At 39.7% G+C, this 57,671-nt stretch carries 47 protein-coding genes, 2 tRNA genes, 1 rRNA gene, 1 other RNA gene and 1 pseudogene (1 of these 52 running past the window's edge); 32 read left to right on the top strand and 20 right to left on the bottom strand.

The window, feature by feature from the left end; genetic code table 11:
- The 14 genes from DC082_RS00260 to DC082_RS00195 all read left to right on the top strand — a co-directional run.
- Window positions 1-232, top strand: partial view of a xanthine dehydrogenase family protein molybdopterin-binding subunit gene (locus DC082_RS00260; protein ID WP_109235259.1) — the 3' end only. The gene continues 2,522 nt to the left of window position 1, outside the view; the window shows 232 of its 2,754 coding nt (coding positions 2,523-2,754); the start codon falls outside the window, past its left edge; its stop codon occupies window positions 230-232.
- A complete protein-coding gene (locus DC082_RS00255; protein WP_109235250.1) occupies window positions 219-761 on the top strand; it encodes a (2Fe-2S)-binding protein in 543 nt (180 codons plus the stop codon). Before DC082_RS00260 ends, DC082_RS00255 begins: the two co-directional genes overlap by 14 nt.
- A 10-nt stretch (window positions 762-771) precedes the next feature.
- Entirely contained in the window at window positions 772-2,067 is a 1,296-nt protein-coding gene (locus DC082_RS00250; RefSeq protein WP_109235249.1) for a c-type cytochrome, read from the top strand.
- A gap of 572 nt (window positions 2,068-2,639) precedes the next feature.
- Window positions 2,640-3,404 carry a gluconate 2-dehydrogenase subunit 3 family protein gene (locus DC082_RS00245; RefSeq protein WP_109235248.1) on the top strand — a complete coding sequence of 255 codons (765 nt, stop codon included), beginning with the start codon at window positions 2,640-2,642 and terminating at the stop codon, window positions 3,402-3,404.
- A 19-nt stretch (window positions 3,405-3,423) separates the two neighbouring features.
- On the top strand, window positions 3,424-5,190 hold the full coding sequence (locus DC082_RS00240) for a GMC family oxidoreductase (protein WP_109235247.1): 1,767 nt from the start codon (window positions 3,424-3,426) through the stop codon (window positions 5,188-5,190).
- A gap of 19 nt (window positions 5,191-5,209) precedes the next feature.
- Window positions 5,210-6,586, top strand: coding sequence for a cytochrome c (locus tag DC082_RS00235; RefSeq protein WP_109235246.1), 1,377 nt, complete (start codon window positions 5,210-5,212; stop codon window positions 6,584-6,586).
- A 567-nt stretch (window positions 6,587-7,153) separates the two neighbouring features.
- Window positions 7,154-8,437: an NAD(P)/FAD-dependent oxidoreductase gene (locus DC082_RS00230; protein WP_109235245.1), complete on the top strand. Its 1,284-nt coding sequence runs from the start codon at window positions 7,154-7,156 to the stop codon at window positions 8,435-8,437.
- Between the two features lie 518 nt (window positions 8,438-8,955).
- Window positions 8,956-10,674 carry a DUF443 domain-containing protein gene (locus tag DC082_RS00225; protein ID WP_109235244.1) on the top strand — a complete coding sequence of 573 codons (1,719 nt, stop codon included), beginning with the start codon at window positions 8,956-8,958 and terminating at the stop codon, window positions 10,672-10,674.
- Window positions 10,675-11,165: 491 nt separating this feature from the next.
- Complete coding sequence (locus DC082_RS00220; protein ID WP_109235243.1) at window positions 11,166-12,929, top strand: carbon-nitrogen hydrolase family protein; 1,764 nt, start codon at window positions 11,166-11,168, stop codon at window positions 12,927-12,929.
- Window positions 12,930-13,526: 597 nt separating this feature from the next.
- Complete coding sequence (locus DC082_RS00215; RefSeq protein WP_229821723.1) at window positions 13,527-14,294, top strand: YoaK family protein; 768 nt, start codon at window positions 13,527-13,529, stop codon at window positions 14,292-14,294.
- A 107-nt stretch (window positions 14,295-14,401) separates the two neighbouring features.
- On the top strand, window positions 14,402-15,595 hold the full coding sequence (locus tag DC082_RS00210; RefSeq protein WP_094568492.1) for a cupin domain-containing protein: 1,194 nt from the start codon (window positions 14,402-14,404) through the stop codon (window positions 15,593-15,595).
- Window positions 15,596-15,986: 391 nt separating this feature from the next.
- On the top strand, window positions 15,987-18,908 hold the full coding sequence (locus DC082_RS00205; RefSeq protein WP_109235242.1) for a xanthine dehydrogenase family protein molybdopterin-binding subunit: 2,922 nt from the start codon (window positions 15,987-15,989) through the stop codon (window positions 18,906-18,908).
- 164 nt (window positions 18,909-19,072) lie between these two features.
- Window positions 19,073-19,627, top strand: coding sequence for a (2Fe-2S)-binding protein (locus DC082_RS00200; RefSeq protein WP_229821725.1), 555 nt, complete (start codon window positions 19,073-19,075; stop codon window positions 19,625-19,627).
- A gap of 10 nt (window positions 19,628-19,637) precedes the next feature.
- Window positions 19,638-20,987: a cytochrome c gene (locus DC082_RS00195; RefSeq protein WP_109235240.1), complete on the top strand. Its 1,350-nt coding sequence runs from the start codon at window positions 19,638-19,640 to the stop codon at window positions 20,985-20,987.
- Between the two features lie 287 nt (window positions 20,988-21,274).
- Here the strand turns inward: DC082_RS00195 and rplI are convergent, their stop codons facing one another.
- The 5 genes from rplI to kdsB form a co-directional block, all read right to left on the bottom strand.
- A complete protein-coding gene (gene rplI / locus DC082_RS00190) occupies window positions 21,275-21,721 on the bottom strand; it encodes a 50S ribosomal protein L9 (protein ID WP_094568488.1) in 447 nt (148 codons plus the stop codon).
- A 22-nt stretch (window positions 21,722-21,743) separates the two neighbouring features.
- Window positions 21,744-21,968, bottom strand: a complete 225-nt coding sequence (rpsR, locus tag DC082_RS00185; RefSeq protein ID WP_094568487.1) for a 30S ribosomal protein S18 — start codon at window positions 21,966-21,968, stop codon at window positions 21,744-21,746.
- Between the two features lie 43 nt (window positions 21,969-22,011).
- The gene (gene rpsF / locus DC082_RS00180; protein ID WP_109235239.1) at window positions 22,012-22,407 is read right to left on the bottom strand and encodes a 30S ribosomal protein S6; all 396 of its coding nucleotides are present in this window, start codon (window positions 22,405-22,407) and stop codon (window positions 22,012-22,014) included.
- Between the two features lie 220 nt (window positions 22,408-22,627).
- Complete coding sequence (asd, locus tag DC082_RS00175) at window positions 22,628-23,464, bottom strand: archaetidylserine decarboxylase (RefSeq protein WP_109235238.1); 837 nt, start codon at window positions 23,462-23,464, stop codon at window positions 22,628-22,630.
- 72 nt (window positions 23,465-23,536) lie between these two features.
- Window positions 23,537-24,304 (bottom strand): 3-deoxy-manno-octulosonate cytidylyltransferase, encoded by a 768-nt coding sequence (kdsB, locus tag DC082_RS00170; RefSeq protein ID WP_189363349.1) that lies wholly within the window; start codon window positions 24,302-24,304, stop codon window positions 23,537-23,539.
- A gap of 716 nt (window positions 24,305-25,020) precedes the next feature.
- Here kdsB and mazG point away from each other — a divergent pair.
- Window positions 25,021-25,887 carry a nucleoside triphosphate pyrophosphohydrolase gene (gene mazG / locus DC082_RS00165; RefSeq protein ID WP_109235236.1) on the top strand — a complete coding sequence of 289 codons (867 nt, stop codon included), beginning with the start codon at window positions 25,021-25,023 and terminating at the stop codon, window positions 25,885-25,887.
- The gene (gene xseA / locus DC082_RS00160) at window positions 25,884-27,284 is read left to right on the top strand and encodes an exodeoxyribonuclease VII large subunit (protein WP_109235235.1); all 1,401 of its coding nucleotides are present in this window, start codon (window positions 25,884-25,886) and stop codon (window positions 27,282-27,284) included. The genes mazG and xseA overlap by 4 nt, the downstream gene beginning before the upstream one ends.
- 108 nt (window positions 27,285-27,392) lie before the next feature.
- Here xseA and DC082_RS00155 read toward each other — a convergent pair whose 3' ends face one another.
- The 13 genes and pseudogenes from DC082_RS00155 to DC082_RS00095 all read right to left on the bottom strand — a co-directional run bounded on the left by DC082_RS00155 (window position 27,393) and on the right by DC082_RS00095 (window position 40,880).
- Window positions 27,393-28,061 carry an esterase/lipase family protein gene (locus DC082_RS00155; protein WP_109235234.1) on the bottom strand — a complete coding sequence of 223 codons (669 nt, stop codon included), beginning with the start codon at window positions 28,059-28,061 and terminating at the stop codon, window positions 27,393-27,395.
- A 230-nt stretch (window positions 28,062-28,291) separates the two neighbouring features.
- A complete protein-coding gene (locus DC082_RS00150; RefSeq protein WP_109235233.1) occupies window positions 28,292-28,834 on the bottom strand; it encodes a ClpXP protease specificity-enhancing factor in 543 nt (180 codons plus the stop codon).
- Window positions 28,835-28,843: 9 nt separating this feature from the next.
- Complete coding sequence (locus tag DC082_RS00145; RefSeq protein WP_094568479.1) at window positions 28,844-29,452, bottom strand: glutathione S-transferase N-terminal domain-containing protein; 609 nt, start codon at window positions 29,450-29,452, stop codon at window positions 28,844-28,846.
- 100 nt (window positions 29,453-29,552) lie between these two features.
- Window positions 29,553-30,374: a cytochrome c1 gene (locus tag DC082_RS00140; protein ID WP_109202120.1), complete on the bottom strand. Its 822-nt coding sequence runs from the start codon at window positions 30,372-30,374 to the stop codon at window positions 29,553-29,555.
- Window positions 30,375-30,376: 2 nt separating this feature from the next.
- A pseudogene (locus DC082_RS00135) lies at window positions 30,377-31,645 on the bottom strand (cytochrome b); the annotation flags it as partial.
- Window positions 31,645-32,241 (bottom strand): ubiquinol-cytochrome c reductase iron-sulfur subunit, encoded by a 597-nt coding sequence (petA, locus tag DC082_RS00130; RefSeq protein ID WP_109235231.1) that lies wholly within the window; start codon window positions 32,239-32,241, stop codon window positions 31,645-31,647. The pseudogene DC082_RS00135 and the gene petA, both read right to left, overlap by 1 nt.
- A 28-nt stretch (window positions 32,242-32,269) precedes the next feature.
- Entirely contained in the window at window positions 32,270-32,839 is a 570-nt protein-coding gene (gene efp, locus DC082_RS00125; protein WP_094568475.1) for an elongation factor P, read from the bottom strand.
- 78 nt (window positions 32,840-32,917) lie between these two features.
- Window positions 32,918-34,018 (bottom strand): TRAP transporter substrate-binding protein, encoded by a 1,101-nt coding sequence (locus DC082_RS00120; protein WP_094568474.1) that lies wholly within the window; start codon window positions 34,016-34,018, stop codon window positions 32,918-32,920.
- A gap of 520 nt (window positions 34,019-34,538) precedes the next feature.
- Window positions 34,539-35,624, bottom strand: coding sequence for a TRAP transporter substrate-binding protein (locus DC082_RS00115; RefSeq protein ID WP_109235230.1), 1,086 nt, complete (start codon window positions 35,622-35,624; stop codon window positions 34,539-34,541).
- 163 nt (window positions 35,625-35,787) lie between these two features.
- Window positions 35,788-36,885 carry a TRAP transporter substrate-binding protein gene (locus tag DC082_RS00110; RefSeq protein ID WP_109235229.1) on the bottom strand — a complete coding sequence of 366 codons (1,098 nt, stop codon included), beginning with the start codon at window positions 36,883-36,885 and terminating at the stop codon, window positions 35,788-35,790.
- Window positions 36,886-37,313: 428 nt separating this feature from the next.
- Window positions 37,314-38,726 carry a TRAP transporter large permease gene (locus DC082_RS00105; protein WP_109235228.1) on the bottom strand — a complete coding sequence of 471 codons (1,413 nt, stop codon included), beginning with the start codon at window positions 38,724-38,726 and terminating at the stop codon, window positions 37,314-37,316.
- Window positions 38,720-39,262, bottom strand: coding sequence for a TRAP transporter small permease subunit (locus DC082_RS00100; RefSeq protein WP_094568470.1), 543 nt, complete (start codon window positions 39,260-39,262; stop codon window positions 38,720-38,722). Before DC082_RS00100 ends, DC082_RS00105 begins: the two co-directional genes overlap by 7 nt.
- Window positions 39,263-39,827: 565 nt before the next feature.
- Window positions 39,828-40,880 (bottom strand): class 1 fructose-bisphosphatase, encoded by a 1,053-nt coding sequence (locus tag DC082_RS00095; RefSeq protein ID WP_109235227.1) that lies wholly within the window; start codon window positions 40,878-40,880, stop codon window positions 39,828-39,830.
- A 279-nt stretch (window positions 40,881-41,159) separates the two neighbouring features.
- On the opposite strand from DC082_RS00095, the gene fur reads away from it, so the two are divergent.
- The 14 genes from fur (at window position 41,160) to DC082_RS00025 (ending at window position 53,094) form a co-directional block, all read left to right on the top strand.
- Window positions 41,160-41,582 carry a ferric iron uptake transcriptional regulator gene (fur, locus tag DC082_RS00090; protein WP_094568468.1) on the top strand — a complete coding sequence of 141 codons (423 nt, stop codon included), beginning with the start codon at window positions 41,160-41,162 and terminating at the stop codon, window positions 41,580-41,582.
- Window positions 41,567-43,180 carry an ArnT family glycosyltransferase gene (locus tag DC082_RS00085; RefSeq protein ID WP_133243661.1) on the top strand — a complete coding sequence of 538 codons (1,614 nt, stop codon included), beginning with the start codon at window positions 41,567-41,569 and terminating at the stop codon, window positions 43,178-43,180. The genes fur and DC082_RS00085 overlap by 16 nt, the downstream gene beginning before the upstream one ends.
- A gap of 296 nt (window positions 43,181-43,476) precedes the next feature.
- Window positions 43,477-45,384: a peptidylprolyl isomerase gene (locus DC082_RS00080; protein WP_109235225.1), complete on the top strand. Its 1,908-nt coding sequence runs from the start codon at window positions 43,477-43,479 to the stop codon at window positions 45,382-45,384.
- Between the two features lie 133 nt (window positions 45,385-45,517).
- Complete coding sequence (gene murB / locus DC082_RS00075) at window positions 45,518-46,546, top strand: UDP-N-acetylmuramate dehydrogenase (protein ID WP_109235224.1); 1,029 nt, start codon at window positions 45,518-45,520, stop codon at window positions 46,544-46,546.
- 84 nt (window positions 46,547-46,630) lie between these two features.
- Window positions 46,631-47,215 (top strand): MlaC/ttg2D family ABC transporter substrate-binding protein, encoded by a 585-nt coding sequence (locus tag DC082_RS00070; RefSeq protein WP_109235223.1) that lies wholly within the window; start codon window positions 46,631-46,633, stop codon window positions 47,213-47,215.
- A 119-nt stretch (window positions 47,216-47,334) separates the two neighbouring features.
- Window positions 47,335-47,619 (top strand): STAS domain-containing protein, encoded by a 285-nt coding sequence (locus DC082_RS00065; protein ID WP_109235222.1) that lies wholly within the window; start codon window positions 47,335-47,337, stop codon window positions 47,617-47,619.
- Between the two features lie 149 nt (window positions 47,620-47,768).
- A tRNA-Gly gene (locus tag DC082_RS00060) sits at window positions 47,769-47,844 on the top strand.
- A gap of 8 nt (window positions 47,845-47,852) precedes the next feature.
- A tRNA-Cys gene (locus DC082_RS00055) sits at window positions 47,853-47,926 on the top strand.
- Between the two features lie 28 nt (window positions 47,927-47,954).
- Window positions 47,955-48,051: signal recognition particle sRNA small type (ffs, locus tag DC082_RS00050), an RNA gene on the top strand.
- A 34-nt stretch (window positions 48,052-48,085) separates the two neighbouring features.
- Window positions 48,086-50,146, top strand: a complete 2,061-nt coding sequence (dnaX, locus tag DC082_RS00045; protein WP_109235221.1) for a DNA polymerase III subunit gamma/tau — start codon at window positions 48,086-48,088, stop codon at window positions 50,144-50,146.
- A gap of 202 nt (window positions 50,147-50,348) precedes the next feature.
- Window positions 50,349-50,678, top strand: coding sequence for a YbaB/EbfC family nucleoid-associated protein (locus tag DC082_RS00040; RefSeq protein ID WP_094568461.1), 330 nt, complete (start codon window positions 50,349-50,351; stop codon window positions 50,676-50,678).
- A gap of 16 nt (window positions 50,679-50,694) precedes the next feature.
- A complete protein-coding gene (gene recR, locus DC082_RS00035) occupies window positions 50,695-51,288 on the top strand; it encodes a recombination mediator RecR (protein WP_109235220.1) in 594 nt (197 codons plus the stop codon).
- A 9-nt stretch (window positions 51,289-51,297) separates the two neighbouring features.
- Window positions 51,298-51,639: a histidine triad nucleotide-binding protein gene (locus tag DC082_RS00030; protein ID WP_109235219.1), complete on the top strand. Its 342-nt coding sequence runs from the start codon at window positions 51,298-51,300 to the stop codon at window positions 51,637-51,639.
- A gap of 405 nt (window positions 51,640-52,044) precedes the next feature.
- Entirely contained in the window at window positions 52,045-53,094 is a 1,050-nt protein-coding gene (locus tag DC082_RS00025) for a cytochrome-c peroxidase (protein ID WP_109235218.1), read from the top strand.
- A 219-nt stretch (window positions 53,095-53,313) separates the two neighbouring features.
- Here the strand turns inward: DC082_RS00025 and DC082_RS00020 are convergent, their stop codons facing one another.
- Complete coding sequence (locus tag DC082_RS00020; RefSeq protein ID WP_275665656.1) at window positions 53,314-54,351, bottom strand: cation diffusion facilitator family transporter; 1,038 nt, start codon at window positions 54,349-54,351, stop codon at window positions 53,314-53,316.
- Between the two features lie 103 nt (window positions 54,352-54,454).
- A complete protein-coding gene (locus DC082_RS00015) occupies window positions 54,455-54,985 on the bottom strand; it encodes a GNAT family N-acetyltransferase (RefSeq protein WP_109235217.1) in 531 nt (176 codons plus the stop codon).
- A 586-nt stretch (window positions 54,986-55,571) separates the two neighbouring features.
- Between DC082_RS00015 and DC082_RS00010 the strand changes: the two genes are divergently transcribed.
- Together DC082_RS00010 and DC082_RS00005 are read left to right on the top strand one after the other, a co-directional pair.
- Complete coding sequence (locus DC082_RS00010) at window positions 55,572-56,822, top strand: ArsB/NhaD family transporter (RefSeq protein WP_109235216.1); 1,251 nt, start codon at window positions 55,572-55,574, stop codon at window positions 56,820-56,822.
- A gap of 753 nt (window positions 56,823-57,575) precedes the next feature.
- Window positions 57,576-57,671, top strand: a 16S ribosomal RNA gene (locus DC082_RS00005); the annotation flags it as partial.

The raw sequence follows: 57,671 nt of genomic DNA, 5'->3' as shown, positions 1-57,671 counted from the left end.
CTTTAATCGCTATCATTTACCATTAGCTAGCGAGGTCGCTGTTTGGAAGCAGACCCAGGAAGTGTTGCCACCTTTATCCGATACTGATCCACCTAAAGGAATGGCAGAATTAGCAATGACAACAATCGTTGCATCTATTACAAACGCTATAGCGGATGCCACAGGGCACTACTTTTATCATCATCCTATTCGCCCCAATGAAGTTTTGGAGGTTCTCAATGAAAATAATTAATAAGCCGCTCTCATTAAAAATTAATGGCAAGATGGTTGGCCCAGTAGATTTACCGGAAGGGATTAGTATGCTCGATTTTTTACATGAGTATTTAAATCTTACCGGTACAAGAATGGGGTGTAATCAAGGTATATGTCATGCATGCGTTATTATTGTGGATCATCCAGATGGAACTAGTGAAGAGATGAGAACCTGCATTACTGGAGCTCACTTTTTTAATGGTAAATCAGTAAGAACTATTGAAGGGATTGCTAAAGAGGAGCGAGGTAAAGAGATTCCATCGCCAATTCAACAAGCTTTTATGGACCACTTTAGTTTTCAATGCGGTTATTGTACACCTGGCTTTGTCAATGCTACCACTGTTTTTATGGAGAAACTGGCAAAAGAGCCTATTGCTGAAGCTCAATTAGAGCAAGCGATTTTAGAGGCACTCAACCCTCATATCTGTCGTTGTACAGGATATGTGCGTTACTATGAGGCTGTGCGTGATCTTGTGATTAATACGTCAGGCTTAATTAAGAGTGAATAGGGGCTATATTATGAAAGATAGTTGTAAAGAGAAGAGAGAACAGAGCCCTAGAGGTCGATTATATAGGTGGGTTTTATATCTTTTCATTTTAGTTGTTGTTGTTCTATTGATCGTTATTGGACTCTATTTTTTTGAAAGACTAAAGCCCACGGGACCAAAGCGTATTTTGCAGAGTAGTGTAGAACAGATAGAACGCGGTCGGTATTTAGCTGCTGCAGGTGATTGTGCTTCTTGTCACACATCTGAAAATGGTGCTCCATTTGCTGGTGGTTATCGGCTCGATACTGCATTTGGAGTAATTTATAGTAGTAATATTACACCATCGGAAAATTTTGGAATAGGTCGTTGGAGTAAGGATGATTTTTATCGTTCTATCACAGAGGGAGTCTCGCCTATTCACCGTAACCTCTATCCTGCAATGCCTTACCCTTATTATGCTAATGTGACGCAGGAAGATTCTGATGCTCTTTATGCCTACTTTATGTCACTTCCTGAAGTTAATATTGCGCCCCCTCATAATAAGCTTTCATTTCCTTTTAATCAGAGGGCCTTATTGATAGGGTGGAATTTACTTTTTTATGATAAAACACCATTACCTACAGTATCACAAGGGAACTCATCTCTTTGGCAGAGAGGTGAGTATTTGGTAAATACTCTAGGTCACTGTGCGATGTGTCATACCCCGATGGGGGAATTTGGTAATATCGATCGGGATAAGATGTTTCAAGGAAATATTGTCGGTCGATTTTTAGCACCCGATATTACAGCAAAAGGTTTAGCTGCAAGAGGATGGGATAAAGAGGGATTGCAACGTTATTTTTCCGAAGGGATTGCACCTCAGGGCTCAGCATTTAGTGATATGTATTTAGTGGTTCATAATAGTACGAGCCATTTAGATCCCCAAGATATTGAAGCTATTACGACTTTCTTATTGGGGGATGAGCCTCCTAAAGCGAAGTTGATTGTTGAGGGTGATATTCCGATGGATGTCCCAGGTTATGACACCTATCTCAATTTATGTGCAGGATGTCATAATATTGATGGAAAAGGAAAGCCTAATGTGTCTGTTGCGTTAGTTGGAAATAGTACCGTGATGAACCCAGATAGTCATAATTTAATTGTGACTATATTAGATGGTTTACCCTGGCAGTCATTCCCTAATGATGAACGATTTCAAGCAATGCCAGAATTTGCTTCTGAGATGTCAGATAGTGAAATTGCGACCCTAATTAATTTCCTGCGGATTCAATGGGGTGGATTACCTGGTAATGTAACAGAAAAAGAAGTGTCTCAATTACGTCGTTAATAACATTTATAAAGATAAAAGCTTATAAAGATAGAAGAGCATACAGTAATTACTTTTTGTAGTTCTGTATGTTTTTTTATTTTCTCCCACAGAGACTTAATTGTAAAAGATCTTATGTGATAATTTTTGTGATCAATACCGTACTAGAGGTTTTACTTTATATTTTTATAAATTTACACTTAAAATCACTATTTAATATTGACTTAGCAATCTGACCCAGATCAATTAACCATACAATACCTTCTATATTGGATCTACACTAGATCAATATTTAGTAAAGAAATTAAATATTTAGATACAACAGTCAATTTATTTAAATTGATATTAGTGATAACCTGTTAGTAAGTTAATCATAAATTTAAATAAAAATTGAGTATAAATTAAATAATAGATTTATGATTTTTAGCGGTCTTTGGACATTTTTTAAATGTTCTTTAAATATTTTTTAAGTGGAATTTAAGTTTAATTAAGTGATCCATTTTCGTTTCGTCAGATTCAGTCAAATTGACAGAGATTCGTTGGCAAGATGGGTTAATAGACTCAGAGTGAGTCCTAAATAAGAGGAGTACTGTATGGCTCAAGATGATAAAAAGGTGAATCAATTTAGACGGGGATTTTTGGGGACGACCCTAAAAGCGATCCCTGTAGCGGCGATTACGGCAGTGGGCGCAGGGAAGGTTGCAAGTGCTATTCCTGAAGCCCCTGGTTCTGTCGATTCAATGGCGGATCTTCCAGAAAATCCGACAAAATATATGCCGACATTCTTTAGCGATGAAGAGTATGACTTTATTCAGAGCGCTGTAGATCTCTTAATTCCAGAAGATGAGTTAGGTCCAGGGGCTATTGCAACAGGGGTGCCGGAGTTTATTGATCGACAGATGGATACTCCTTATGGTCATGGGCAACTTTGGTATATGAAAGGCCCTTTTCATCCTGAGATTATGAAGCAGACCCCCACATTGGGCTATCAACTCAATATGACCCCGAGAGATATCTATAAATCAGGAATAGCAGCATTTAATCAATGGTGTATCGATCGGTATAAGCGTCAATTTGTCGATCTTAATCATCAAGAGCAGACAGAAGCGATGACACTCTTAAGTGATGGAAAGATTGAGTTTCCTGATGATGCAGTCTTTGCATCGGTCTTCTTTTCTCAATTGTGGGGAAATTGTAAGGAGGGCTTCTTCTCCGATCCAATGTATGGCGGGAATCGCGATATGGTCGGTTGGCAGATGGTCGGATTCCCCGGCGCAAGAGGAGATTATCTCGATTGGGCAGATCGATATAACGTGGAGTATCCATTACCACCTGTCTCCATCCTTCCTAAGAAATAGAGCAGAATAAGGGCATATTATGGCAATAGAGAAAGAAAAAGTAGATGTAGTTTTAGTAGGATTTGGTTGGACGGGTGCAATCTATGGCGTAGAGCTTACCGCTGCCGGGCAGAGCGTTGTGGCGCTAGAGCGTGGACATATGCAGACGACAGCAACCGATGCGAAGTATCCGCAAGTGATCGATGAGCTCAATTATGCCGTCAGAGGAAGAATGTTTCAGCCTCTTGCAAAAGATACCTTAACCATTCGACATAAAGAGGGGGATACCGCAGTTCCTTATCGCGAGTATGGCTCCTTTTTACTTGGAAATAATGTCGGTGGTGCCGGATTGCATTGGAATGGTATGTTTTATCGTTATCTTCCAAATCAACTTCGTCTTAGAAGTTATTATGAAGAGAAGTATGGCGAAGATGCGATTCCTAAAGATATGTATCTGCAAGATTATCCTGTTACCTATGAGGAGTTAGAGCCCTTTTTTGCAAAGTTTGAAGAGGTGTGTGGTGTTTCGGGGCAGGCCGGTAATATTAAAGGGGTACAACAGCCGGGCGGAAATCCATTTGAAGGCTGGCGTTCAACGGCATTTCCTAATAAACCTCTAATCAATTCTTATGCTTCTGAACTCTTTAAGAAAGGGTGTGAAGCGATGGGATATAACCCTTATCCTGCACCTGCAGCGAATGCTTCTGCTCCTTATACCAATCAGTATGGCGTCCGTTTAGGCCCCTGTAACTACTGCGGCTTCTGTGAGCGTTTTGCTTGTTATAACTATTCGAAGGCATCACCACAAACAACGATTCTTCCAGTATTACTGAAACGCCCTAATTTTGAATTAAGAACCAATGCCAATGTAATTAAGGTCAATACTGATAGTAGTGGGAAAAAGGCGACTGGTGTCACCTATATTGATGCGCAGGGAAATGAGGTATTCCAGCCGGCTGAGATGGTCATTCTCAATGCTTTTGCGATTCATAACGTTCGCTTACTGCTTCTATCGAAGATTGGTCAGGTTTATGATCCTAAGACCGAGACGGGTACTTTAGGGCGAAGTTATGCCTATCAGCGAGATGTGAGTGTGAAAGTTGTAATGCCTGAAGGGACAAAACTCAACACCTTTATCGGTACTGGTGCTGGCGGTGTGACGATGGATGACTTCAATGAGGTAACTTTTGATCATACAGGATTAGGTTTCTTAGGAGGGGCTAGTATTCGTACCTCTATCCATGGTGGGCGCCCTATCTTACAGAGCCCGACAGAAGCAGGTTCGCCAAAGTGGGGAAGTGGTTGGAAAAAAGCGACACAGGAGGGATATCAGCGAATCTTCTCGATCGGTATCTCTGGCTCCGTGATGTCTTATCGTGATGCCTATCTCGACCTTGATCCTACTTATACTGATAATCATGGACTACCGCTTCTTCGACTCACCTTCAATTGGCATGAAAATGAGAATAAGATGGTCAATTACTTGATGGAGAAGATGGCAAAAGTAGGGGAGGCTGCCGGCGGTAAGGTAGAGTATAAACCTTATGCATTAGATGCACCTTACGATACTCGAATCTATCAAAGTACCCACAATACCGGTGGTGCAATTATGGGTGATGATCCGAAAATGAGTGTGGTGAATAAGTATCTGCAACATTGGGATGTGCCTAATCTCTTTGTTTCTGGCGCAAGTGCTTTCCCACAGAACGTTGGTTATAACCCAACAGCGCTTGTGGGTGCGTTAGCTTACCATTCGGTGCACAATATTGTGACCAAATATCTTAAAAACCCCGGGCCGATGGCTTAATAACTAGAAGGAGATAGCGATGAAAATTATCAGAAATATTATAATTTTAGTTATTATTTTAGCCATTGTTGTAATTGGCTTTTTTAGTTTCTATAAAGGGGCGAGTTCAGAAATTCAGCCTACTGCAAAGTTGAGTAAAGAAGAGCTGATTACTCGCGGTGAGTATCTTGCAAAAGCAGGGGATTGTGCCGCTTGTCACACTAGTGATAAAGGAGATTTTGCCGGCGGTATAGGGCTCGATTCCGGGACGCCTGTCGGTTTGATCTATCCAAGTAATATCACGCCTGATAAGGAGACAGGGATAGGAAATTACACCTTAACAGATTTTGATAATGCGGTGCGGTATGGATTGAAAAAATCGGGTGATGCACTCTATCCGGCGATGCCATATCCTTCATTTGCTTCTGTGGCTAGTGAAGATGTGGAAGCGCTCTATAACTACTTTATGTATGCGGTAAAACCGGTCAATAATAAGATGCCGGTTGTATCGGGCAGTTGGCCTTTTAATATGAATTGGCCGGTTAATGCTTGGCGTTTAGCTTTTGCGCCGGAAGTGACAAAATTAACTGCTTTTACAAGTAATGATCCGATAGAGCGGGGTGCTTATTTAGTTGAAGGGTTGGCACATTGTGGAACTTGCCATACACCACGGGATGAAGCGATGGCGGAAGTGGCCTATAAGAATGATCCTGATCGTCTCTATCTCTCTGGTGGTAAAACTTTAGAGGGATGGAATGCTGTTAATCTCCGTGGTGATGATATGGATGGATTAGGGCGAATGAGTCACGATGAGCTTGTAATGTTGTTAAAGAGTGGACGCAATAGTACCTCTGCCGTATTTGGCTCGATGGTTGCTGTTGTTAACGATAGCTTGCAACATTTAACAGATGCCGATATTGAAGCGATTGCAAGTTACATTAAATCCCTCTCTCCTGTGAATCCTAATGGTCAGAAGTATCATTACAATCCTGCTACATTTGATGCGCTCTCCAATGGTCGTGTTGATGAGCCGGGCGCGTTAACTTATCTCAATAATTGTGCTGCTTGTCACCGTTCTGATGGTAAAGGCTATGCCGAGACATTCCCTGCACTTGCCGGTAATTCAGCGATCTTAAATGAGAATGCAGACTCCTTAATTACATTGATTTTGAAAGGAAGCCATATGCCGGGAACGATTGACGCGCCGACAGAGTATGCAATGTTAGGTTATGCATGGCGCCTTGATAATCGTGAAGTAGCCGATCTTGTGAACTTTGTCCGTAATAGTTGGGGCAACAGTGCAAAACGGATCGAAGCGCATGATGTGAGAATCATTCGTGATCAGGTTACAACGCCAGAGATGATTCGTTATCAAGAGTCAGAGATCAATAGTGTACCGCCTTATAATGTAGAGTAGATTACTTTATGTAGATAATAGATGAAGTAAGAGATAAGAGCTTATCCTGATGGGTAAGCTCTTTTTTATATTCTCTTGTAAGAGTCTCTTGTAAGAGTCTCTTGTAAGAGGCTGTATAGGACTAACTATTTTTTAATGGATTACTCTCAATAATTGATTATCATTTTCATCTCTATTTTTGGATCTATTTTTGGATCTGTTTTGAATGGATCTGTTTTGAATCTATTTTTTAATCCATTTTTTATAGGCTCAATTATTGGTTTTTTATTAGTTTGTTTATTGTGTTGTTTATTGGATAGTTTATTAGATCAATTATCAAATTTAAAAAATAAATAAACATATAGTATTTATGTAATATATAATGATTCTAGTAATCTCTATTTTCTCTATTTGATGAGATCATCGATTAGGTTGTCAATTAGATCATTAATTAGATCATTAATTAGATCATTAATTAGATCATTAATTAGATCAAACTTCTTGATATTTAAATAGTCGATATTTAGATAGAAGATCTACTAAAGAGAAGATAGAACCATCTTTAATTTAATAGAGAGGTATAGTTATATGAGTAAAAAGAGAGTCCTAGTTCTTGGTGGGAATTTTGCCGGTTTAGGCGCAGCCCAAAAGATTCGTGAATATGCGAAGGATGAAGTTGATATCACCGTTATTGACCGTAAGTCCTACTTGCTCTATGTACCCAATATTCCGGCAGAAGTTTTAGAGAACCGTAATCCGGAGTATTCATTAAAGATGGATATTCCCAAAACATTGAAGAAAGATAAGATTGACTTTATTCATGCAGAAGTCACAAAGATCGATCCAAAGGCACAAACAGTCTCTATTATTCCTAATGAGCGTCCAGGGGCAGAAGCGCATGAGATGAGCTATGATTATCTTGTAATTGCTCTCGGTGCTAAATTAGCCTTCGATAAAATTGAAGGTTTTGCAGAATATGGAGATACCGTATCAGATTTCTATCACGGTAATAAATTACGTAAAAAATTACATGATGGAACCTATAAAGGAGGGCCTATTGTTGTAGGTTCTGCTCGATTCCATCAGGGTGATGGGGCAAAAGGTTTAGAGCCTTATCCCGGCGGACAGATTCCTGATGCGATGGCGGCGTGTGAAGGCCCGCCTGTTGAGATCAGTTTAGGTTTAGCTGACTGGCTTCAACGCCATAAAATGGGAGATGCCTCCAAGATCACTATCACAACACCTGCTGAGATGATTGCAGAAGATGCGGGCGATAAAGTTGTTCCGCAGTTGCTTGAAGTTGCCGGCAAAATGGGCTTTAAGTATGTGAACAATACTAAAGATATTGTGAAGCTCACGAAAGATTCCATTATCTTTGCAAATGGTATGGAATTACCGGCAGAGTTAAAGATTGTCTTCCCTGATTGGGTTGCGCATGATTTCTTAAAAGGTTTAGAGATTAGTGATAATCAAGGTTTTATTATTACCGATCTCTTGATGAGAAATCCTAAGTATAAAAATATCTTTGCAGCCGGAGATTGTGCTGCAGTAACGATGCCAAAATTAGGGGCGATCGGTCACCAGCAGTGTGAGATTATTGGCCGTCAGGTGGCTATGGATCTAGGTAAGATGGCGCCAGAAAAAGCAAATGAGCCATTGAAGCCTTGGGTCTTCTGTATCGGTGATATTGGTAGCGGTAAGGGATTCTATATCCGTTCAAATTCCTGGTTTGGTGGTGATACGCAAGTGTTGAAGATGGGTCGTATCCCTTATATGTTGAAGATGCAGTATAAGACCCTCTTCTTTGAAACAGATGGAAAAGTGCCCGTTTGGGGACCTGATGTTGCCGAGATTATGGCAGAGAAGCTTTAAGAGTTACTTGATAAACTTTGATAGTTGATCGAATAATTATCTCTGAGTAGTTTCTTTAAAAAGAGAAATAACTCAAAAACTCAAAGCTTAAAAAATGAAGACCTCAGTATTAGAGATTGGTACTGAGGTCTTTTGTAGTTCAGTTTTTTTAATGTAAATCGCGATTGTTGTTATTTTGCTTAGCTTAAAACCTGATTTGGTCAGCAAGTAGCAATTATATGCGGTTTCTGTAGAATAGAGCTGATCTTAATATCTGTTTGCATCTATTTTCAACGATTTACATTCTATTTATTTCTATGCATTTATATTTATATCGTCTTTCATTGTTTGCTGAAAATCTTATAGATGCTTCAGATATTGAAAATTATTTGTGACAGTCTTGCTAGAAGTGAAAAATATATATCGTTCATATATCGTTCATAATAGTGATAAGAGTTTTAGAAAATTAAATCTTAAACGCATATTAGTAAACGCATATTGGTTTTATGCAAAGTAGAGGAATTTTGGTTAAAAAAGGAATGCAGAAGAATTTTTTTCATCGCTCCAGTGGGGGCATTCTCTTAATAGCGATACTCCTACTCTCTTTGATGGGGGGTGAGTTAATATTCGCCCAGAGCAATACGCAAAGCAGCGAACCACGAAGTGTTGTACAGGAAAATACTGCATCGCTGAATCAGATTCGGGGTAATCTCGATGATGTGAACGCAAAACGGGAAGTGATTATTGCAGAATTGAAAGAGACTACCGATCCTGATCATCGAATGAGTCTTGAGGTGACGCTCTCACAGCTCGATCAACAGAAGCGTAATTTCGAGCGGATATTTGAAAGAACCGCCCTTGGGGGATTGGAGGTTGAGCTCTTTGATATCTCCGATAATGAAGAGGAGGAGATTCTCCATTATGATTGGCAAAAAGAGTTGATTAAGATTGTTCAGCCTGTCTTCAGTTCTCTTCAAAATTTAACGGAATCACAGCGCAAGCGTGATTTTATCCGTACAACGCGTGCTGAGCTAGAGCAGAACCTTATTGCGATTGATGAAGCATTGATCCATCTTAATGAGATTGATGAGTCTGAACTTAATCCTGCCTCACTAAAGCAACTCGATAAGATCAAAAATAGTTGGGAGATTAAGCGTGCTTATTATGCCAATCAATTAGAGTTGATTAACTTACAATATCGAGAACTTGAGAAGGAGGGAACGCTTTCTGAACGGATTACTCAAGGAACTTGGAACTTTATTACCAATGAAGGAAAGATTCTTCTCTATAGTTTAGGGACATTTTTTGGACTACTCTATATTTTTTCTTGGATTTTGCGTCGTCTTGTTAAACGTCATGAGCGTAAAGTGCAAGAGAACCGACATACAAAGCGAGCGAATCTTCCTTGGCGTTTAATGTTGCTGCTCTATGAGATCTTCTCATTTATTATCGCCTTTTCAGCGATGCTCGTTATTTTGCACTCATCAGGCAATATGGTGCTCTTTGGCTTTGCGATCTTAATTATCTTAGCAATGCTGATCAGCTTCCGTAATTCGGTGCCAGCTTATTTTAAGCGTCTTCGCACCTTCCTCAATATGGGGTTAGCACGTGAAGGAGAGCGTGTAATGTATCAAGGGATTCCATGGGAGATTGAGCATATCAACCTCTATTCTGTCTTCCTCTATAATCCCCTTCTCGATAATGGAAGAATTCGGCTCACAATCGATCTACTTGAGAATATGATCTCTCGGGATGTTCCTCATGATGAAGCGTATTACCCAACAAAAGCGGGAGATATTGTCATTATCGATTCAATTTATGCAGAGATTGTGCGACAGACGCCAGAGACGATCTATCTCAATAGTTATGGAGCGGCGATTGAGTACGGAACCGAGGAGTTTGTAAATCGTAAACCGAAAAATATCACTGATGGCTATGCAGCAAGTACACATTTTGTTTTAGATCAAGATCATCGACATGATGATATCGATGCGATCTTAGAAGAGCTTAAAATCACTGCAACAGCAGAGATTGAGAAAGACCCAGATATGGCAGCAACAGTTTTAGGTGTTCATTCCAACTATCGTGGGATAAACCCTTACGGTGATTTGATCTTTGGAATGAGTATAAGTTTTGGCCCTAATGCCGCAGGCTACTACAACTCGGCACCACGACTGTTACAACGAAGCGCGTTAATTGCTGCGGAGAAGAATCAGTGGAAATTGCCACGAAAGGGATATATTGCCGCAGAGGAGTAATCTAGCGGAATAATATCTCTTATCTTATTACAAGATCTTTATTGGTCTATGGAGTCGATAAGATCGATAAGCGCTAATGAAGGAGTACTTTTGATAAGTGCTCCTTTTTTTATCAAAATATAGCTTTTGCGATCTCTTCTATCAAGTTTTTCAATTTTGTGATATTCAGCATGTTTTTTGTCAATAAATGAAAGAAATCTTTTACTTGCTACGATTAATTGCTAACATCTTCTAACAATAATTTGTAACTTATATCTATGTAACTTATATCTATGTAACTTATATCTATGTAACTTATATCTATGTAACTTATATCTATGTAACTTATATCTATGTAACTTATATCTATATAACTTATATAGATATAGCTTACGTCTATACAGTTACCTTGATAAGGTAGATCGATAGGCTGTATTGACAAGTTAGATCTTAAAAAAATGATACATCTTAAAATAAGAGCCGAATTGTTATTTGGAGTTGTAAGGTGAGATATGCAGAAAATAATAAAAAAGAACGAGCATATAGGTAACAGTGAAAAAGAAAATATCACGGTTGCTGCAGTTGATTTTATTCCGGCCTGGGGTGATTTAGAGGGGAATATTACGCGTCTTGCTGATGCTGTTGAAAAGATCGGTCAGGAAGGGATCGATTATGCAGTTTTTCCTGAAACGGCAACTTGCGGTTATCTCTTTCGTAGTTATCAGGAGATCTCCCCTTTTTTAGATACCATTCCCGGTAAAACAACCGCGGCACTTCTGCCTCTGCTCAAGAGATATAACCTCTATATCAGCGTAGGTATCGCAGAGCGAGATCTAGAGAGTGGGCTCGCCTATAATAGTGCTGTCTTATTAGGTCCGGAAGGGATTATAGGCACTTATCGTAAACGGGGGCTTAATAGTCAAGATCAACGTCTTTTTGCTCCAGGAAATAGTGAAACGACAGTCTTTGACACAGCTCTCGGTAAAATTGGACTTCTGATCTGTTATGACGATACCTACTGGCAATATGCGCGTCTTTTGGCATTGAAAGGAGCACAGATCATTGGTTGGCATTCGGTATCGGATAGGATTATGCCAAATGCAGCGCCAAGTGAGCGAGTAGGAGATCACTCTACAATTGCACATGTACAACATATTAGTGCGCTTAATGGTGTTTGGTCGATCTGTGCAACTCGCAGTGGAATTGAGACTAATCCATTGACGGGAGCCGAGCTCTATTACAATGGTGGATCGAGTATTTGGGCACCAACAGGAGAAAAAGTGTTGCAAGCCCCCGTGATTCCTCCTGAAGAACTTGCTTCCGGCTTAAATGGAATTTATCGCGCTACGATTAAGCCGGCAGAAGCAGATGTTTATCGTGATGCAATTTTGGCAAGAAGAAGAGTTCAGCTTTATATGCCTCATTTAGCCCTTCATCGTGCGCCTGATGATGCTAATGCAACTCAAGAGCGCCGGCAGGTATTGTTGAGCGCAGCTCAATGGCCTAAAGAGAGTTCTCTGCTTGATAAGGTGAGCGTTCAAAAGAATCAGCTTTTAGTTTTACCGGCATTCTCTACGATTGCTGATCCCCATTCAGAGACGGAGATTTTTGCAGCAGCTGAAGAGCAAGGTGGTTCTTTTGAGACAAAAATATCGCAAATTGCAGCGAAAGGGGGCGGTTATGTTGTGGGATCCTATCCTGAAATAGAGCAAGATCGACTCTACCATACAGTCGTTTTAGCAGGACCTGCAGGCAATATTTTAGGCCGTTATCGTGCAACTCATCTTGATGCATCTGATAAGGGATGGGCAGTTGCAGGAGATCATATTACGGTTGTTGAGACTTCGATCGGACGAATTGGACTGGCACTGGAGTATGAGTTAGCGATAGCAGAATTGGGAGCGCTCTATACAGTTGAGCGGGCCGATATTATCGCCGCACCGGCGCGATTACCACTTTCTTTAAAGGTAGAGATCGATGCAGCGCTCTATTCGACCGTTAATCCCCCTACAGGAAGAGCTAATTATTATCCCTATGCTGCGGCAACATTGCATCAAGTTTGGGTCGTTTGTGGTGGAAGAGAGGAGAGTGGTTTTACCTCCAGCGCTATCTATGGGCCAGAGCCGATTGTATTAACACCGGCATTATTAGCAAAAGAGGGAGAAAGTGTGCTTCAATCTGAAATGATTGTACCAGCTCCGGATTCATGGATTAGTCAAGAGCGATTGATTCATGGACAAGCTGCAATCTGGTTTCCACCTTTAGTACAAGATTAAAAAAAGAGGCTCTATTGATAAATGATTTGCGTAATATTGATGCATTAAATAGATTCAGGATCGGCTTTATTTACGAAGATTAATCTCTATTATGATCTATAGATATTAAAAAGAGGTTTTATTATTATAAATTGAATTTTTTGGGGTTGTATTGAGGATTGTATTGATACATATTTATTTTTCTTAATTTATATTAAGACATATGAAGTTACATTAAGTCATTTCGAATTTTATTTAATGGTTTAATTGTTTTCAATATGAATGGAAATGGAAATGTGAATATAAATATGAATATTTATCTTTAATCTATAGTAGATGATTGATACGTAATAGGTAGAGTGATATTTGCAGTTGGTTTTCTATATTGAATTGAATATTTAAATCGATATTTGCTTCTTTATAAAAAATAGAATATTAAAATATTTGTAAGTAATGATATGTTAAAGAGAGTCGTTCTCGCTATCTGATTGTCTTGATTTTATCTAGACATGTTATTTATATGTTATCTCGATGATTTTAATAACTTTAAGTAGAGAGCGCCGGGATATTGTCAAGATTTATCTAAGAATGATGATCATTATTTAAGGGGGATCGATTATGAAAAGTTCTTCATCACAGCCGGAGCAGTTGGTAAAAAGTCGGAAGACATTGGCTTCTTCAATGTTAGATCCTGCTTCAACTGCCGTTCCGATTATGGAACGACCAGAAATTGCTTTCGTTCTGGCGATTATCGCAGGATTAATGAATGGTTACACCTACCATGTCTCTAAGATCTTCAGTACAGTACAATCAGGAAATATTATTCTCTTAGGTGAGACGATCGCAACTAAAAACTGGCCCCATTTCTATGCGATTATGTTTACCGTTTTAGCGTTTGGTGTCGGCTCGATGTTAACCGCGATAGTGGAGAAGATCTATCGAAATAAGAATAATCATAGTTGGACCTTCGTGATCATCGCTATTGAAGCGCTAGTACTTATTATTCTTGCGAGTGGTTATTTTAATAATATTCTCTCTATCTCAACAATCTGCATCATCATCTCATTTGTTGCAGGTCTTCAGGGGAATGCTTTTCACAAGGTGAAAGGAATGCTCTACGGAAATGTTGCTGTCACTTTAGTTGTACAGTTAGCATTTAGTAATTTAATGCAAGCTATTCAAGGGGATAAAGGTACATGGCGAAAAGCTGTGATCTTCTTCTCAGTATTATTAGGGTTTGGTTTAGGAGGTTATGCTGGCACATTAGCGACGATTCGCTTTGGTGAGGCGGCCCTTCTTTTACCGGCAATTTTATTAATTTTACTCTTAATCTACCTTCTTTTTGCAAAAGAGAAGGGAGATGATTCAATCGATCCTGCTTCTTAAGCATCATTTCTGGAGTAGTAAGGAGTAGTTCGTTTTTCCAATCAGTGATTCAATCGATATGCTTGATTGCTGATGATATTAACTTAGATAGACAATGGAGATTTTCTATGCCTATAGATAAGAATACCCCGCAGCCGTTTCGCCCATCAGATGGTAAAGGTTGGATCGACCATGGTCCACGTAACATCATGCGCGATCGTGAAAATCCAGATATTTTAGTGCCACCACCAACAGATCATGGCACCATTCCAAACTTACGTTTTAGTTTCTCTGATGCGCATATGCGTTTAGAAGAGGGCGGTTGGACGCGTGAAATTACTAATCGTGAACTACCGGCATCGCTCGATATTGCTGGCGTGAATATGTCGCTTGAGCCAGGTGCTTATCGTGAGCTTCATTGGCATAAGGAAGCAGAGTGGGGCTATATGCTCTATGGTAATGCTCGTGTTACAGCGATTGATGAAGATGGTCGTATCTTTATTGATGATGTTAAAGAGGGTGATATCTGGAACTTTGAAGCTGGAATTCCCCACTCTATTCAGGGATTAGATCAAGGGTGTGAATTCCTTTTAGTCTTTAGTGAAGCTGATTTCTCTGAAAATAACACCTTCCTCTTAACAGAGCTAATTTCTCATATTCCACAAGATGTAATCGCAGCAAACTTCAAGATGGATGTGGATACGCTGAAAAAATTACCACAAGTTGAGAAGTATATCTTTAAAGGCGAAGTTCCAGGGCCGATCAATGTTGTGCGTAAGCATAATGAACATGGTGATGTTCCTTCACCATTTACATTCCATCGTGATTCAATCACGCCTCATGAGTGTGAAGCAGGTAAAGTCTACTTTGTAGATGAGCGTAACTTCCCTGAAGCGAAGACGATTTCAGCAGCATTTGTAGAGATCGAACCTGGTGGTATGCGTGAAATTCATTGGCATCCACGTGCGCAAGAGTGGCTCTACTTTATTGAGGGTAAGGCGCGCATGACCGTCTTTAACTCACAAGGAACGGCAAGAACATTCAACTATCAAGCAGGTGATGTCGGGGTTGTTCCTATTGTAGCAGGACACTATATCCAAAATATTGGTGATGAGCCTGTTCGCTTTATCGAAGTATTTAAACGTCCAGATGCTTATCCGATCTCTCGTTACTCCGATATTTCTCTTAATGCCTGGTTGGCGAGTACACCTACACAGATCGTTGCAGATCATCTCAATTTAACGTTTGAAGAGGCAGAAGCGCTCCCAAATCCAGGGCGTCCAGAGCCTGTTATTTGGTATAAAAAGCCAGAAGGTAAATAGTTGACGTCGTGAGTGATCTATTGTGTTGATAGATCTGGAAATATGGTAAATCTATTATCGATCTACCATTAACTCACTTACAATTGACGCACAATTTATTTTTGTTTTTGTTTTTAATATCGCCAGTATCGATTCATCTGCTTATTTTGAATCGATACTGGTTTTTTTGATTGGTTATTTAAATCATCTATTTGAATGGGGCATTGTTAATCTAAGCAGATCGAGATTTTACTTCAGCTAGACTCCGCTAGATTCAACTAGATTCAACTAGATTTAGTCCGCTCGATCTGTTGCAATAGAGGGTAATATAGAGAGAGTATATAGAGATTGATTCAATCGCGATCGATTATAAAAGAGATTATTATAAAAGAGATTAAATAAGGGGTAAGTCATGAGTATGGAGATCTCCCGCCGAGGTTTTATTAAACTCGGTGTTATTGCAGGTATTACAATAATGGTAGGAAAGCTTCCCATCGCGGAAGCTGTAGAGATCAATTCAGGACCGACATCCACAGATTGGATGGGGCGTGATGGTCGGGCAAAGATGCGTTGGGATGCGATTCGTAAAATAACAGGTGAGAAGAATTTTGCCCGAGATTATCGTGCAAAAGATCTGGAGGGTTGGCCAGATCAACAAGCTTACGCCTTTATGCTTAAAAGTACGAAGGCTGATCGAACTTTTGAAGGGATTGATCTTTCGATTCTAGGGAGCGAGCTACAGCCCGATCGCCTTGTGATGCAGGAAGATCTAGTACGAGATGGACTCAATATTCCTCAAGATACCAGCATGGGTGCTGGCTTTTATGGGAGTAATATTCTTCTTCCTAAAGGGGAGACGCCACCTATCTATGGTCATCCTGTTGCGATTTTGATCTATAAGGATTTTGACCGATTTAGTGCCGCACAACGTCTATTACAATTTGATGAGAGCGTTATTCAATATGGCGCAGTGACCGGTATTAAACCACCCAAAAATTATGGTGCTGCTCGCTATGTACGGATTGGTGGAGAGACTCCGATAGCCCCTTCAAAATTTTCCCCTTATCAAGACTCGGCAATTAAAGGAGTCTTTAATGGTAATGAGGTGATTTGGCCACCCGAGGGGTATTCTACTGACTCTTTAGTCGCCAGTCTTAAGCACAAGGATCGTGGAGGTGGTTTTATCCGTGCTCTAGAGAAGGCCGATAAGAAGCCAGAGATTCAACATATAGGGATGCAACATGCTGAAGCAATAGCTGCTGAGGTAGAGCGGGCAAAAGAGGACCCTAATAAAATTGTTCTAACGCGAAAAGGGTTTTCGCAGTCGATCGATCCGAGTGCGATGGAACCCGATAACTGTAATGCTTGGTATGATGCTGAGAATAAGACGCTTCATATCTTAACAGCGACGCAATCGCCGGCAGGAGTTGCGAATATGGCAGCAGATCTGCTCAAGGAGAGTCGTTTTAAAGGGGTAGAAAATATCCTACTTTTAACGGGTTCGACGGTAGGCTATGGTTCTAAGGATTACTCTGTTTTTCCAATCTATGCGATGGCGGCTAGTTTCTATAGTGATGGATTGCCGGTACGAATGGCTAATAATCGCTATGAGCAATTTCAGATGGGCATGAAGCGACATGTGGTGGAGATGGAGGTTACTATTACAGCAGATCGTCAAAGTGGCCAATTTGAGATCTTAAAAGGAACTTATCAATGTAATGGTGGAGGGAGAGAGAATCTTTCTGTTGCAGTTTCTCATGTGGCAGTGCGGGGCGCGCAGTCGATCTACTATTTTCCTAAGTCTGACTTGACCGCTTTAGCGATGGCAACACCGGCAGTTGAAGCCGGCTCAATGCGTGGCTTTGGCTCTCTCCAATCGATGGCAATTACAGAATTATTGGTCGATGAGTTAGCACATGAATTGGGGATCGACCCGATAGAGTTACGTAAAAAGAATGCGGTTCGGGAAGGGTATACCAATACTCAAGGAGGCATTTTTGCCGGAGATCCCCGCAATATCGAGATGTTAGAGATGGCACAAAAGCATCCACTTTGGCGTCATCGTCATGAAGCAAAAGTGAAGTATGAGGCAGAAAATCCTGGTCGACTCTATGGTGTAGGATTTGCCCAAGTACAGCAAGTTTATGGCTCAAGTGGTGTCCCTACAATTCTCTCACTAGAATTTGATGAGATGGGAAAACTCTCAATGCGCCATTGTGTTCAAGAGATTGGAACGGGTGGAACAACAGCGCAGCAGGTGATGATTTGGCAAGCGTTAGGAAAAGTTCCTGATTATGTCGAATTTGGTGTGACGCAATTTGATGAATTGCCGCTCTATACTAGTTGGGCAGATCAGAAAAAACAGGATCAACTAGCGAAGAATGATCCCTATTGGGTGCCGGCATTGATTCCTGATATGAGCTCTTCAAGTGGTGTTTACTATATCGGCTTTGGAACGCGACAAGCTGGGAAGTTTCTTTTAGAGCATTCACTCTGGCCAGCGGCAAAAGCGATCTGGAGTGAAGGGATTGGGGGTGGATCTTTTAATAGCCTCAATATGTCTCTGGCAGATCTTCGAATTACAGAGCTCGGTATCGGTGGTGGCGGTATGACACCACTTCCCTTTGAGGTTGTGGCGAAAAAAGCACATGAAATGGGATTGGTCACCGGTGTTGCCGTACATGCTTACTCTAGCTGGCAGTGGGCGCGTGCAGAGTTTGATATTCCCACAGTAGGGATGCTCAATCTCCCCCTAGATGCGCTTGCCGTAAAATATGGGAAAGGGGCACCGGCAAGCTTAAAAGCGAGGATGACGACAGGGGGATATGATTTTATTAAACGAAAGGTTGCCTATTTTCCAGATACAGATCGATCAGGAGCAGATCCAACGACAGTGACGCCAGCCTCTTCACTTGTGGAGTTGAGTGTTGATAGCTTTAGTGGTGAAGTAGAGATTCTCTCTCATCATATGATTATGAATCCCGGGACACTTATTGTTCCTGAATTAGTTTCAGGGCAAATTCAGGGCGGAACGGCAATGGGGTTAGGGCATGCGCTAATGGAGGAGCTTCCGCTCTATGAGGATGGCCCGGGAAATGGTACTTGGAACTTTAATCGTTATCGATTACCAAGAGCAAAAGATGTTGCAGTATGGAATCAGACAGCACAATTTCTTCCCCCTTTGTCGGAAACTTCTCCTCCAAAAGGGATGGCTGAACTTGGGATGATCCCTATTCTGCCGGCAACTAGCAATGCATTAACTCATGCAACAGGTAGACGTTTTTACCATTTTCCGGTAACGAGCGATAAGATTCAGAAAGCACTCTCAGAGTAGCGTTATGAGTATCAAAAAAGGGAGTAAAGATGAGTAGAGAGATAGAGAAAGAGCATCAAGTGGAGACTTTATCGAATCAACAAGGATTAGATCAACAAAAAAATGATCAACAAAATCATGACGAGAAGAGCCATATAGTGAAAGAGCACTTTGATAGTGAAAAGATTCAGCAACGTTATCCTGCAATTGAGCGTAAACCTCTTACACTCACAATTAATGGGGAGAAGGTTGGACCGATTGAAGTACCATTGACGATGACAATGATCGACTTTTTACATGAGTATCTCGATTTAACAGGAACTCATTTCGGCTGTGGACAGGGGATTTGCCATGCCTGTACTGTCATGGAGATTCATCCTGATGGATCAAAGAGTGAAACGAGAACATGTATCTTTGGAGCGCACTATTTTGCCGGCAAAAATATTGTGACGATTGAGGGGCAAGCGACAAGAAAAGATGGAGTATTGATCTTAACGCCTATTCAACAGGCTTTTATTGATAATTTTGCTTTCCAATGTGGTTATTGTGCGCCAGGATTTGTTGCGGGTGCAACGGTCTTTTTAGATCGCTTAAATCGGCAACCCATTAAGAGAGCGAATCTAGAAAAAGCCATTGAGGAAGCGCTCAATGATCATATCTGCCGTTGTACAGGGTATGTCCGCTATTATGAAGCAATTCGGGATGTCGCCTTAGCCACTCCCGGTTGTGTTATCGATTAAGGAGTAGAAGATGCGTTATGTTGAAGATATCGATTATTATCGTCGCAGTAAGCAGAAAGGGAGCTTAAAGCGCTGGTTCATCTGGTTCCTATTATTGCTGATTATCGTAGCGGTATTAATCTTAATCGGTGTGTTTCGTCAAGATTCTGTGACTGCTAAAGGTACTTTGAGTGAAGCGGAGATGGAAGCATTGATACCTAAAGGGCGGGAGCTAGCTTTTGCTGGAGATTGTTTTGGTTGTCATACCCGGGAAGGAGGAGAGATGGGAGCAGGGGGTGTTCCGATTACAATGGCGCCATTAGGAACGATCTACTCTACTAATATTACTCCTGATAAGAGATATGGAATTGGCAACTATACGCGAGAAGATTTTCATCGGGCGCTTAAAGATGGGGTAGGTAAAGAGCGTGGAAATCTCTATCCGGCAATGCCTTACGTCTTTACCCATATTACGACTGATGAGGATATTGATGCGCTTTACGCTTACTTGATGAGCATCCCTCCTTTAGCAATTCCTAATGCTCAAAATAGTGGGGTATTTGCTTGGCCCGTACGTCCTTTTTTGAACTTTTGGACACTCTTTAACTTTCCAGATCGATTGGCACCGCATGATCCTAATCGTTCTGAAGCATGGAATCGAGGTGCTTATCTTGTTGAGGGATTAGCTCATTGTGGCGCTTGTCACTCTCCTAGAAATTTTATGATGGGGGTGGATTTTAAAGCCGCATTGACTGGAGGATTTGAAGATGGGTTAGCGATTCCTGATATTACGGCTGAGACATTGGCGAAAAGAGGTTACTCATTAGAAGATCTTACCGAGTATTTAGCGACTGGAATTGCCCCGGAAGGAGATTCTTTTGCGGGAATGGAGACAGTGACTCATTTCTCGACAAGTCAGATGAATCGTCAAGATGTGATTGCTATGGCAACCTATCTTCTTACCGATAAAGGGGGAAAGATTCTTTCGCCTAAGCGCTCTCCTATTATGACTAATCAAGTTATAGGAGCGATGAAACAGGCAGATCTTGTAGCGGGTCGAGAGAATTATTTAGCAGCTTGTGCTACTTGTCATGGAGTAGAGGGCAAGGGAATTCCACATGTAGCGCCAGCGTTAGAGGGAGATGCGATTGTGATGATGGAGGATCCACAAACTCTAATAGCCGTTGTACTCAATGGAATACCCACAACCTCCTACTCTAATGGGGAGCGTATGTACGCTATGCCAGGGTTTGAAGGTGCATTAACCGCGAAGGAGATTGCCGATCTTCTTAATTGGGTGAGAACTGAGTGGGGAGGCATTGAAAAACCGATCAAAGCAGATCAGGTTACCCCTCAAGGAGATTCTCTACTCCATTTATAAATCTAGAATCCAGAATCCAGAATTTAGAGATCTGTAGTCTTCGACTCATGATTTCCATTTCCAACATGATTTATAATGTAGTTCTACACTCTATACTCTACGCTCTACATTCTATACTAAGGATAATAGTAGGGGGAGCAGATGAGGTAGATAGGATAGATAAGGTAGATAAGAGAAAGCCCACTATTGAGTGGGCTTTTTGATTCATTGTCTTAGGATGAATTTTATTATTGATGTTTTGATCTAAATTTTAAAGCTACTAATATGTAGCCTTAAAACCTAATCGATTATTCAGCTGTTACGTTAACAGTGATTTCAACATTCACATCAGCGTGAAGGTGAAGTGTAACCGTGTGCTCGCCGAGTGAACGGATTGCACCATCATGGATACGAACTTCTTTACGCTCAACAGGTACACCTGCATCTGTAATAAGAGTTGCGATATCTTGAGCTGTTACTGAACCGAATAGACGACCTTCTGAACCTGCGTTTGCAGCGATAGTCATCACTAAACCAGCAAGTTTTTCACCACGTGCAGTAGCTTCTGCTAATACTTCAGCTTGTTTCTGCTCGAGTTCTGCACGACGCTCTTCAAAGCGAGCAACGTTAGCTTCAGTCGCTTCAGTCGCAAGACCTTGTGGAAGAAGGTAGTTACGTGCAAATCCTGGCTTAACATCGACCATGTCGCCAAGAGAACCTAAATTTTCAATTTTTTCTAAAAGAATAACTTTCATTGATTATCTCCCTTTGGACAAATTAGTGTTGATCAGTGTATGGGAGCAATGCAATGTAGCGAGCACGTTTAATTGCAGTTGCGAGCTGACGCTGATAGCGTGCGCTTGTACCCGTTACACGGCTAGGTACGATTTTACCTGTCTCTGTAACATAATTTTTTAAGAGATTAATATCTTTGTAGTCGATTTCTTTAACGCCTTCAGCGGTAAAACGACAATATTTTCTACGACGAACATAACGTGACATAATTTTATTACCTTTTGTCTATATTTTAAAAGAGATCCGATGCTTATGCTTCTTCGCTATCTGCGTTGTCAGCATCATCGTTGCTTTCAGCTTCAACTTCACGATTGTCATTATGACGCTCAGGTTTTGCTGCAACAACAGATGGTTCAGTTTCCGCTTCTTCTTTGTTGATGATAAGATCACGGATAACCGCATCGTTAAAACGGAATGCGCTTTGTAGCTCTTCTAAAGAGGCTTTATCACATTCAATGTTCATAAGAACGTAGTGTGCTTTATGAATTTTTTGAATAGGATATGCTAATTGGCGACGGCCCCAATCTTCTAAACGATGGACTACGCCACCATTATCAGTCACGATTGCTTTGTAGCGATCGATCATTGCAGGAACTTGTTCACTTTGGTCTGGATGAACCAGAAATACTACTTCGTAATGACGCATTATTCATGCTCCTTATGGATTTAAAAAATATTTAAAGTCTTCTAAACACAACTTAAAAGACAAGGAGACCTAGAGTCTTGTAGTGTGACTGACACTATTTTTTTTACTTTTTCAGTAACTAAAAAGCTTAGAAAGCGTCATCTCATTAAAAGACTCAAAATCAAGCAAAGCATTATACCCGTTAAGATTTATAAAAGAAAGGGGAAAGAGCGGAGAAGTGCTAGAAGCTCTCTTCTTGAAGATGAAAGAGCGGTTCACCAAGTTTAATGGGCTGATACTCTTTGATGAGAGGATCGAGCATTAAATTCCCTTTCTCTGTAATAACGATTGCTGTTGATCCCATATTGAAGCGACCCATCTCTTCCCCTTTTTTCAAGGAGATCCCCTCTTTTTGATAATCACTATATTGTAGTAATTTGCCATAGGGTGGTGTAACGGTTCCTGACCAGACAGTTTCAATACTAGAGACATTAATGGCACCGACTAAGATAACGATCATCTTGCCATAGGGGGTCTCAAAGAGTGAGACGTGACGCTCATTCTCGGCAAAGAGAGCAGGGATTTTCTTCGCTGTCTTTAAGGAGACGCTATAGAGTTTTCCGGGAATATGGATTGTTCGGAGAAGCTTCCCATCCACTGGCATATGGATGCGATGATAATCTCTTGGTGAGAGATAGATAGTTGCAAAAGAACCATCTTTAAAAGTTTCGGCTAATTGGGGATCAGCAATTAATGATTCTAAGGTGAAGTGGTGACCTTTGGCATGGATAAATTGAGTCTTATCTAACGCACCACTTGCAGCAATTTTTCCATCTGCCGGAGATACAATTGCAGCCTCACTAATAGGGCGAGCTCCGGCTTTAAGTTCGCGAGTAAAAAAGTCATTAAAATTGATAAATTGCTCAGGGGATTGTCGCTCATAATCTTGCCAAGCGATTTTGTAGATTTTCGCAAATTGGGAGATGAAAAGGTTTTTAAACCATGGGGTTTTGATACGTGTAATTTTACGAAACAGAGCAGATGAGAAGCGTTGAAAAGAGAGGTTGTTGAGAAACATGGGTAATCTCCTAAATTTTTAAGTATTCAGCCGACCGTGAGTTTAGCCTATGATTTAGTCGAGGTGCTTATTTTATTTGAGAGTGTTTAAAGAGTGAATCCAAGATTCTGCTGTGATTAGATCCGCTTCAGTATCGATACCGGCAGGAGGTGCTTCTGTAGTGATTGCGACAGCGATTTTATAATTGTTCGCAAGGGCTCTGAGCTGCTCTAATTTTTCTAAAGACTCAAGATGTGAGGGGATTAAATGGGGATAGTCATTGAGAAAACTCGCACGATAAGCATATAGACCTATATGGCGCAGATAGGGGGAGTCTTTAATTACGCCTGTTACAGGCATTGCATCTCTCTGGTAAGGAATCGCAGCTCTTGAGAAGTAGAGTGCTTCATCAGCTTCATTGAGAACAACTTTTACAGTATTGGGATTATGAACTTCTTCCCATTGATGAATCGGGGTTGCCAATGTACTCATTGCAACAGAAGGGTTTTCTTTGAGGGTTGTTGCTGCAAGATCGATTAAATTAGTGGGTAGAAAAGGCTCATCCCCTTGCCAATTAACAATGATCTCATCATCGGGGAACTCTAATTTTTGAGAGACTTCGCTTAGACGATCAGTTCCAGATTCATGGGAGTCTTTTGTCATAATGACTTCTGCGCCTAAAGCTTTTAAATGACGATAGATTGCATCACTATCCGTCGCAACGATAATGCGCTTCGCATCACTCTTCAATGCTGCCTCCCAGGTCCGCTCTATAAGAGGCTTGTCGGCAAGGTCGCGTAACATTTTGTTAGGAAGGCGAGTCGACTTTAATCGTGCGGGGATGATAATGGTATAACTCATAATTAATTTAATGCTCTCTTCTTAAATGAAAGTTGAATGGAATAATTGAATGGAGCGATTAAAATAGTTTTTTTATAAGACTCCATTGATTAATGAGGGAGATTATAGCAACAGGGGGCGTTTGGCGCGAAGAATTAAATTAGTGATCATTTATTTGAGTTTTTTACCTAAAAAGAGAGAAAAATTTGATGAAGAAAATAGGGAGTTGTTCAAAGATTGCACTACTTTTTAACTCGTCTCTCATTGTGAAAAAAACAGAAAAAAAGATCCAAAATTAGCTTGACTTATTAACATCTTTCCAAAAGCTCGATAATTAGAGGGTTTTGTCGCTATTTGACTTTTGTGAGTTTATGATTTGTGAAATCGATTGATATTACTAGCTTTAGAGAGGCGCCTAATTATTGTTCATTTTAATAGATGAGCCATTTTAATGCCCTTTATGCTCCTTATTATCGAGTTGTGCACAAGGTTATCCACAGTATCTGTGGGTATCTATTTTTAGGTCAATTACTTTCTAAAAGTCAAATTTTGGCATCTTATCTCATCACTCCCTTTGAAAGATACTTTGATGAGATTATTAGGATGCTATTCGGTCTTTAGTTTTATTTAAAAATAACAATATAACGGGTATCATAAGTTCCATCATTAGTTGTAATCATTAGTTGTAAATTAGTGTCATTAAGCTAATCAATAAGAATAGGGAGTAGGAAAGCATCATGGCTCATAGAGAGAGATTAGATCACTTATTAGAGACGATTGCTCGATTGCGGGCTGAGGATGGCTGCCCTTGGGATCGTGCGCAGACGCATCTTTCTCTGATTCCCTATTTAAAAGAAGAAGCCGCTGAAGTGATTGATGCTATTGCTGAATTAACCGAAGCGGATCAGCTAGATCGACAAGAGAATATTAATGATAAAACGCAAGGGCCTTATATAAATGATCAGAAGCAGATTAAAGAGGCTGCATTAGAAGAGGAGCTCGCAGATCTATTGCTACAGATTCTTCTCCATTGTGAGATTGCAAAGGAGCGAGAAGCTTTCGATTTTAGTGATGTGATGGCGCGTCTCAATGAGAAGATAATACGTAGACATCCCCATGTTTTTGCCGGAAAGCAGTACCATTCAATCGCTGAACAGAAGGCAGATTGGATTCGTATCAAAGCAGAAGAGCGAGCAGAGAGGGGAGTAGAGGTCAATCCATCATTACTCTCGGGAATCCCCAGAGCTCTCTCTCCTTTAAGACAGGCAGAACTATTACAGAAAAAAGCTGCGACAGTAGGATTTGATTGGGATGAGATCGATCCTGTTATTGAGAAAGTTGAAGAGGAGCGTTTAGAGTTTTTTGAGGCAATGGGGGGTGGGGATCGAGAAGCGATGAAGAGTGAGTTGGGGGATCTCTTCTTCTCATTGGTCAATTTAGCACGCTTTTTAGAGATTGATCCTGAAGAAGCATTGCAATTGACTAATCTAAAATTTAGACGTCGATTTAATTATATTGAGAAGAGCGCCACAGCACCACTAGAAACAGTAACGCTCGAAGATTTAGATCGCTATTGGAATGAGGCAAAGAGAGGAGGATTATGAGTCGGCATGATCTTTTCAGCACAGAAAGAGGTGGATACTCTTTAGAGAATCAAGAAAAACGTGACTTATCTGATGCTGTCTATTCAGTTACGGCGCTCAACTTTGCGATTCGTGATCTTCTTGAAGGTGCATTTTTTTATTGTCAGGTTGAAGGAGAGGTCTCTAATGCGGCTTATCCTGGTTCTGGACATATCTACTTTAATCTTAAAGATGAAGGTGGAATGCTTAAGTCTGTCATCTGGCGTTCTCAAGCAGAGCGTTATCGTTCATTGATTACAAATGGTCAGAAAATAAAGTTAACTGGAAAAGTCTCCGTTTATGCGCCTCGAGGAGAGTATCAGTTAATAGTCTCTCGTGTTGAAGAGGCTGGGGTTGGTGATCTTTATCTACAATTTTTAGCACTTAAAAAGCGTCTTGCAGAAGAGGGATTATTTGATACGCATTATAAGCAGCTTATCCCTAAGCATCCGCGTAAAATAGGTATTATCACCTCACGAAGCGCCGCGGCGTTACAAGATGTCTTACAGGTTTTTTCATCCCATAGACCTGATATTCCTCTTAAGTTGTATGCAACTAATGTACAAGGAAGAGGCGCTGAGCATGATATCGCTAATGCAATTGAGCGTGCGAATCGAGAGAATATATGTGATCTTCTACTTCTTATCCGTGGAGGGGGCAGTATAGAGGATTTATGGTGCTTTAATGAAGAAGTAGTTGCTCGCGCAATCTTTGCTTCTAAGATACCTATTATCACAGGAGTAGGGCATGAGACAGATATTACAATAGCCGATTTCGTCGCCGATCTACGAGCTCCAACGCCATCTATGGCAGCAAAATATTCATCACAATCTCGAGATGAGCTCTATCAATATCTTTCAGAGGTTGAATCCCGTTTAATGAAAATGATGCGGGATAAGTTACGTACGCTCGAAAAAGAGATCGATCACATCTCCCATCGACTCTATCTTAAAGATCCTAAATCTCGCTTAAGTCAAAATAGAGAGCAATTGATTCGTCTAAAAGCAGGATTGAGAAGAGCGATTCATTATCAATTAGAGCAACTTCAGGCGCGTACTTTAATTATCAGTGATCGCCTGAAGAGAATCTCTTTAATCGATCAGATAAAGCAGTACCAACATCAACTTCATTTGATCAATAATAACATGGAGCGAGCGCTTAGAAATAGATATCGAGAAAGAGAGCAAGCATTTATCAGCTCTGTAGAGAAGTTAACGCTATTAAGCCCTCTTAATACCCTTTTGCGTGGATATTCAATGACCTCAAAAGAGGGGCAGTTAGTCAAGAGTATTACTGATGTTGAGATCTGTGATCAGTTAGAGATAGAGGTCACTGATGGAACAATTGATGTGACTGTGATATCAATTCAATCCTCTTAAAGTGCTTTCCGAAATAAAGGTGCCAGCATGTTATCTATGGTAGTAGTGCAAACTCTGATACTTTGAATTTGTTAATATGCTTTTTGTTTAAATTCGTTCTCTTGACTACTATTTGAAGTGGCTTTTTTTAATGAAGCGATCACATAAAATAGCTGTTTTGGGATCAAACAGAATCATTGAATGAGATCGATCTAAAGTAGTAAAGTCGGTATATCCTGTTAATTTAGTCTCATCGAGATAGACTGTCCCATCCCCTGTTAATGAATCTTTATCAATAGTATCAGTCATTGATTCAAGTAGTAGGGACGTCGGCCCCTGGTTATAAGTTCCTGCAATAATCCCTAGAGGTATGGGAAACTTCCAATGTCGATCGTAGTTTGGCATCAAAATATTTTGAGCTTTTCCGATGAGAAAAGAAGCATTATGTTCTGTCAGATATTGGACAATTCGAGATCCATGAAATGGAGGAGTAATGGCAATAACCCTTTTTAGCTGTTGAGGTATCGATTTTTCTAAAGACTTCAAGATGATTAAAGAACCTAAGCTATGACCAATAATGGCAAAGGGGGAAGAGAAATTTTCTAAATAGTGACAAAAAGAGCTGACATTTTTTGCAAAGCTTGTAGTGAGAGTCGGGTATTTAAAGTAGTGTATTTGATATCCAAGTTTTTCAAGACGATGGCCCAATACTCTCATAATAAGTGTATTTTGGTATAAGCCATGTATAAGGATGATATGTTTAATATTTTCAATCTCTTCAGATATTTCTTTTGTCATATTTTTATAGATAGAGTGGTGGGTTTAGTGGTGATTAATAGTAGAGAAAGTCTCATCTTAAGCTTCTCAGATCGGTTTTGCATTAAAATATCGATGGATCACGATTGATGGGGATAAAAAAATCCTCGTAGCTTAATAGAAAATATAATGCTACGAGGATACTTTTAGTTATTATTGTAGGGGCTAAATGCTACTCAATGCCCCTGATCTTTTAATTTTAATCTATTGATCTATTTGATAATTGTTAGAGTCGGCTTTTTATGTTTGTTATTATCTTTACCCTTATCTTTATTTTGCAAGCTCTCTTCTTTATCAGATTGTTCCTCATCTTTAGACTCCTCTTTATGAGAGCTTGGTAACTGCTCTTTATCTGGCTCAATAATATCTAGTTGAGGTCCTTTCTTTTTGGAAGCAGATGGCGTTGTGATTCTCATCATATCTACAAAATAATCATCAGGGAGTGCCTCTGTTTGAAAGCCCATTCCCTCACCATTTTCTTGAGCATAGATTGCCGCAACAGCCCCTACAGGAAAGTTAATTTCATGAACAATTCCAGAAAAACGAGCAGAAAAAGAGATCCATTCATCGCCTAAAATAAGATCACTTACGGCTGATGGAAGAACGTTAAGAATAATATTACCATCAGTGATAAATTTTTCTGGTACATCGACATAGGGAAGGGTTGCATCTACTACAATGTAGGGGGTGCAATTATTATCGAGTATCCAATCATAGAGAGCACGAATAAAGTAGGGCTTATTTGAGGTCATCATAGAAAGTCCTTAAATAGTTTTCTCTTTTTTATCAAAGGCAGCTTTAACGCTCTCTTTTTCTAATAAACGATCATAGTAATCTAAGACAGGTTGAGCCTTTTTCGGAAGTGGAATATCCAAATATTTAACCCACCATAAGAAAGGGGCAATTGTTGCATCAATTAATGAGAAATCCTCATTTTGAAAATAGGCTGTCTCACTAAAGAGTGGAGAATAGGCCACTAGAAGATCAGCGATCGCTTTATTTGTTCTATTATCTGCCGTTTTTCGCCCAATTAGTTTTTCAACTAAAGGATACCAATCATTAACAATTGTTTTAATCGTCAGGCGAAACTTAGCCCGTAATATAGGATCATTGGGAAGTAGTGGGGGGTGAGGAAAGCGCTCATCTAAAAATTCTAAGATAGTATCTGTATGATAAATAGCGATTTCACGAGTAATAAGTGTAGGTAGAATAACTTGAGGATTAACTTCTAAAAGGTCACCTGGGGGATTAGTTGGGTCGACAATTACTGTCTCACAGGTGATGTTTTTTTCGAGCAGGACGACTTTGACTCGATCACCATCTAAAGAGTTTTTTTCCGTAAAAAGGGTAAATCCTGTGCGTCTTGTTGACATAATTATGCTCTCCTTAATCGCAAGTAAGGAGCAATTAGATTTTAATTGCTCCTTACAGGTTTATTATAGTTTCCAATTATGAATGGGGTTCATTAAATACTTATTTAACATCTTTCCAATATTCACGATTTAAAGCATACGCAAGTATTGTGAAGATTACTAAGAATCCTAGAACCCATGGACCATATTTTTTACGCTCGAGCTGTGCTGGCTCTGCAACGTATGTAAGGAAGTTAGTGAGGTCATTAACAGATTTACGAAACTCTAATTCTGTCATTGCACCATCAGTAACTTTCTCAAGTCCTACAACAACTTCTTCATATTGGCACTCATCAGGTTGTGATAAGTCACATTCACCAATAGCTACTTTTTCAACAATTGGACGATTTGTCCCTTGTAGCTCAGCTAGAACATGAGGCATACCAGCATTAGGGAATGCAATATTATTCATTCCTGTTGGGCGGCTCTCATCTTCATAGAAAGAAAGTAGATATTTGAAGATATAGTCGGGACCTTTAGCGCGAGCAATGGTTGAGAGATCTGGTGGTGCAACACCTAACCAGATTTGAGCATCTCCACGATCCATTGCAGTATAGATTAGATCACCATCTTTAGTTGCTATGAACTCAGCTTCACGAGGATCATAGCTACCGGTATTGATCAGCTTTTGAATGTCTTCTTCCTGCAAGCCAATATCACGAGCAGTGATATTGTAGCGTTGGAACTCTAATGAGTGACAAGCAAGGCAGTAGTCCATATAGAGTCTAGCGCCTGATTGAAGAGATTCGTAGTTTGTCACATTAATTTGTGGGTCACCAAGCTGATCTAATGCTTTAGCTGTTAAATCCTCAGAAGTTTGTGCATTTGCACTCGCTGCCATAAAGAAGAGGCAGCTAGTAAATAGAGTTATGATTTTTCTCATTTCATTGTCACCCTTGTTGGAACTGGTTTAACTTTACCCCATCTTGACCACCATGGCATGCCAAGGAAGAAGACAAAGTAGAAGATAGTACAGATACGTGCAACTAGTGTACGAGTATCATTCGCAGGAACCACTCCTAAATATCCTAAGATAATAAAGCAGACAACAAAGAGAGCAATCATAATTTTGATGAAAGCACCTTTATAGCGAATAGAACGTACAGGGCTTCTATCTAACCAAGGTAAGATGAAGAGAACTGCAATTGAAGCTCCCATAGCTAAAACACCCCAAATTTGTGTACCAAACCATGATGGAACAGCACGTAAAATTGTGTAGTAAGGTGTGAAGTACCAAACAGGTGCAATATGTGCAGGTGTTGCTAATGGGTTAGCAGGTTCAAAGTTAGGTGCTTCTAAGAAGAGACCAAACATATCAGGAGCATAGAAGATGATCAATGCAAAGAAGATCAAGAAAATTCCTACCGCAAAAGTATCATGAACTGTGTAGTAAGGATGGAATGGGATACCATCTAATGGTTTTCCATTTTCGTCAAGATGATCTTTGATCTCAATACCATCAGGGTTATTAGAGCCAACTTGGTGCAACGCTAAGATGTGTGCAACAACAAGACCAACTAAGACAAGTGGTAGGGCAATCACATGAAGTGCAAAGAAACGGCTTAATGTCGCTTCAGAGATAACGAAGTCACCACGAATTCCTGTTACTAAAGTATCACCAATATAGGGAATAGCCCCAAAGAGTGAGATGATAACTTGAGCACCCCAGAATGACATTTGGCCATAAGGGAGTACATATCCCATAAAGGCTTCAGCCATCAGAACAAGGTAGATCAACATGCCGAAGATCCAGACAAGCTCACGAGGTTTACGATGTGAACCATAGATAAGACCACGGAACATATGCATATAGACGACGATAAAGAACATCGATGCCCCAACGGCATGCATATAACGTATGAGCCATGTCCAGTTCGCATCACGCATGACGGCAGTCTCTAATGATGCATAAGCAATAGGAATACCCGTAGGGCCAAGTGCTCCATCGGGTTTATAGTACATCACTAACCAGATCCCTGTTAAAATTTGGTTAACAAGCATAACACCTGCTAAAACACCAAATACATAGAGCCAGTTAAAGTTTTTTGGTGCGTAATACTCAGTTACATGAGTACTTAAAGCACGCTTATATGGCAATCGATAGTCGATCCAGTCTCCTAAACGAGCCAATTTCGATTTAGATTGAGTTGTCATTAAGCCCCCTCCCCGCTAACACCCACAATAATTGAGTTTTCATTTTTGTAGTAGTGATCAGGAACAAGTAAGTTAATTGGAGCTGGTAGATTCTTAAATACACGACCTGCAAGGTCAAAGCGTGAGCCATGACATGCACAGAAGAAACCACCACGCCAAGATGGACCTAAGTCTGCAGGTGCAACTTCAGGTCTAAAGGTTGGCGAACAACCTAAATGAGTACAAATACCTACGAGTACGAGATATTCAGGTTTAATTGAACGGTACTCATTTTGAGCATATGGAGGCTGTTGATCGCTTTTTGAATTAGGGTCAACTAATGCATCCGGTGGGGAAGTTAGTAAACGCTCTAGCATTGCTTCAGTACGATTTAATACCCAAACCGGTTTCCCTTGCCACTCAACACGGAGTAACTCGCCAGGGGAAAGCTTAGATAGATCAACCTCAACAGGTGCTCCCGCACTTTTTGCTCGTTGACTTGGCATCCAAGACTTAACAAAAGGAACTCCGAGAAATCCTGCTCCAAAAGCCGCAACTGCTACCGTTGCATAGCTCAGGACTCGTCTCCTTTTATGATTAACATTCTCCGAACTCATGTTCTTCGTCTCCATTAAAAAATTACTTTTACTTGTTTACACGAGACACATACTCGCCTGTGCGTGTGTCAACCTTGATCACTTCACCGATTTGTACAAAGAGTGGTACACGAACAACAGCACCTGACTCAAGCGTTGCAGGTTTACCACCTGTTCCCGCAGTATCACCCTTTAGACCAGGATCTGTATCAACAATCTTCATTTCAATGAAGTTAGGCGGAGTCACCGTAAGTGGAGCGCCATTGTAGAGTGTAACAGTGCAAGTATCTTGCTCCATTAACCATTTTTTTGCATCCTCTACCGCACTCTCATTTGCAGCGACCTGATCAAATGTTTCTGGATTCATGAAATGCCAAAATTCCCCATCGTTATACAAGTACTGGAGTTCAACATCCATGACATCCGCACCTTCAACAGATTCTCCTGAACGGAAGGTCTTTTCGATAACACGACCTGTTTTGAGGTTTCTGATTTTGACGCGGTTAAATGCTTGACCTTTACCAGGCTTAACCATCTCATTTTCGATGATTGAGCATGGATCCCCATCAAGCATAATCTTTAGTCCACTTTTGAATTGATTTGTTGTATATGTTGCCATTTTATAATCACTATATCCTGCTAATAAATTTTTCTATGCAGATTATACCTGAACTCCATTTTAAATTCAGCTTACATCTTACCTATTTTGTTTACGCAACTGAGTTGTCATAAAGCTTTGAAATATATTCTCATTGATTCTAAACCATTGGTATTCTTGGTTGAGGAATGCCTTCCAGTGATCATAGACCATTTTGAAGTCAGGATTTTTAGCAGACTCCTCTTTATAGATTTCTTGAGCTACCTCATAAGAGGCTTCTAAAATTTCTTTAGAGAAGGAGCGAAGTTTTGCGCCATTTTTAGTTAATGTTGCTAAAGCAGGAGGATTTTCTGCATCATATTTTGCAATCATCCACTGGTTGATCTCGGCACAAACGGTTTCAAAGAGATCTTTATAGAGTTGGGGTAGCTCATTCCATTTAGCATCATTGACATAGAAGGAGACAGTAGCAGCACCTTCCCAGAATCCAGGTGTATAGTAGTAGGGTGCTACCGCTTGAAGTCCTAGCTTCTCATCGTCATAAGGGCCGACAAACTCAGCAGCATCAATCGTACCTTTTTCTAAGGATGAGTAGACGTCGCTTGCTGGGATTGTTTGTGGGATAACACCTAATCTAGAAAGAATCTCTCCTCCGAAACCAGGAATACGGAACTTCAGTCCTTTAAGATCTTCTAAGGTGTTAACCTCTTTTCTAAACCAGCCACCCATCTGCGCCGTTGTATTACCACCAGGAAAGTTGATGATATTGTATTGTGCAAAAACTTTGCGTAGGATTTCTAACCCCCCGCCGGCATAAAACCATGCGTTTTGCATTCTTGCACTCATTCCAAAAGGTAGAACCGTATCGATAGAGAGCGCGGTATTTTTTCCATGATAGTAGTAAGAAGCGGTATGTCCTACCTCAACAGTTCCTTGAGATACAGCATCAAAGACTTGGTTTGCAGGGACGAGCTCGCCAGGAGCAAAAACTTGAATTTCAAATTGACCATTTGTTAATTTTGCTAACTTTTCAGAGAGCATTGTTGAAGCGGCAAAGAGGATGTTGAGGTTTTTGGGAAAACCCGCGGCAATGCGCCATTTAACTTTTGGGAACGTTTCCGCTTTAGCTACAGAAGTTGCTGCTAATCCTGAGATTGCTGCTGCCGCACCGGCCTTTTTCATAAAATCACGACGTTTCATCTCTATTTCTCCCTTTATCGAATGCATATTTTATCTTTTAGAATAATATAAATTGTATAGTTAATTGTCCCTTTGCAGAGACGATATGGATTGATTTATAAAGCTTTTTTATGAGGCTTTTAGTAAATAAAATTCAAATTCAAATTTTATTTAAATATGATTTTTAAGATGTGAACCTTAAAGCATAAAGCTATCTATCAAAAGTAGATTTAGGCTTTAGAGTGAATCTAACTGAGTGAGTTTTAATCTATCGATAAGTTGTATCAGATGTATCAGATAGAAGTTCTTACTCAGTGATATCCTAGATTGATGCTAGTGTTATGGGGTAGAACTACTCTCTAGTAATCAATCGTTAGGATTAGCATCTTTTCGCTTTGCATTCGATGGGTAAATCGCTCTAATATATACTCTCTCTCAAGGGATAGATTGAGATGAGTAACCACCTTTATAGGGTTTATAGAAAGTGGTGCGGTGGATGCTGATGATATAAAATCTTGTGTTACTTATCTTAGTTTATCTTCTATTTTCTAAGTTGTGAAAACATAAATTGCTGAAAGATATTCTCATTGACTCTAAACCATTGGTACTCCTTATTTAGAAAGTCTTTCCAGTGCGTATATACTTTTCTAAAATCTTCATTAACTGCTGATTCTTCTGCATATATCTCTTGTGCAACATCGTAAGCGGCTTGTAATATCTCTCGTGAAAAGGAGCGCAACTTCGCACCATTTTTTATAAGAGTCGCTAGAGCTTCAGGGCTTTTAGCATCATATTGAGCAGACATCCACATATTAACTTCAGCAGCTGCTCGTTCAAAGATAATCTTGTATCTTTGGGGAAGATTACTCCAGGCATCTTGGTTGACATAGAAAGAGAGCATCGAAGAGCCTTCCCAAAAACCTGGTGTGTAGTAGTAAGGAGCAACTTCTTGTAAACCTAACCGCTGGTCATCATAGGGACCTACAAATTCGGTAGCATCGATTGTCCCTTTTTCGAGGGAAGAGTAGATATCACCTACTGGAATATTTTGAGGAATTGCACCTAGTCTCGCAAAGATCTCTCCACCAAATCCAGGAATTCTAAACTTTAATCCTTGGAGATCAGCTACGCTTTTGACCTCTTTACGAAACCATCCTCCCATCTGTGTATTAGAGTTGCCACCAGGGAAGTTTACAATATTGTATTTCCCAAAAAGCTCTCTTAAGACCTCATTCCCACCGCCAGCATAACACCAAGCATTTTGCATTCGAGTTGTTAAACCGAAGGGGAGACAGGTATCGATGGAGAGCGCTTTATTTTTACCATGATAGTAGTTTGATGAGCTATGTCCGACTTCAACGGTGCCGTTTTGGATGGCATCAAATACTTGTGTAGAAGGAACTAGTTCGCCAGCAGCAAAAACTTGAATCTCAAACTCTCCATTACTCATCTCATAGATAGAATCTGCTAGACGTTGAGATCCTCCAAATACAATATCGAGGTGGCGAGGGAAGCTTGAGGTCATCTTCCACTTTATTTTTGCAGGTGTTGCTGCTTTAAGTAGAGAGAAGGTTATTGCCCCTCCTGTTGCGAGACCAGCTTGCGCTATAAATTTGCGGCGCTTCATATCTTTCTAATTCCTCATCGTGATCTGTGAGGAAGATGTTAGAGCTTGGATATCTAATATCTTCCTTGCTTTACTTTCAATATCAATATCATCGATTAATATCGATATTGTTTATATTTTATATCGACTTATTTTAGATCTATCTTTGACCTAACCTCTCAATTTATGTTGTCTGTTTTCTAAATTGGGAGAACATAAATTGTTGGAAGATATTCTCATTGACTCTAAACCATTGGTACTCTTTGTTAAGAAAAGCTTTCCAATGGGTGTAAATTCTTCTGAAGTCTTCATTCACTTCAACCTCTTCCGCATAGATCTCTTGTGCGGCATCGTAAGCAGCTTGAAGAATTTCTCGTGAGAAAGAACGCAGCTTGGCACCATTTTGAATTAAGGTTGCTAGTGCTTCAGGGCTTTTAGCATCATATTGTGCTGACATCCACATATTGGCTTCAGCGGCCGCTCTCTCAAAAATAATCTTATATTTTTCAGGAAGACTGGCCCAAGCATCTTTATTGACATAGAAGGTGAGCATTGCTGATCCTTCCCAAAATCCAGGAGTATAGTAGTAAGGAGCAACTTCTTGCAGCCCCAGACGCTGGTCATCATAGGGCCCTACAAACTCAGTAGCATCAATGGTTCCTTTTTCGAGAGATGAGTAGATATCGCCGACAGCAATATTTTGAGGAATAGAGCCAAGACGAGAGAAGATCTCCCCACCAAATCCCGGGATACGGAATTTAAGACCTTTAAGATCATCAACTGTTTTGACTTCTTTACGGAACCAGCCACCCATTTGAGTATTGGAGTTACCGCCAGGGAAGTTAACAATATTATATTTATCAAAAAGTTCGCGTAAGACCTCCGTCCCACCGCCGGCATAATACCACGCATTTTGCATTCGAGTTGTAAGGCCAAAAGGGAGACAGGTATCGATGGAGAGCGCTTTATTCTTCCCATGATAGTAGTTAGATGTGGTATGTCCTACTTCCACAGTTCCATTCTGAATAGCATCAAATACTTGTGTAGAGGGGACGAGTTCACCAGCGGCAAAAACCTGAATCTCAAATTCTCCATCACTCATCGCATATATGGAATCAGCCAATCTTTGTGATGTGCCAAAAAGGAGGTCTAAATGTTTAGGGAAGCTTGATGTCATGCGCCATTTTACTTTTGCATTGCTGTTTGCCTGTGCGCTGCTTAATGCGCCAATACCTGCTCCAGCAATGATTCCTGCACGGGAGATAAACTGTCGACGTTTCATGGTAGATAAATCCTCTCTTTTAGATAGTAGTTTATAATTTATTGAATTCGATTTATTAGTTATTAGTTATTGGTTTTAGGCTCTAAATTATAGGTATAGAGCGGGTAAAATGTGTTAATGAACGACTCTATAAATTTAATGCTTTACAAGTTTATGGTTGACTAATTTATATTTTATTCAATTTGCAATTAGCGAAGACTCTCATAGAGGCTTTTTTAAAAATAGATTTTTGTAAATTAGATTTTGAGTGCGCATTCTTGAGTAAAGAGTGGAATGCATGAGCAGGGCATTAATTTTATTCTCTGCAACATATAGGCATATCATTATTAGTAGATATAGATATGGTTTTAAAAGCTTTACGACCTTCTCCTTTTTGAGGAGAAGATCGCTTTTACTAGCTCTCTTTTGAAGAGGTAAGATGAGTGTGATTAAAAATCAACGCCGAAGTCATCAAAGTCGCTAAAGCTATCCATTCCGGTATCGAGATTAAACTCAATATCAGCACCAGATCCTTCAAATCGTTCAATTTTCTCTGTCTTAATAATATCAGGGAAGGCAATCAATAATACAACCATTATAACTTGAAGTATTAAGAAAGGAGTTGCACCGTAGTAGATATCTTTAGTTGTAACCTCTTTCGGGGCGACTGATTTGAGATAGAAGAGAGAGAAGCCGAAGGGGGGATGCATAAAGGAGGTCTGCATATTCATTGCTAGAATAATCCCGAACCAGGTCAGATCTATTCCTAATGAGGTGGCGATAGGAAGAAGGAGCGGAACAAGGATTAGTGTAATTTCAAAGAAGTCCAAGAAGAAAGCGACGAAGAAGATCAAGATATTAACCGCAATAATAAAGCCGAGAACGCCACCGGGAAGGTTTCCTAAAATGCCTTCAATCCAAATTCCTCCATTAAGGCTTGTGAATGCTAGAGAGAAGAACATCGAGCCGATCATAATGAAGACAACAAATGTGGTGATTTTTACACTTTGATCGAGTGCTTGATAGAGTAGCTTTTTAGTTAGAGATCTCTTGAAAAGCGCTAAAACCATTGCTCCCACTGCACCAATAGCACCGGCTTCTGTAGGAGTTGCCATACCTAAAAAGACCGTTCCTAAAACGAGGAAGATTAATGTAACAGGTGGGATGACGCTAGTGACTACTTTTTTTGCTAAGGCGGTCCCATGCAATGTTCTTGCTGCTTCTGGGATTGCCGGCATTGATTGTGGTTTAACAAGTGTAAGAATAAAGATAAAAAGAATATAAGCGCCAATCAATAGAGCACTAGGGATGAGCGCTGCTTTATACATTGAACCAATAGAGACCCCTAATTGATCACCTAGAACAATTAAAACTAAACTAGGGGGAACGATTTGCGCTAATGTCCCTGAGGCGGCAATAACGCCGGAGGCAATCCTTTTGGAATAGCCATATCGCAACATAATTGGAAGGGAGATCAGCCCCATGGCAATGACTGATGCAGAGACAATTCCTGTTGTTGCTGCAAGCATTGTTCCTACAAAGATAACAGAATAAGCAAGTCCACCTCTCATTTTGCCAAAGAGTTGGCCCATGGTATCGAGTAGATCTTCAGCCATTCCTGTTCGTTCAAGTACGAGTCCCATTAAGGTGAAGAAAGGGATGGCGAGTAGGGTATCGTTACTAATAATGCCGAAAAATCGGTCACTTAAAGCACCCAGTAGGGCGAAATCGAGTTGGCCGATGGAGATACCAATAAGTGAGAAGAGTAGGCCTGTTGCTGCTAATGAGAAAGCGATGGGATAGCCTTTTAATAGAAATAAGATTAAGGCTATAAATATTAATGGGGGTAAAAAATCTAACATTGTTGCTGTTGCTCCGAGTGTTTAGCGATGTCGTTAGAGGTGCGAAGCGTAATAATTGCTTTGCAAAGTTCAGAAACTCCTTGAAGAATGAGAAAGAACATTCCAACAGGAAGTAATGCTTTAATAGGGGCTCTTGGAAGTCCACCAGGGTTTGAGGACATTTCCCAAATTTGCCAGGAGCTGATAGCAGGGCCAATTGTGAGATAAAAAAGCATTGTAAATGCGGGAAAGAGGAAAAAGACAATACCAATAATCTCCATAGTCGCTTTCACTTTTGGCGAAAAACGGTTGGAGATAATATCTATCCGAATGTGTTGGTCTTTTAGATAGGTATAGCCAGATCCAAGCAAAAATACTGCTGCAAAAAGATACCATTGAACTTCTAACATACCATTAGAACTCATATTGAAAGCGTATCTAAAGAGCGCATTTCCCGCAGAAATAATCGTAGCTAGAAAAATTGCGACAATTGCAATCTTACCTAGGGTGGCGTTAATCGTATCGATGATATGCGAGATTTTTTTTAAGATATTCATGGTTTAAAACCGTTTATATGTTTTGCTTGAGATAAAAGTTGATACTCTTAGGTAAAACTAAAAGCATTTGCCATGTGCGCTGTTACATGCAAGTAATAGAGGCATCAGTTAATGTACTGTATATTCTAAATTTTGCAAAATTTCTTAAATAGTCGATATATTGCGGATCTAGACACTTCTCTTGTTTCTACTGATTATGATCAATTACTTTAGTGATGGTGCTATGAAGAAATCTTCTAATTAAGGATTCGATATCGGTCTGATTTCTTGCTCTTTTCTTCTTTTTTGATCTATCAAGGGGAGGGAGTATCGATGCCTTTTGGTTTTTGTATGGTGTTTTTTATTTGAAGCCTTATGTGAGGTCTTATTTGAAATCCTATTTGAAAAAATTAGTTGAATTTTTACTTGAGAGTTGTAGGAAAAAGTGTGGAGAAGGGGGTAATATAAAAAACGCTGACAAATTGTTGGATGTCAGCGTTTTTGATTGTTTAGCTAAAGTTATGAAGCTATGAAGCTATGAAGCTATGAAGCAGTAAGCCTAGAGAGTTGGGTTAAATATGGGCAGTTAAGCATAGTTTTTACATTGATGAGTGAACTCTTTTCCTGCCTCTTTAGCAAAAACTTTATGGTTATCAAGAATAATTTTCATCTCATCGGTTGATCCCATAATAACCGGCACACGTTGGTGTAATTTTTCAGGAGCTAGGTCTAAGATGCGCTCATATCCTGTTGATGCAATGCCTCCGGCTTGCTCTACAAGAAAAGCCATTGGATTTGCTTCATACATTAAGCGTAGGCGCCCACCTTTCTCGGTAAGAGAGCTATCCATAGGATAGGCAAAGAGACCACCACGTTGAATTAAACGGTGAATATCCATCACCATTGCCCCAACCCAGCGCATTGTAAATTTCTTTTTACGAGGCCCTTCAACCCCAAGGTCACATTCATCAATGTATTTGCGCATCGGCGGTTCCCAAAGATTTCTGTTGGCTTGATTAATCGCATATTCAGCAGTTGAGCTAGGAATTTGCATATTGGGATGGGTCAAAATGAATTCGCCAATTGCCGGGTCAAGTGTAAATCCATGTGTACCATATCCGATCGTTAGAACCATCATTGTTGCAGAGCCATAGAGGCAGTATCCTGCACAAACTTGTTTTGTACCTTCTTGGAGAAAGTCTTCTTCAGTAGGATTTTTTTTGTCCGTTTTAAGGATGGAGAAGATAGTGCCAATCGGACCATTAATATCGATATTGCTTGAACCATCTAGAGGGTCAAAAATGAGTAGATAGTTTCCTCTTGGTACATTTTCTGGGATGTTAAATACATCATCCATCTCTTCACTAGCCATTGCTGCTACATGACCGCGGTTAGCATTATTTTTAATGAAAAGCTCATTTGCGATAACATCTAAAATTTGTTGTGTTTCTCCTTGGCAGTTTTCATTGTCTGTAGCGCCAAGAACATTGGCTAGTTGACCTTTCTGAACAGCTGCCGCAATCATTTTACAGGAGACTGCGATATCATTGAGGAGAAGGGTAAAATTACCGGTAGCTTCGGGGAAGCGACGTTGCTCCTCCATAATAAATTGTGAGAGCGTTACGCCAAAGTGAGTCATTTAAATCTCCAGAGTCTGATTTAGGTAATAAAAAATTGTGAATATGATATCCTTTTTAGAGCATTAGATAAAGTTATTTGTAGTAAATGTGTAGTTTATAGCCCTGTTAGAAAGGGATAAAAAGCATGCGTCTTCTATGCTTGGAATTGTGATGTTTTACGGTTATACTCACCTTTAGATTAATATCTTAGAAAGGGGATCTAGAGATTGATCGTTCTAAGGATTATAAAATAAATTTATCATCCATCTAATCAAGTTAATGGAGATTAATAACTAAATATGAGTTCAACAGAGTTAAAAAATGCTGGTTTAAAAGTAACGCTTCCTCGTCTAAAGATTTTAGATATTTTAGCGAAAGCTGCCGCAACTCCTGTTTGTCATCTGACGGCAGAAGAGATCTATATGCAGTTAAGTAGCTCAGGGGAAGAGGTCGGCCTTGCTACGGTGTATCGAGTGTTGACTCAATTTGAACAGGCGGGGTTAGTACGTCGTCACTTCTTTGATGGCGGTCAGTCGATGTTTGAGATTGATGATGGAGATCAGCATGATCACATTATCTGTATCAACTGTGGCCATATTGGTGAGTTTTCTCATGAAAAAATACATGAAAAACAGGCTCAGATTGCTGCTGAATTAGGGTATGAGCTGACAGATGCTCGTACGATTTTGCACGGTATTTGTGCTCAATGCAGAGAGAAATAATTTTTTTACGACAAGAGTTTACGACTCGTCGCTATGCATTTATATGGATTAGTATCTGGCTAATCCTTATATTTGCAACATGGTTTTCAAGACCGCTAATCCCATTTCAAGAAACGCTCTTTTCTGGTGTGGTTTGGGAGATGTATCAATCTGAGGATTGGCTCTACCCTAGTATCAATAGAGAATATCAGCATACTCTTTTTCCACTTAATTACTGGTTAGCCTTAGGTGGCTGGCAACTTTTTGGTGTGTCGGAGTTTATACTTCGCTTTTTAGCTACGCTCTTTAGTTTGTCAACTCTCTTTTTGACCGCTTGGGCTGCTTATCAGTTATGGCCTGATAGAAGAGAGGTTAGGGCAAATGCGCCTTTAGTGTTGATAGGCAGTTTAGTCTGGACCCTTTTTGCGACAGCTAATGTTGAGTATCTCTATTTCACCTTCTATTTGATGTTAACGATGAATTTTTTGATTAGAGTTTGGCGCTTTGATCAAAAAGTTTGGTGGATTGGTTTTACAATCTCCCTCACTTTGGGGTTGTTTTCATCGGGATTGATCTTTCTTTTAGTGACCGCTCCTATCATCTTTCTCTCTCCTTATTGGGCTAATAAGCGGTGGTCTCAGATCTATTTTTACGGGCTTATATCGACTGTAGTAGCGCTCTCTTTCTTTCTTATATGGGCATATTTTAGTGCTAGTTTGCTAGGCTTTTCACTCTTTGATGCAATAGGGTTGAAGTCTTTAATTGGGGCGTTGAGTAATACTCCGCCATTTTATGTCTATCTGCTCAATCTTATTATTATTCTTTTTCCTTGGCTTTTTTGGTTAAGAATATATCAGCTTTTTAAGAGTGCAGAGCGTGATGAATCACTCAATTTTGTGATTGTTTGGTTTCTTTATCTGATTGTTATATTAGGGATTTTGAGTCTAACCTCTCTTGATGCACTCTTGCCCCTCTATCCCGCTTTTGGTCTTATTATTGCGCGTATCTATCGACAGGGGATAAGTCGTAAAAAAGATGTTGTTCTTATTACTCTAGTCATGTCGATCGTTGGGGGGTTATTGATCTTGATCCCTCAGAGCTATTCTTATTGGGAGTTGCCAGATTGGGTTGGACAGGTATCTCCATTCTGGGGTGCCGGGCTTATTCTCTTTAGTATTACGCTCTTTTTTAATGCTGCTAATACGAGAATTATGACCTTAGCCTTGATGAGTGTTGCATTAACGCTAGCTATTAATTTTGGAGTTGTGAGAGTCGCTACAGACTTTTATGATTTAACACCAGCAGGTGAGAGAGTCTTCTGGTATCAGTCAAAAGGGGTTAAGGTCGCACATCTCTCTGGATATCGTGGTCATCTCCATTTTGTTGGGAAGCTTCAAGAGCCTATTGTTGAGTTGGGAACGATGGATGATCTTGCGACGCTTATTGAGGAAGATCCTCGCTCTAGAGTTATATTATATCTTGAGGGTAAAGAGGAGTTGTTAGATGAGATGGTTGAGTATTGGCAGCCCTTTAGAGGGCGTTACTTAATGATTGTCAAAGCAGGAGATCTTGATCTTTGGTTGAAAACCTTACCGAAAGGAGGTGGGCTATTGGAATAGGGATCCCGAATATAGGGCCATAGTTTGTATAGCTTATATTTGTATAGCTTATAAATGAGTTATTTATTAAATGCTTGCTTGTAGGTATAATTTCCCCATTCATTTTTGATAAAGCTTTAAAGAGTCTTTATCAGAGCGGTGGAATCAAAGAGTTGAGCTTTAATAATATGGACACCTAACTGTTCATTAAGATTGAGAGATTGAGAGATTGAGTTTTTTGGGTTCACAGTTGGATTGGCAAAGATATCGAGATATTGATTGGCCAATAATTCAAATAATAAAGGTGATTTTTAATTATGATGCAATTCATCAGAGACCGTGCAAATAGTGTATGGGCAAAAGTGTTATTAGGAGGGGTAGCTATCTCTCTTGCGGGGATAGGTGGGACGCAGATATTTAGCGGTCCTAGTGCGGATACTGTTGCAACAGTTGATGGAGAGAAGATCTCTTTACAAGAGGTTGAGGCGCAATATCAGCAACTATTAAATGCTAATGCTCAAAATATGGATTTGTCAGACGAATTACAGCGCCAATATCGCTTAATTGCCCGACAAGATCTTTTGCAACGTAGGGCAATGGATGCACAAATTAAAAAATGGGGCATAAGAGCTTCTGATAAGTCTGTGGCAGAGGAGATTATCTCCATTCCCGCCTTCCAAAAAGATGGGGTGTTTGATCAGGAAACCTATAAGACTGCACTCTTTTATGCAGGATACAATATTGAGAGTTTTGAAGAAGCGGTTAGGAGAGATGTTCAAGAGAAAGTGGTAAGAGAGGCGTTAGTCAATAGTGTCTTTATTCCGGAGAAATCTTTAATTGAGCAGATAGAGTTTGCAGGGCAGACACGAGATCTTGAAGTCGCAAGTTATAATTATTTGCAAGATTTAGAAAGTGTAGCTGTTTCAGATGATGCGATCTCTAAGCATTATGAGTCACACTCTGATAAATATGTAACGCCTAATCGTATTAAATTGCAATATATCGAGTTACTGCCCGAATCGATATCACTCTCATCGCTAGATCTAAGTGATGATGCGGTTGCGGCTGAAGTTGAGCGTTTACAAAAAGCCAATGAGCAACGACTCTCTGAACAATTTACAATTGAATATACATCGGAAGCAGAAAAGGAAGAGGCAATTGCGTTGCTATCTGAATTAAAAGCAAAAATTGATGTCGGAGACCTCACTTTTGAGCAGGCAAAAGAGCAGATTACGGCCCTAGATAATGCTTATTACAATAAGAATGGAAACTTTAAATATGGTGTTGCCGGCATTCCTATATTTGACGACGCATTATTTTCATTGACGATAGAGCAACCTATTTCAGCGCCGGTTATTACCGATGGTGAAGTGCATATGATCCACTTGCTGAATATCAGCTCTCCTTATAGTAGTCAAGATGATTTGGTAGAGGCAGCAAAGCGCTCTTTAAAAGAGAAGGCTCAAGTTGATCGTTATTTAGAGCAAGAGATGCGTCTGCAGGAGTTGGCTGAAACTTATACTGAGTCTTTAAGCGAGATTGCTCAAGATTTAGGTGTTGAGTTGAAAGAGAGTGATTGGTTAGATCTTGATAAACAGGAAGGATTGCTCGCTAATCCAACGGTCTGGAGTGCTGTTAGTAGTTATGATGTGATGGAGAATCATCGTAATTCACTGCCTTTTGCTTATAATGATCAGTCTAATCATGCAATGATTGTACGCATTGCAGAGCAGGAGGCGAGTCGACCTAAGAGCTTAGAGGAGAGTTTTGATGAGATAAAAGCAGAGCTTGCTCAAGAGGCCGCCAAAAAGAGTATTCAGAATCAAGTGTCTGCGATGTTAGAAGCAGGGGATCAGCAGAGTTTTCGTAATGATATTGAGCAGTTAGGATTTGCTTATAACCAATATAATGATCTCTCTATCTCTTCAATTGGGCAGCTTTCAAAGCCTGTAGAGCAGCATGCGGTATCTAAAGGGTTTCAAAAAGTGCCCACACTGGAAGAGGGAAAACCCGCTTATGTTGTTGAGGATGTGGATGGACATATTGTTGTTGTAGCTATCAATAATATCGCTAAAGGTTCAATGGATGATTTTTCTGATGATGAACAGATGCAGATTAGAGAGTATCTACAAGGTATTGAAGCGAGTTATGAGTATCGCGCATTTCAACAATATCTTCTAAATAATAGTAATATCAAGATCTACAACAATAGTTTTTTTGAGTAGATCAGTGAGTAGATCAAGTATGTGATCAAGTACGTGGGTTGATGAATGAAGGGGTAGGTTGATAGTAATATCAACCTCTCTTTTTTTATCAAAAAGAGATTTATTAGATGTGGATGGTTTACGGTAGGCATGTATGCAGCAGATAACGCAAATTAAAAATATTCAGGAAAATGCTTCATTAGAAAAGTTGAATACTTTTGGTGTTCTTGTTAAGAGTCGATATCTCTTCTCGTTAGATAATTTAACTCTTCTTCCCCTTTTAAAGCATCTGCCAAAACCGCATCTAATATTGGGAGGCGGGAGTAATATTCTCTTTACTAAGGATTTTTTGGGGACTGTAATCTTAAACCGACTGCTAGGAATAGAGGTGGTGGAGGAATGTGTTGACTCTGTTGTTGTGAAAGCGATGGCAGGAGAGGAGTGGCATGCATTTGTGCTACAGATGAACCGCAGAAGATATTTAGGGTTAGAGTATCTGTCATTGATTCCAGGAAAGGTAGGAGCGGCGCCAGTGCAGAATATCGGCGCTTATGGTGCCGAGGTTAAAGACTTTATTACAGAAGTAGAGGTCTATGATTTTCATGACGATAAGATCAAAAGACTCGACAATAAAGCTTGTGGTTTTGCCTATCGCGATAGCCTTTTCAAACAAGAGAAGGGGAGATATCTCATTCTGTCAGTGACTTTTAGACTTTTGAAGAAGATGCAACCAAAGATCTCCTATCGAGCGCTTCAAGAGTATTTTGAGGCTAAAGGGGAGGATCTTGAAAACCTTTCGATGAGTGATGTGATGAATGCAGTCATTGCTGTTCGTTCTAGCAAGCTTCCTGATCCAAATCTTATCGGTAATGCCGGCAGTTTTTTTAAAAATCCTATTGTTACAGAAGCAGAACTTCAGAGAATAAAATTAAAATATCCAAATCTCATTACTTATCCTGACCAACACGGTTTTTATAAGCTTGCAGCAGGACAGTTGATTGAATTAAGCGGATATAAGGGTCTTTATGAAGATGGTGTAGGGATGTATGAGAAGCAAGCGCTCGTCCTTGTGAATATGGGGTGTAATGATGGGGAAATACTATGGAGTCATGCACTTAAAGTACAAGCAGGGGTATTTGATAAGTTCGGAGTTATGCTTGAGCCAGAGCCTTTAATATTGTAGTTTTTAGCCTTAAGGCGGTATAATTAGCCCATTAATTAGTTTTATATAGGACGTAGAATGAAATATAGCTTTAAAAAGATCATAATGTTTGGTTTTTTTGTGACGCTGCTCTCTTTTTTTCAGACAGCAAATGCGCAAGAAGATCCAATAAGTGTTATTCAAAATACATCTGACCAGCTCTTTAAGACATTAAAAGCAGAGCGTGCAACACTGAAGAAAGATCCCAATAAGGTCTATGGCATTGTTGAGAAGATCTTAGTTCCTCGCTTCGATTTTGGAACAATCTCGCAATGGGTGATGGGACGTTCTTGGAGAGAAGCAACGCCAGCACAGAGAACAGCGTTTACAAATGAATTCCAACGACTCTTAATCAATACTTATGCCGGCGTCTTACTCGATTATTCTGATGAGGAATTAAAGGTGTTACCACTTCCGCCTAATGCAGCAAAGGGTGATGAGGTGACGGTTCGCTCAGAGATTATCTCTAAAGATCGACCTCCCATTGCGATCAATTACTCTATGATAAAAGCAGGTAAACGTTGGATGGTTTACGATGTCTCTGTTGAAGGCGTCAGTATTGTGGCGAATTATCGTTCTGAGATTAGAGAGCTCGTCTCTAGAAATGGTATTGATGGAATGATCAATGTCTTAAAACAGAAAAACAAGTAGTGTGACTGATCACTATTACTTATGAGATAGCCTGTTATAAAGGTAGATATATTGAGTAGGCGGTGACTAAATTTAACCGCCTATTTTTTTATTGAAGCATTGTGTCAATAGAGGAAAAGATGAAAAGTAGATTAATAGAGATTATGAATGAAGGGCAACGATATCGATTTAAGGGATGCTTTGATAAGTTTACGATTCCTGATGAGTGGCTACGCCTAAAGAGAGAGTGGGAGGCTAATCCTCCTAAGATAATTGATCTAACGGAAGTTGAAGAGTGTGATAGCGCTTTGATTGCATTGTTAGTAGAAGCTAAACGTTTTTCATCGGATTTAACGATTGACTCCATTCCTGAAAATTTAGTACAATTGCTCGAGTTATATCAGGTTAAAGAACTCTTTTCATAACTCTTTTTTTAGTATATTGTTAGATCTAATAGAGTAGCGTTGCAGTGGTAATGCAAATCACCGATAGATAAAAAAGAGGGTGTTGCTTAATTGTTGATCTAATGTTTGACTGAAGTAAAATAATCGATATAATACATATCTTCACTTAAGCGGGAATAGCTCAGTTGGTAGAGCACAACCTTGCCAAGGTTGGGGTCGCGAGTTCGAGTCTCGTTTCCCGCTCCAAATATATAGGCTGGATAGCAAAATGGTTATGCAGCGGATTGCAAATCCGTAGACGCCAGTTCGATTCTGGCTCCAGCCTCCAATTTTATGGCCCGTTCAGTGGTGGCCTGTATTGGCTTCCTAACAATGAACTATTGCAAACCGTGTCAGGTCCGGAAGGAAGCAGCACTAGTAAGACCTTCATGTGTTATGGGTCGGCTAATACGGGTCATCTCCATATCTATCTGAAAGTGATGACATAATGACTCAACAAGTTCTCGCACTAAAATGGCGACCTCGAACCTTTAACGAAGTCATTGGTCAGCCTCATGTTGTTCAAGCCCTCTCCAATGGATTAGATAATAATAGATTGCACCATGCCTTTCTATTTACCGGAACTCGGGGCGTTGGAAAAACAACTCTCGCAAGAATCTTTGCAAAATCTCTCAATTGTGAAAAAGGTGTCTCTTCATCCCCTTGTGGTGTCTGTTCGATCTGTAAGGAAGTTGATGAAGGGAGATTTGTCGATCTTATTGAAATTGATGCCGCTTCTCGGACACGAGTGGAAGATACTCGTGAGATTTTAGATAATGTTCAATATGCACCGACACGTGGACGTTATAAAATCTATCTCATAGATGAAGTCCATATGCTCTCTAACAGTAGTTTTAATGCGTTGTTAAAGACATTGGAAGAGCCACCTAGTCATGTGAAATTTTTATTGGCGACAACTGATCCTCAAAAACTTCCTGTGACAGTACTATCTCGTTGTTTGCGTTTTCAATTAAAAAGAATTCAAGATGATGAGATTGCCGAGCAACTAGAAAAAATATTAAGTAGTGAAGGGATACCTTTTGATTCTTCTGCTGTTAAGCTTATTGCAAAAGCAGGGGATGGTAGTATGCGAGATGCGCTCTCGTTACTAGATCAAGCAATTGCATATACTGGGCAGAATGTTGCCTATGAACCCACTCATGAAATGCTAGGATTGATAGATACTCAATATCTACAGTTAGTACTTTCAGCTCTGGCGAGTCGTGAGGTTAGCGAACTTATATCTGCGCTAGGTACTATCCGTGATAACGGATTAGATTATCATCGCTTTTTAGAGGATCTCATTGATGCATTTCATCTATTGACGATGATGCAGATTTCTGAGGAAGTTGCAGAGCATGAGTCATTAGAATATCGTACTTTAGCTCAGCAGTTTAGGGCAGAAGACTTGCAACTTTTCTATCAAATTGCCCTAAATGGTCGGAAAGATCTGCAAAATCATCCCAATAGTGAAGTGGGTTTTGAGATGACGCTATTGCGAATGCTCTATTTTGCGCCTCAGGCACCCATAGATACAACAACCTCGCCAAAAGATAAAGAAAATGTAGAAGATCAGAGTGATGAAAGTGGTAAGGCGCTATTAGTAGCTTCTCATCATCAAGACCCTGATAGCTCTAAGGTGAAAGAGAATTTGGGGTTTTCTCAAAAAAAAAGCATAGATAATGCGGGGGCGTTGCAAACCTCGATTGGTATAAGAGATAGTATAAAAGAGTTGCCGGTAACAGACTTATCAATATCTGATGATAACGCTCATCCTCAACCTCAAAGCTTAGGTGGTTCAGTTATAGAAGCAAGAGAGATGGAGAAGGCTAAAGAGAGTCAAGATGCGTTAGATAAGGCAACAGAGATCGATCTTCCATGGGATAAACCAAGCTCTAAAGAGATCTTGTCAGTAAAAGAGAGTGATCATGGGATTGATGCTCCTAAAGGAGATATCGGTAAACGTGTTGTTGTTAACGATGCTAGTGGTAGAGACGCTTTGGCTGAAGATGAGATCTCGATGCGAGTCAATGATCAAAATAGAGTCGATCGTATCGATGAGGTTTTAGAGAGTCCCCAATTTATTAATGTTGACTCCCCCATCAGAGCTGATCAATTAGTCGATAATGAGGCTTGGTTAACGCTTGTATCTGAATTATCTCTTGAGAGTGTTCTATCAGGGATAGCGCATAGTCTTGTGTTTAAAAGCTTTAGAGGGAATTTATTAACCTTAGAGCGCCCCCTATCTGTCAAAGATTTTAGAGTAGATGAAGCGGAGACAAGACTAGCTTTGGCAATATCTGCTCAATTGGGGAAAGAGGTTACTTGCAAAATTGAATATGTTGAAACTCTCGCAGAAGAGAACTTTCATGAACGCGTTGAAAGACTCGATGTAGAGAGAGCACAAAGAGCTTTGCATGATCTTTTAGAGGATGATGTTGTGCAGTATTTGCAGAGAGAGCATGGGGCTCGTCTTTTAGAAAGAACTGTTAAATCGCTCGTAGAATAGTATAAAGAGTATATTATTTGAGCTACTGAAGAGATCAATTTTTCGTTACCATTGAGTAGTTTTGTTATATTCGTTGTAGTCGCATGATATAACATAGATTGCAATAATTTTATAAATGGTTAATTTTTTTAATTCAGCTCTATCTATTCATGGGAATAATAGAGATTATAAATAGAACTTATAGAGAGTAGAAGGAGACCTTATGTTTAAAGGTGGAATTGCTGGAATGATGCAGAAAGCACAGCGCATGCAAAAAGAGATGGAAAAGGCGCAAGAAGCTTTAGCTGATATTACTGTTACTGGAGAATCAGGTGCAGGTTTAGTAAAAATAGAGATGAGCTGTCGTCATGTGGTAAGAGCTATTCGTATCGATGACTCTTTAATGTCAGATGATAAAGAGATGTTAGAGGATCTATTAGGCGCGGCATTTAACGATGCTTTGGCAAAGGTAGAGCAGACCTCTTCAGAGAAAATGTCTGAGGTGACCGGGGGATTAGGTCTTCCTGCAGGAATGAAAATTCCAGGATTCTAATCTTAAGGGGGCATAAGTGTATCCTAAATCATTGCAAGATGTTGTTGATGCTTTAAGAGTTTTACCGGGAGTAGGGCAGAAGACGGCTTTAAGAATGGCGCTCTATCTTTTAGAGCGCAATCAAAATGGTGCAAAGAATATTAGTAAAGCGCTTGATTATGCCGTCAATACGATTCAAAAATGCTCTCTGTGTCGAAACTTAACAGATAATGATATTTGTGATGATTGTTTAGATGCGCGTCGAGATGAGTCGTTGCTTTGTATTGTGGAAAACCCCGTAGATGTTTTTGCTTTAAGGCAGAGTATTGAGTATAAAGGACGTTATTTTGTTCTTTTTGGACGTCTTTCGCCACTCGATGGGGTTGGGCCACATGAGTTAGGATTAGATCTATTGGAGTCGCGACTCTCTGAAGGGGTTATTAAAGAGATTATTTTAGCGACTAATACAACAGTAGAGGGAGAAGCTACGGCTCATTATATTGCTGAAATCGCAAAGCAGTATGATGTAGCAGTCAGTAGAATTGCACATGGTGTTCCATTAGGGGGAGAGTTGGAGTATCTCGATGGTGGGACCTTATCTCATGCATTTTCGGCAAGAAAAAGTTATTAGGAGCTTGGTGTGAGTACAATATTTGGTAAAATTATTCGCAAGGAAATTCCGGCAAAGATTATCTATGAAGATGAGGATGTGTTGGCGTTTGAAGATATTCAACCTCAAGCTCCTGTTCATATCTTAGTCATTCCGAAAAAAGAGATTCCTACACTCAATGATCTGAAGAGTGAAGATGCCGAATTGATGGGGAAGCTATTCTTAGCAGCACAAAAAATAGCTAAAGAACAAGGTTTTGCAGAACAAGGATATCGAACAGTCTTTAATTGTAATGAGGATGGTGGGCAGACAGTGAATCATATTCATCTTCATCTCTTAGCGGGGAGAAGTTTAACTTGGCCACCAGGTTAATTCTTTAAACGTTGATAAATAGATTATAAGTTGTTTTAAATGCATTTTGAACGTATTTTGAATGCATGTCGAATGGACGACTTAGAAGTGAAGCTATAGCAGTCAATAATATATTGACTGCTTTTTTGTTGTTTTGAAGAAGGATTTTCTACATCTACAGATATTAGTTTTTGCATCGATTAAATAGGGGTAGATAGAGACATGAAGGTAACAATAATTTTTAATTACAAACTTAAAATTAAATTTTTTGATTTAAATAGACTTTTTCTGAAATAGCGTCTCTTTTGCTAGGTTTATCATATGAAACTAACTATTATGAAGAGGAAAGAGAATTGATTAGATCTAAATAGCTAGTCGTTAGTTAAATCAATATGTTTCACTGCTTTTCATAAAAGGAGACGGTAGATGTTTAGTAGAAAAAAGTTATATACAATTGGAATATTAGCATTGACAGCAGGAGTCTCATTGGGACAAACAGCCACAAATAATGGATCTGTGCGTCAAGAGCCTATTATTCCGCTTGTTCATGAAGTTGTTGTTGATGAAGGAAAAGCTGAGTTAGGTAAAAAGCTTTGGTTTGATCCTAGACTTTCAAAGTCGGGTTTTATCTCATGTAATTCATGTCATAATTTAAGCATGGGCGGATCAGATAACCTACCGACATCTATTGGTCATAAGTGGCAAGAAGGACCTATTAATTCTCCGACAGTGCTAAATTCCAGTCTTAATTTTGTTCAGTTTTGGGATGGGCGGGCGGCTGATCTCAAGGAGCAAGCGGCAGGTCCTATTGAAAACCCAAAAGAGATGGCCTCTACCCATGATCTCGTCGTTGATGTGATAGCATCAATTCCTGGATATGTTGATGAGTTCACCGAGGTTTATGGTGATGGGGATATCAATATAGATCGAATTACTGATGCGATTGCGGTATTTGAAGAGACATTAATTACCCCTAATTCTCGTTTTGATCAATGGTTACGTGGTGATGATGATGCGATTACCGCAGAAGAGTTAGCGGGGTATGAGCTCTTTAGAAATAGCGGTTGTGTGGCTTGCCATTATGGTGAAGGTATAGGTGGTGCAAGCTTTCAGAAAATGGGGTTATTAGAAGAGTATAAGACTGATAATCTCGCAAAAGGCTTGGCAGATTATACGGGCAAAAAATCAGATGAGATGTTTTTTAAGGTGCCGACACTTAGAAATGTCGTTTTGACCTATCCATACTTCCATGATGGACAAGTGAATACATTAGAAGAAGCAACCCAAATTATGGGTAGATTGCAGTTAGGTCGAAATTTTAGTGATGATGATGTAAAAAAAATCGTGGCATTTTACGGTACTTTGACGGGAGAGCAGCCTCAAATTGTCTTACCTATTCTTCCTCCCTCTAACAATGATACGCCTTTACCTCGTCCTTTTGATGATGAAGAGGAGATTGTTGTAGAGGAGAGTTAAAATTTTAGTAGTTTTTGAATAGAATTACTCTGCAATTTTATTATCAAATTTTTAATGTATGACAAAAGCCCCTATGGTGATCTGATAGTAATATCATTCATCCCAGGGGCTTTTAAATTAGAGTTAGTAAAGGGCTAGGGCTATAAAGTGGTAGGATGCTTTTGGTAAGTATCAGTTAAGTATTAATCAAGCATCAATCTAGCGAGTATCAATCTAGGATTAATCTCTGCCCTCAATACGTTTAATTTTTTGCTCAGCTAAATCTTCAATAGTATGTCTTTGATCTTCCGCAACAAGCTTTGCGGTCCACTCAATTTCGCCGACAAATTTCATCTGCCGTTGAGGGCATTCTTGAAGCGCACATATCTCACATGAGAAAGGCTTGCAGTCATCGGTATGAATATACATCTCATGTTTATCGCCAAACTTATCTTCTAGAGCCTTTGTCATCTTATCTAACTCGACATGAGCTTCTCGCATATTGAGATACCAAGGTAGCGTGAGATGAGCATCGAGATGAACATGATTACCATATTTTATAAATCTTACTTTATGAAGATCGACCCAGTAGGGAGAGCGATGTTCATTGACGGCTTCTACAAACTCTTCAATGAGATCTTCATCTACCTCATCCATTATGCCGGCGATAGATTCCCGTATAATCTGAATTCCAGAGTGAATAATAATTCCCCCAAATATGAGCGCAATAGCGGCATCCAACCATTGCCATCCAGTGAGCCAGACAAGAAGTAGGCCAATGATAATACCGACAGTCGAATAGGTGTCTGAGTGAAGATGTTTGCCGCCGGCGATTAAGGGTAAAACATTATGTTCTTTACCTCTTTTTATTGCAAGATAGCCTACGATATAGTTAATAACGGCTGTAATAGCAATCAGGACGAGACCTGAGCCTAAGCTCGAAAGCGATGCGTCATCAAATAGAAGACGTTTTACACCCTCATAGATAATGATGATGCCGGCAAAAAGAATGAGAGCTCCTTCAACGCTTGCCGAGACAAATTCAATTTTCCCATGACCGTGGGGGTGGTTATGGTCTTTAGGTTTTGCGGATAGATAGAGGCTAAAGAGGGTAAATGCACCAGCTAGCATATTAGTGATGCTCTCCAGTGCATCTGTTAAAATCGCTACCGATGAGGTGGTATACCAAGCAATAAACTTTAATATGAAGAGGAAGATTGCAACGCCAAGTATGATTTTTTGAAAATTATAATTGGCGCGATCATCTGCGTTCATCATGATGATGCTCCTAAATAACTATTGAGTGTAACCAGATAATCAAGATTATATGGTTCTAAAAAGTATTGTAATTTTTAATGATAAATTTTAATGATATTTTTAATTATCTATTGATGCGACTATAGACGACCTGATCGACAAAATCACCACAGAGATTTTTAGTGTGTCGTAACACTCCCTCTTTTTCCATGCCGATTTTTTCCATCACTCTACCAGAAGCGCTATTTTCTGCGGCATATTTAGCCCAAACACGCTCTATTTTTAGAGTGTTAAATGCAAAATCAAGCAATTTTCCGGCAGCTTCTGGCGCATAACCTTTTCCCCAATATTTTTTATTGATGGCATAAGCTAATTCTGCTGATTTTTCATCTTCATTCACTCGAAGGTCGCATGTTCCTATCATCTTGCCATTCTCTTTAAGTTCGATTGCGAAGTTACCTAAAGGATTACGCATGAAAAGATTCGCTATAATCCATTGGCTCTCTTCTAACGATTGATGGGTAGGGAAAGTATGCTTTGTATTTTCAGGATCGCTCGCATATTCAAAAAGATCCTCGGCATCTTCTAAGGTTATTGGGCGAAGAATTAAACGTTCAGTTTCAAGGATGCGATGCTTAGCAAGTTGATAAAACATAAAGTGATACCTCTAATTTTTTGAATAGGTCCGATTTTAGTTTAGGGATAGATAAAAGATCATATCATTTTAGGATCTAACTTCCCTAAATGGCTTTTGTCTCGATTTTTAATAGATAGCTATCAACTATCAAACTATAGATGAGTTATATAGATAGTTATAATCAATTCAATATCATTTAGATAAATTGAGGCGAATTGAGCTGGAGTCTTCGGGTGCTTGAAAGAATGTTTCCTCGACTAGTAAACTCAAAAAAATCGCCAATCATCCCATTGGTTAAATGTTATGAGGAGATTATGAGTTAGATGAGTTTTATATAAAAATCGGTACATAAAGATAGGTTGTTATTTTACCACTTCTTCCTTCTGTTCGTAATATAAAGGAGGCTTCTCTATCTATTAGTTGTCATCAGTTAGAGGCTTTAATCTATTTCCTGACCCGTCTTAAATATTCCCCCGAAATTTTTCCAATAATTTTCCAACAACTTTTCTCTCGATCGTTTGTAGGGCCATGGTGAGAATCTATAAGATAGATTAATATGAGACTTAATATGAGACCAATAGGTATAGATTAATAGGATAGTTGAATGGTAAATAGTACGGTAGTTATCTTTTTGTTGGTTTATTTAGCGATGGCATTAGGTAAGTTGCCGGGGTTTAAGTTAGATAGGACAGGAAGTGCCTTAGTTGGTGCTTTAGCATTATTAGTAATAGGAGATATTACTGGACAGGAGGCGTGGGATGCCATCAACTATAAAACAATTGCGCTCCTATTTGGTTTAATGGTTCTCTCCGGTGCTTTCGGAATTTCGGGGTTTTATAACTATGCGACCTATAAAGTGGCCTCTTTAAAGGTGAGTAATCCCCTTCTGTTGGCTATTTTAATTGTTGTTTCTGGCGGGCTCTCTTCGTTATTGACAAATGATGTGGTTGTGGTGGCGATGACTCCGCTTCTTATCTCTTTAACGATGGCGCGTAAATTAAATCCTATTCCTTTTGTTTTAGGGTTTTGCTTTGCTGCTAATACGGGTTCAGCAGGGACTCTTATAGGGAGTCCTCAAAATATGATTATTGCGCAATCTCTCGATCTTAGCTTTATGGAGTTGTTGAAGGTTGCCGGTATCCCGGCACTATTCTCTTTAGTGTTAGTTTGGGGAGTTATCACTCTTATTTACCATGGAAAGTGGGAGTTAAATCAGCCTACTACTTCTGTAGATACTCCTAGAGATAAATCATTAGAGGCGGATGTGGCAATTAATCACATTGAGCTTTTAAAAGCGACGATTGTTGCACTTCTTGTTATGATTGCATTTGTTTGGGATCTCTGGCCACAAGCTTTGGTCGCACTAGGTGCTGCGGGTATATTATTGTTAAATAGAAAGATCTCATCGGACGATGTTTTAAAAGAGGTTAATTATAACTTGCTGATATTGATAGCAAGTCTATTTGTCGTTAATAAAGCTATTGCCATGACGGGGCTTCCTCAGGCATTCTTAACAGAACTAAAGACCTGGGGACTTGATCTTAATGAGCCGCTCTCTCTTCTATTTACTGGAGCAGTACTGAGCAATAGTGTCGGCAATAATCCCGCAGTAATGTTATTAACACCCTATCTCCATGCCGGTAGTGATGCTGCAGCATTAGGGGCGGCATTAACTTTAGGAACAGGATTTGCTAGCAATTTAATGATATTTGGAAGTTTAGCAGGCATTATTGCCGTTGAAGAATCGAAAAAACATGGGGTTATCATAACGTTCGGTGAGTTTTTGAAGTCGGGTTTTTTAGTTGCTGGAAGTTGCTTAGCAATGGCTGCAGCTTGGATAATATGGCTCTATTAAGTATGTTGAATATCAGTATAAATAAATGTTAATGAGTAGTAATGCTTATGAAGTTACCGCAAGTTTTATCTCTAACTTCTATTTTATATTACACAAATTTAGAGATAAACCTCTAGCAACAGCAAGGTATAAACCCAATATTTATCTTAGTTTACAAAAAGAGAATAGAGAGCCTGAATAGTAAATAATAAATAATAAATAATAAATAATTCGTAATTTTTAAAAAGCTGAATTTAGATGTTTTTCATAAAGTTACAGCAAGTACTGAAAGACCAGTGAAAAAAATTCCAAAAAAGAATCAAAAAGAGTTGCAAATAAAAATGAAAGGGGTAAGATACACCACTCATTCAGACGGCAACGTTGAAGATGATTCGGTAGAAGCCCAGTTCTCTAGTAGTTTCTTTGCTTCTCTCTTTAAAGTTTAAGTTCAGTTTTTAGTAGTCTTTAAATTGAATCAGTGCTTAAAAAGAGGTCAAAAATAAAGTTGACACGAGCGAATCACTTCTGTAATATAGTTCGTCTGCTTAGGGTGGTAAGAGATTCAAGTTTGATTCACTTTAACCCTAAAGTTCTTTAACAAATTAATCTTAAGTAAGTTTGTATGGGGGCTTGTATTTGTTTGCGAGAGCAAAAGAATAGAAGTCTAACCAAACAATTCCAGCATCTATTTTTTTATAATGGAAATAGAAGCAGTAATTGAGCAGTAACGTAAGTTACATGGTTAGATCGAAAGATTTAAACATTATAGAGATTAAACTGAAGAGTTTGATCCTGGCTCAGATTGAACGCTGGCGGTATGCTTAACACATGCAAGTCGAACGGCAGCACGAGGAGAGTTTACTCTCTTCG

Source organism: Ignatzschineria indica (assembly GCF_003121925.1).
GTDB classification, from domain to species: Bacteria; Pseudomonadota; Gammaproteobacteria; order Cardiobacteriales; family Wohlfahrtiimonadaceae; genus Ignatzschineria; species Ignatzschineria indica.
This window is presented reverse-complemented; position numbering and strand designations above follow the sequence as displayed.

Bases quoted from the DNA above. Each gene is read 5' to 3' on its own strand.
- DC082_RS00255 (WP_109235250.1), top strand. From the start codon at position 219: ATGAAAATAATTAATAAGCCGCTCTCATTAAAAATTAATGGCAAGATG.
- DC082_RS00250 (WP_109235249.1), top strand. From the start codon at position 772: ATGAAAGATAGTTGTAAAGAGAAGAGAGAACAGAGCCCTAGAGGTCGA.
- DC082_RS00245 (WP_109235248.1), top strand. From the start codon at position 2,640: ATGGCTCAAGATGATAAAAAGGTGAATCAATTTAGACGGGGATTTTTG.
- DC082_RS00240 (WP_109235247.1), top strand. From the start codon at position 3,424: ATGGCAATAGAGAAAGAAAAAGTAGATGTAGTTTTAGTAGGATTTGGT.
- DC082_RS00235 (WP_109235246.1), top strand. From the start codon at position 5,210: ATGAAAATTATCAGAAATATTATAATTTTAGTTATTATTTTAGCCATT.
- DC082_RS00230 (WP_109235245.1), top strand. From the start codon at position 7,154: ATGAGTAAAAAGAGAGTCCTAGTTCTTGGTGGGAATTTTGCCGGTTTA.
- DC082_RS00225 (WP_109235244.1), top strand. From the start codon at position 8,956: ATGCAGAAGAATTTTTTTCATCGCTCCAGTGGGGGCATTCTCTTAATA.
- DC082_RS00220 (WP_109235243.1), top strand. From the start codon at position 11,166: ATGCAGAAAATAATAAAAAAGAACGAGCATATAGGTAACAGTGAAAAA.
- DC082_RS00215 (WP_229821723.1), top strand. From the start codon at position 13,527: ATGAAAAGTTCTTCATCACAGCCGGAGCAGTTGGTAAAAAGTCGGAAG.
- DC082_RS00210 (WP_094568492.1), top strand. From the start codon at position 14,402: ATGCCTATAGATAAGAATACCCCGCAGCCGTTTCGCCCATCAGATGGT.
- DC082_RS00205 (WP_109235242.1), top strand. From the start codon at position 15,987: ATGAGTATGGAGATCTCCCGCCGAGGTTTTATTAAACTCGGTGTTATT.
- DC082_RS00195 (WP_109235240.1), top strand. From the start codon at position 19,638: ATGCGTTATGTTGAAGATATCGATTATTATCGTCGCAGTAAGCAGAAA.
- rplI (WP_094568488.1), bottom strand. From the start codon at position 21,721: ATGAAAGTTATTCTTTTAGAAAAAATTGAAAATTTAGGTTCTCTTGGC.
- rpsR (WP_094568487.1), bottom strand. From the start codon at position 21,968: ATGTCACGTTATGTTCGTCGTAGAAAATATTGTCGTTTTACCGCTGAA.
- rpsF (WP_109235239.1), bottom strand. From the start codon at position 22,407: ATGCGTCATTACGAAGTAGTATTTCTGGTTCATCCAGACCAAAGTGAA.
- asd (WP_109235238.1), bottom strand. From the start codon at position 23,464: ATGTTTCTCAACAACCTCTCTTTTCAACGCTTCTCATCTGCTCTGTTT.
- kdsB (WP_189363349.1), bottom strand. From the start codon at position 24,304: ATGAGTTATACCATTATCATCCCCGCACGATTAAAGTCGACTCGCCTT.
- mazG (WP_109235236.1), top strand. From the start codon at position 25,021: ATGGCTCATAGAGAGAGATTAGATCACTTATTAGAGACGATTGCTCGA.
- xseA (WP_109235235.1), top strand. From the start codon at position 25,884: ATGAGTCGGCATGATCTTTTCAGCACAGAAAGAGGTGGATACTCTTTA.
- DC082_RS00155 (WP_109235234.1), bottom strand. From the start codon at position 28,061: ATGACAAAAGAAATATCTGAAGAGATTGAAAATATTAAACATATCATC.
- DC082_RS00150 (WP_109235233.1), bottom strand. From the start codon at position 28,834: ATGATGACCTCAAATAAGCCCTACTTTATTCGTGCTCTCTATGATTGG.
- DC082_RS00145 (WP_094568479.1), bottom strand. From the start codon at position 29,452: ATGTCAACAAGACGCACAGGATTTACCCTTTTTACGGAAAAAAACTCT.
- DC082_RS00140 (WP_109202120.1), bottom strand. From the start codon at position 30,374: ATGAGAAAAATCATAACTCTATTTACTAGCTGCCTCTTCTTTATGGCA.
- petA (WP_109235231.1), bottom strand. From the start codon at position 32,241: ATGAGTTCGGAGAATGTTAATCATAAAAGGAGACGAGTCCTGAGCTAT.
- efp (WP_094568475.1), bottom strand. From the start codon at position 32,839: ATGGCAACATATACAACAAATCAATTCAAAAGTGGACTAAAGATTATG.
- DC082_RS00120 (WP_094568474.1), bottom strand. From the start codon at position 34,018: ATGAAACGTCGTGATTTTATGAAAAAGGCCGGTGCGGCAGCAGCAATC.
- DC082_RS00115 (WP_109235230.1), bottom strand. From the start codon at position 35,624: ATGAAGCGCCGCAAATTTATAGCGCAAGCTGGTCTCGCAACAGGAGGG.
- DC082_RS00110 (WP_109235229.1), bottom strand. From the start codon at position 36,885: ATGAAACGTCGACAGTTTATCTCCCGTGCAGGAATCATTGCTGGAGCA.
- DC082_RS00105 (WP_109235228.1), bottom strand. From the start codon at position 38,726: ATGTTAGATTTTTTACCCCCATTAATATTTATAGCCTTAATCTTATTT.
- DC082_RS00100 (WP_094568470.1), bottom strand. From the start codon at position 39,262: ATGAATATCTTAAAAAAAATCTCGCATATCATCGATACGATTAACGCC.
- DC082_RS00095 (WP_109235227.1), bottom strand. From the start codon at position 40,880: ATGACTCACTTTGGCGTAACGCTCTCACAATTTATTATGGAGGAGCAA.
- fur (WP_094568468.1), top strand. From the start codon at position 41,160: ATGAGTTCAACAGAGTTAAAAAATGCTGGTTTAAAAGTAACGCTTCCT.
- DC082_RS00085 (WP_133243661.1), top strand. From the start codon at position 41,567: ATGCAGAGAGAAATAATTTTTTTACGACAAGAGTTTACGACTCGTCGC.
- DC082_RS00080 (WP_109235225.1), top strand. From the start codon at position 43,477: ATGATGCAATTCATCAGAGACCGTGCAAATAGTGTATGGGCAAAAGTG.
- murB (WP_109235224.1), top strand. From the start codon at position 45,518: ATGCAGCAGATAACGCAAATTAAAAATATTCAGGAAAATGCTTCATTA.
- DC082_RS00070 (WP_109235223.1), top strand. From the start codon at position 46,631: ATGTTTGGTTTTTTTGTGACGCTGCTCTCTTTTTTTCAGACAGCAAAT.
- DC082_RS00065 (WP_109235222.1), top strand. From the start codon at position 47,335: ATGAAAAGTAGATTAATAGAGATTATGAATGAAGGGCAACGATATCGA.
- dnaX (WP_109235221.1), top strand. From the start codon at position 48,086: ATGACTCAACAAGTTCTCGCACTAAAATGGCGACCTCGAACCTTTAAC.
- DC082_RS00040 (WP_094568461.1), top strand. From the start codon at position 50,349: ATGTTTAAAGGTGGAATTGCTGGAATGATGCAGAAAGCACAGCGCATG.
- DC082_RS00025 (WP_109235218.1), top strand. From the start codon at position 52,045: ATGTTTAGTAGAAAAAAGTTATATACAATTGGAATATTAGCATTGACA.
- DC082_RS00020 (WP_275665656.1), bottom strand. From the start codon at position 54,351: ATGATGAACGCAGATGATCGCGCCAATTATAATTTTCAAAAAATCATA.
- DC082_RS00015 (WP_109235217.1), bottom strand. From the start codon at position 54,985: ATGTTTTATCAACTTGCTAAGCATCGCATCCTTGAAACTGAACGTTTA.
- DC082_RS00010 (WP_109235216.1), top strand. From the start codon at position 55,572: ATGGTAAATAGTACGGTAGTTATCTTTTTGTTGGTTTATTTAGCGATG.